This is a genomic window from Hyphomonas sp., assembly GCF_016125515.1.
In the GTDB taxonomy this organism is placed as follows: Bacteria; Pseudomonadota; Alphaproteobacteria; order Caulobacterales; family Hyphomonadaceae; genus Hyphomonas.
The window spans coordinates 165531-222309 of record NZ_WGLO01000002.1 but is presented as its reverse complement, the minus strand read 5'-3'; the positions used below and the strand labels follow the sequence as shown (position 1 = coordinate 222309).

Below are 56779 nucleotides of genomic sequence, written 5' to 3'. Positions count from 1 at the left end.
TAATCGTAGCCCAGCAGGAAGAAGCGATTGTCGGGCGAGAGAGCGTTCAGCCCTTTCTGTTCCAGCCGCAGGCGAACGCTTTCGAGCGGGATCACTGCATACCCGTCTGCCGGGATAGCTTCTTCGGAAATGCCCGCGGCTGCCAGCAAGGCGGCCATCTCTTCGGAACGGTAATCGACCGTCTCGAAGACACGCTCGCCCGCCGGATTGGTAACCGTTTGTTGCCCCTGAAGCGGAACGAACAGGATGTGCAAGGCATTCAGTCCGTTCGCGGCCGCGATGCCTTCGGTCAGTGAGCCGAGGTCGAATGTGTTCAGGGGGCCGGTTCCACGCGCGAGATGATTTGCGCCGAACTTGAACAGGACGCGCGGAGCGGGCTCGGGCGTGGCCTCAAGCGCTTCGAGCAAGTGGCGGCGCATAAGCGACACCCGGGTGGCATTGCTGGCATAGTTATCGCCGGAAGAATAAAGCGCATAGATTTCAGCACTCTCTGCCAGATCCTTGATAAGGCCCAGTGCGCCGGGCAGGTCGGCATAGGCGCGGCTGAGCGCCTCGAAGTCTTCCGGCGTCGCCGTCAGCATCATGATGGCGTCCAGTCGGCCCTCAGCGAATGCGTTGTGGTCGGCGTCGCGCCAGGCCTGCGTCAGGCTGGCGGCTTCGTGTGTCGGGGCTGCCGCGGACAAGGTCTGCAGATGCACCAGCGGCGCGCCGACAAATTCCTGATCCAGTCCCCGGACCGGATCGATTCCGTCTTCGGCTTCATCGACAAAGTAATCCGCAAGGCGGGCGTCTTCTGCCATGTTCACGAACGGAATCGCGAGCGGACGGTTTTCCAGAAACGCCGCAAGCTCCGTGTTCCCGCCGATCCGCAGCAGATCGGTCAGGACGGCGTCGCTCTGCGGGCCAATCTCCATCGCATGATGGACAACACCGAACGCGCGCGCCTCGCGGGCAAGGGCGAGCGCGATCTCCGGCGAGTCGGCAAATCCGTGGTCTTCTCCGAACAATATGAATTGTGCGCCGGGCAACTCGGCGCGCAGCAGTTGCGCACCCTCGCCTTCAAGCCGGCCTTCCACGAACGTCATCGTAGCCGGCGAGGTTGGGGTCTCGGCGACAGTATGGCCCCACCCGAGTGCAATCAGCGCGATCAGTATCGATAGACGGCGTGCGGACATGCGTGCGTCCCCCTATGTGATTGCCTGTCGTAAAGAGGATGCACGGTGAAGCGCGGATGGATGCAGCCGAGGTCGAATAAACTGCGAACCCTTACGCAAGCCGGATTCGAGTATGGGTCTATAGCCTTCTGTTCCTGAGGGAAAATCAGCTTCCGCTGGGTGGGCATTCGCCAGTATGCGCGACGCTGGTGCCAGCGGCGAGTGCTTCGCATTTGTTGCCATAGGTCTCGCCATCACAGCCGCAGACCGGATTGTATTCGCGGGTGCAGATGGTCGGTGTCTTCCGGCATTCGCCGGCCGCATCGGCGACCCGGCGGCAGATGCCGTCCTCATAAACGCACGTGAGGCCTTCGGCGCAGGAAAAGCCCGCAATTCCGCCGCACATCTTGCCCGCCTCGGCGATGTGGACGTTTGAAACGGGCGCTTCATCTTCGGGTGCGGGCGCGGATTTGTGCGCGAAGGCGCAGCCTGAAACGAGGGTCAGGGAGAGAACAAGAAGGGCAAGTCGCATGGGGGTCTCCAAGTTTCAGGAGAGCCTGCGACCCGCGCTGTTCCTTGGCAAGATGGGTTGATTACTTCACGCTTTCGGCAACCGCGGCGAAGATGTTCTGGCCGTGTTCGCCGCCGGACTTGAAGGCAGGGCGTGTGGTGCTCACGTCGGTGATCCGGTCCCATTTCGCGGCGACCGCTTCGGCGGTCAGTGCTTCGCCGGCGCCGACGAATACGCCGGCCGTCTCGACGATGCGGGCCATCGAGAAGGCGCCTGCGCCGGCTGACAGGATCATGCCGGTCGGGGCGTCTTCCTTGACGAGGTTAATGACGCCCGGGGTGACGTATTCCGGCTTCAGGGCAGCCAGCATCTGCTCTGACATGATGTCTTCGGTCATCCGCGTTGCCGCAATCGGGCACACCGCGTTGATCTTGATGTCGTTTTTCGCACCTTCGATCTTCAGCGTGTTCATCATGCCGACGACGCCTAGTTTCGCGGCGCCGTAGTTGGCCTGACCGAAGTTGCCATACAGACCGGTCGACGACGTCGTCACGACGATACGGCCGTAGTTCTGGGCTTTCATGATGTCCCAGGCGGCCTTCACCGGCAGAAAGGTGCCGCGCAGGTGGACGGCCAGCACCAGGTCGATGTCGTCGATGGACATTTTCGAGAAGGAACGGTCGCGCAGGATGCCGGCATTGGCGATGATGATGTCGATGCGGCCCCATTTGGCCATCGTGTCATCGATCATTTTCTGCACGCCGGCCTCGTCGGAGACCGACGAGCCATTGGCGATGGCTTCGCCGCCGAAGGCTTCGATTTCCTTCACCACGGCTTCGGCCGCTGCAGAGTTGCCGCCCGTGCCATCGCGCGATCCGCCCAGGTCGTTGATCACGACCTTGGCGCCGCGGCGGGCGAGTTCCAGCGCGTGTGCGCGGCCAAGGCCGCCGCCAGCACCGGTGACAATGGCAACGCGGCCGTCGAAGCGGATCTCGGACATGGGGGTCTCCTGAAAGCGGTTTTTAATTTGGGCGGTGTCACACCAGACGTTCACGTCAACGTCAAGCATATCCCCTGCGTCACCTCGACCCGCAGGCCTGCCCGATCTGCCCCGCGGTCAATCTTGCCAGTCGCCCGGCGCCGTGTTCTTCTCAGTTCCGAAACAATACCCAGGAGGAAAGACCATGCTGGCTTATGTGACACTCGGAACCAACAACAAGGAGAAGGCGCTCGCCTTCTACGATGCCGTGCTCGGCGAAATGGGCGCCAAGCGCTTCTTCGCGAACGAGCGTCTGCAGTTCTACGGCGTCGGCCCCGGCCAGCCGATGCTCGCCATCGGCGACGCCTACGACAAGAACCCCGCCAGCGTTGGCAACGGCGTGATGCCCGCGCTTGCAGCCAAGGACAAGGAAACGGTCGACAAGGTCTACAATAAGGCCATCGAACTCGGCGCCGCTGACGAAGGCGCACCCGGCAACCGGATGCCGACCTTCTACGGCGCCTACTTCCGCGACCCAGATGGCAACAAGATCTGCGTCTGCAAGCTGGGCTGAGACACTGTCATTTTGGACGATCAGAGAATCTCCCCGGCGCAAACCGGGGGGATTTTTGTTTGGAGCGGATTACTTCGGCCGCGCGTCTTCCAGCCTGCCGGCGTAGAAGGTGCGCAGGTCGGCAGCGAGGGCGGCGAGGGCGCCCTGGTTGAGATACATCATGTGGCCGGCCTGGTAGTAGGTCATCGCCACGCGGTCCTGCGGGATACCGTAGCGGCCGAAGGTGATCTCGGAGTCGAAGAAAGGCGTGATCAGGTCGAAATAGCCGCTCGCCACCCAAACTTTCATCGCCGTGTTCTGCCGCATCGCGGTCGACAGCTTGCGGCCGACATTGACGTAATGTGGCTCGGAATACTCGCCCTCTGGCGCGTCGCTGAAGTTCCAGTTGTTGCCCGCGTCGTCGCTCGAAACCATATAGGACCGGTCCATCGTGACGCCGAGATCGGCTGAAAGGTACTGGTTCATCAGCGCATTGTAGGCCGATCCCACCGCATAGTCGGAAGCATCGGAGTCGGGGCCTTCGGCGGCGTCGTCGGCTTCGTCGCCGAGATAGCGTCCATCGAGCCGGCCGAGCGCGACGCCCCGATCGCGCAGCAATTCCTTCTGGAACCGGTGCATCAGGATCCGCAGGTCGGAGGTTTCGATATAGGCCGGGTCGAGGCCGGTGAAGTAGGCAAGTCGGTCGCGGATATGCGCGCGCTCTTCCGGTTTCAGTTGGGCGCCCTTGAGCAGGGCGGGGCCGTATTCATCGCGCGCAAAGGCGCGGGCCTCGGCCAGGAAGGTGGCTTGCGGCACACCGATGCCCGCCTTGCCATGATACTGCGCGGTCGCCGCCATGCTGGGGAGGTAGGTGATGTAGGAATAGACGTTGTCGTGAGCCGACGTTGACCCCTCATAGTCCAGTGCCTGCGAGATCATCACGAGGCCATTGAACGCAATGTCCACTTCGCCGGTGATCATGCGGTGCGCGAGATAGGCCGCACGCGTCGTGCCGAAGCTTTCGCCGATCAGGTATTTCGGCGCGTTCCAGCGCTTGTGATCGGTCAGCCAGATCCGGATGAATTCGGCAATCGAGCTGCCATCGCCCTCCTCGCTCCAGTAATCCTTGTCCTCGCCCTTGCCGATGGCGCGGCTGTACCCGGTTCCGACCGGATCGATGAAGACGAGGTCAGTCACGTCGAGGATCGACAGTGGATTGTCGAGCAGGGTGTAGGGCGCGGCGCCATCATCTGCGTCGGCATCGCTCGCGACCTGCACACGTTTCGGGCCAAGCACGCCCAGGTGCAGCCACACCGAGGCCGATCCCGGGCCACCATTGAACACGAAAGAGACGGGGCGGGGACCGCTGGCATTCTCGCGGATATAGGCGATCGTGAACAGGCTCGCGGCTGGTTCGCCCTCGCTGTTCCGGATCTGCGTTTCGCCCGCTTCCACCCGGTAGGTGATCTTCTGGCCCCCGAACGTGCCTGTATGTGTCGTGGTGAACATCACAGGTTCGGGAAGCGGCTTGGCGTCGGTCTCGGCCTTTTCGGCGGCGGTCGCTTCAGGGGCGGCGAGCGCCGGGGCAGCCGATACAATCGTCAACGCCAGGAGAAATGCCCGGATCTTCATTCTGATGTCCTTCGTGCAGCACGGCGCGCCTGTCTCGGGAACACGTTCAGGCGCTTGATATATTTGCCAAAAACCTAGGCCCGCTTTGAACCGTCGTCAAACCGGGCTGACCTGGACCCGGACCGGCGCGTTCAAGGGGCCGTCCCGCGTCCAGGCCTCGATCCGGTACTCGCCGGGGGGCAGGATCAGCGGCAGCCGCTCGCCCGGCAGTAACAGCAGACGGTCCTCAGGTACGGCCAGATCGGGTTCATTCAGGCGCCGCGCTTCGATCAGGACGGGCCGGTCCTGGGTCAGGAAGGGGTCAGGCAGGTCCACAGAGGTGTCAGTTTCGGTGCGCCCGGAGACCATGCGGCCATCCTTGAGGGTCTCGCGCGGTAAGGCGAAGACCAGGTCCGCCCGCGCGGCCGAACCCGCCTCATCGCCGAGCGAGGGCAGGTAGGCCGGGCGTTCATCCATTTCGCTGCAGGTGATCAATCCGATCACCAGCGGGTCAAATCCGGTCAGGCGTTTCACCACATCCCGGAACGCGGTGGTTCCGGAGGGATCGTCTGTGGACTCGATATGCACGACCGCCCGGGCGTACGGATTGGTCCAGAACACCTTGCGGCTCAGCTGGTCGGCGAGCGCCAGTTGGCGGCGGGTGGCTTGTTCGCCCGGCGTCAGGGCGGCAAGGTCGGCCGCGCCGCGCCACCAGATGCCGGCATCGACGAGGGTCATTCCGCTCGACTTTACCGCGCGCAGCAACCGGCCGTGTCCGGGATCGCGTGTCACCAGGCCTTCTGTGACGAGCGGAATGCCGGGATGGCTGGCGCCGGCCGGTTCGAGCGTCAGTCCGTCATCCGCGTAGGCCGTGAAACCGTCCTCGGCAAGACGGCCGAAAATCTCGCCGAGGAAGTCGATCTGCGCGGGCGCGCTGCGCTCGGTCTCTATGATGACGATGTGCGCGTCCTGCACATTTTGCGACATCATCTCTACCGGATCGACCCAGAGCTGAGGGCAGGCGATGCCCGGATTGTCGCTGCCCGCCGCTTCGGCGAGATCGCCCCGGCCCATCGCGCGCAGCACATCGGCCAAAGGTTTGTTCTGGGCCGGGTCGGCGCCGGCCAGGTAAAGCTCGGTCTGGGCAAAGAAGAAGGCGCGCGCTGCGTCGCTCGGTCCCGAATGGGTCTGCTCGCTTTCCGCCAGAACCACGCTGGCGAGCGTCGGTTCATGGGCTTCCGGCGCCGGAATCCCGGGCGTCTCCGCCGCGCACGCGGTCAGCAATGTGAATGTCAGGCAGGCGGCCCGCCTCAGCATTCGCGCTTCATCCTTCAGAAACTGGTTACAGACTGCGTCTGGCAATCGCGCCTGCGCGTCAACGCAACTCGCCCTGCGGGCTAGGCAGCCCGCCATCAATGCAGCCCCGGCGGGAAACCCGGCTTTTGCCGTTGCCCGCTTTCCATTCGGCAGACACGCCGCTAAGCCTTGTACCGGGTTCCAATAAGCGGGAGGTGCGGGTGTCCATGCCGGCAGGTTTTGAATGGGGATGGGACAACGGCCGTGCGCTTCTGGGCATGGCATTGATCTACGCGATTTGCTGGCTGGTTTCCGAGAAAAAGAAGCTCTTCCCGTGGAAGATCGTGCTCGGCGCCACCGTGATGCAATTCGCCTTCGCGCTGATCCTGTTCGGCATTCCGGTCGTGCGGCAGATCCTGTTCAAGGCGAACGATGTCGTGAGCGGTCTGCAGGCCGCCACGCGCGCCGGCACCAGTTTCGTGTTCGGCTATGTCGGCGACAATGCGGCTGCTAGCGAGCTGATCGGCGGATCGGCGCCGCCGCTGTTCTTCTTCCAGATCCTGCCCATCATCATCGTTGTCGCCGCGCTTTCCGCCATGCTCTGGCACTGGCGTATCCTGCGCTGGATCACCAACGGCTTTGCCGCTGTCTTCCGCCGCACGATGGGTCTCGGCGGGGCCACTTCGCTCGCCGTGTCGGCCAACGTGTTCATGGGAATGACCGAAGCGCCGGTCCTGATCCGGCCTTACGTGAAAGGCATGACGCGCTCGGAACTGCTGATCATGATGACGGCAGGCTTCGCCACCATCGCCGGCTCGGTTCTGGTCGTATACGGAGCGTTCCTTGAGGGAAAGATGGCCAATCCGCTGGCCCAGCTGCTGACCGCGTCCATCATGGCGGCGCCCGCGGCCGTGGCCGTGGCGCTTACCATGATCCCGGAAACCACGCCGGCTGACCAGCGCGTTCAGAACCCTGATTTCAACTACGCCTCCACGATGGACGCCTTCTCGACCGGCGCCACGGATGGCCTGAAGATCGTGTTCAACATCGCGACGATGTTGATCGCCGCGCTTGCGCTGCTCTGGCTGGTCAATGCCGGTCTCGGTGTTTTCCCGGACGTGTTCGGCGCGCCGCTTTCGATTGAGCGCATCCTCGGCTGGATCTTCGCGCCGCTCATGTACATGGTCGGCGTGCCGTGGGACGAAGCCGCGCGATCGGGTTCGTTGATGGGCGTGAAGACCGTGCTCACCGAATTCGTCGCCTTCATCCAGCTGGCTGACATTCCGGTGGACGCCATGGATCCGCGCACCCGGATCATCACCGCCCACGCCATCTGCGGCTTTGCCAATTTCGGCTCGATGGGCATCCTGATCGGCGGTCTCTCGATCGTCGAGCCGGAACGCCGCGACGACTTCCTGTCGCTCGCCTGGCGCACGCTGCTGGCCGGCACGCTCGCCACCTGCCTGTCCGCCGCTGTCGTCGGCGCGCTGCCGTATCAGTTGTTTGCGGGAGTGCATGGGTGAGGACGGTCAACTGGCGATTCGGACTCGCTGCAATCCTCGCAGTGATTGCGCCGCCCGCCCTCGCGCAGGACGCTCCGTCAGCTGAGGACGAGCTTGCCGGGTGCGAGGCTGTCACAAATCCGCCCTGCGCGTGCTCGAATTCCTGCGAGGCGCCGGCCGAGGAAATTTCCGTCCTGCCGCGCCGCCTCAGTCCTGTCGAGGTCTGGGGCGACCGGCGCCCGACCGATCCCGGCTCGCAGTCCGCACTCAGTGGTGCGCTGGTCGCCGAGACGGCCGCCGACCACCCCGCCGAAATCCTGAACCAGGCGCCGGGCGTGAACGTGCAGATGAATTCAGGGCAGGAGCACCTGATCGCGATCCGCTCGCCGGTGCTCACCGGCGGCGCCGGGCAGGGCAGCTTTCTGGTACTCGAGAATGGTGTCCCCGCCCGCTCCCCTGCCTTCGGCAACGTCAACAGCCTGATCGAACCGCATTTCGAAGTCGCGAGCGAGATCGAGGTGGTGCGCGGGCCGGGCAGTGCCAAGTACGGCTCGAACGCCGTACACGGATTGATCAACGTCTTCCTGCCCTTGCCGTCCGACGAGCAATTCGTGCGCGGCAGCTACAGCACCCTCGACCGCTGGCGCGGCGATGCCTCGGTCAACCTGACGGACAATACGCGCCTCAACCTGTCGCTGCTCGACGACAAGGGCTGGCGCGACGAGACAGGCGCGCTGCAGCAGAAGCTCTCGCTGACCGACACGCGCGAACTCGCCGGATGGGATGTCACCGCCTGGCTTTCGGCCTCGAACCTGAATCAGGAGACCGCCAGCTTCATTCAGGGCCCCCGCGCCTACGAGGACCGCGATCTCGCCGAGACGAACCCGAACCCGGAGGCTTTCCGAGATGCCTGGTCGGCGCGCGGCGCCATCCGCTTGCAACGCATGCTCGGACCGGGCCGCCTGACGCTGGCGCCCAACCTGCACAGCCAGGGCATGGTCTTCTCGCAGCATTTCCTGCCGTATGGAGGAATCGAGAAGAACGCGCATACCGGCGGCGGCCTGATGGCGCGTTACGACTTCGATGCGTCCGGTCCCTTCATCTGGCGTTTCGGTGCGGACACCGACTTTGCGACGGGATACCTCAAAGAGGTCCAGCCGATCCCGCACCCCAGTCCGGCTTTCCCTCAAGGCGTCCACTACAACTATTCCGTAGACACACAGGTCGCTGCACTGTGGGGCGAGCTTGAGTACCAGCTGTCACCCACCTTCCTCCTGGTCGCCGGCCTGCGCGGCGAGATGCATGACTATACCTACGACACGCGCGCGCCGGCTGGCATCAATGGACGCTTCAACGTGCCGGCAGACCGCACGGATGATTTCGCCTTTACTGCGCCGAAACTCGGTCTCGTCTGGGACCGCGAGTGGTATAGTCTCTATGCCAATTATGCGCGCGGCGGCCGCGCCCCTCAGGTGTCAGACCTTTACCGTTTGCAGTTCCGTCAGGTTGCAGGCGAGATCGAAGCCGAAACGCTGGACAGCGTGGAAATCGGCGTGCGCGGCGATGGGCTTTTCGGTCATCTGGATTTCGATATCGCCGCCTACTGGATGGAAAAGGAGAACTTCTTCTTCCGCGATTCTGATGGCCTCAATGTCGTGGACGGATCAACCCGCCACAAGGGGATCGAAGCCGCCGCCACGCTGCGGATCGACGACCGCCTGAGCCTCGGCGGCAACGTCGCCTGGAGCGACCAGACCTACACCTTTGACCGGCTTGTGATCGCGTCTCAACAGAATGAGCGGATCGCCGCCGGAAATGCCATCGATACGGCACCCGAATGGCTCGCCGATGCCCGTCTTGACTGGCAGGCATTCGACGCGCTGAAGCTGTCGCTGACCGTCGAACATGTCGGCGAATACTTCATGGACCCGGCGAACACCGTCACCTATCCCGGCCACACCGTGCTGGGCGCGCGCGCCGCCTGGGACTGGCAGGACGATCTGCAGCTCTGGATCAACCTCCGTAACCTGACGGACGAAGCCTATGCGGACCGGGCCGATGTCGGGTTCGGAAACGAGCGCTATTTCCCCGGAGAGCCGCTGAACGCGACCTTCGGGCTGACACGGAAATTCTAGAAAATACCGGAGGATCTCATGAAGCTCTATCATAGCCCGCAAGCGCCGAACCCGGACCGCGTGGTCTATTTCCTGCGCGCAAAGGGCAAGCTGGACGCGGTCGAGCTCCAGGAAGTTTCGATCATGAAGCAGGAACACAAGGAGGCCGACTACCGCGCCGTGTCGCCCTATTCGCAAGTGCCCGCGCTGATCCTCGATGACGGGACGAACATCACGGAGAGCCGCGCGATTTGCACCTATTTCGAGGGCATCTTCCCGGAGCCGAACCTTATGGGAAAGGACCCGAAGGAGAAGGCGCTGATCGAAATGTGGGACCGGCGGATCGAGCTGATGCTGTTTGTCCAGTTCGCGACCTGGTTTCGCAATTCGCACACGGCCATGGCGCCGCTGGAAGTGCCGCAAAGCGCAGAAGCGGCTGCCAAGGGCGAGAAGGCCGCAAAGAAGATGGCCGAGCGTCTGGACGCCCACCTCGCCGATCACGCGTTCGTTGCCGCAGACCGGTTCTCCATCGCCGATATCACGCTCTACATCACGTGCGGCTTCGCGCGCGTCATGAAGTGGGCGCCGCACAAGGAGCTGCCGAATCTCGGCCGTTGGCATGCGGCGATGTCCGAGCGCGGATTTGCCGGTTAACGGGCAGGTTACCAAGGCGGGGGTTTCACGGCGCCGCCGATCCTGTATGCAGCTTCCAGTCACATAATCTGGGAGCGGCGCATGATCCGGTCTTGTCTCTTCGCGGTCCTGGCACTGGCCTTGTCGGCGTGTGCGCAGCGTTCAGCCTGGACGCTGCCGGTGCAGCCGCTGAACGCCCACGAGTTGGCCCGCACCGCACCAACCGGGCGCCTGTCCGGTGTGGCGATGCCAGTGGCCTACAGGGCCGCGCTCGATCTCGATCCGCGCCAGCCGCGTTTCAACGGTGTCGTCGAAATCGACATCCAGCTCGAGGCTGCGTCGACCGGACTCTGGATGCACGGCGACGATCTCGATGTGAGTTCGGTCACGGCCACGGCGGGCGGTGAAACCGTCGCGGCGACCTGGACGGAAGTGCTTGAAACCGGTGTCGTCTGGGTTGGCTTTCCGAAACGGCTCGAAGCGCGCAAGCTGACGCTGAAGATCGTCTATTCGGCGCCGTTCAATGCAAACCTCGCCGGCCTGTTCAAGGTCGAGTCGCAAGGCCAGTTCTACGCGCTGGCGAAATCGGAAAGCATTGAAGCGCGCCGCTTCCTGCCCGGTTTCGACGAGCCGGGCTTCAAGGCCGTGTTCGATATGTCGATCACGGTGCCGGAAGGCATGCGGGCGATCGCCAACACGCCGGAAGTGTCGCGTGCGCCGGCGCGTCCCGGCTTCGAAACGATCCGCTTTGCGCCTACCCGTCCGCTGTCGACCTATCTGCTCTCGGCTGCGGTTGGCGAGTTCGATCAGGTGGCGCACGCCCCGATAACCGCAAACGCCGTCCGCAAGACGGAAATCCCGCTGACGGGCTATACCCGCACCGGAAAAGGCGATGAGCTCGAATACGCCCTGTCGCTGACGCCGCCGATCGTCAGGATCTTCGAGGAGATGCTGCAACAGCCTTATCCTTACGAGAAACTTGACCTCGTTGCGGCGCCGCAGTGGCCGTCCGGTGCGACGGAGCTTGCCGGCGCGATCACTTACCGCGAAAGCCGCATCCTGCGCGGGCCGAATGCCGGACCGTCCTTCATCCGGGCCCTGAAGGAAATCCATGTCCACGAAATTGCGCACATGTGGTTCGGTGATCTGGTCACGCCGCCGTGGTGGGACGATCTGTGGCTGAAGGAGGGGTTCGCAAACTGGAGCGAGACCGCCGTCCTGTCCATTCTTGAGCCCGACGGCAATCATGAGGTTGCCGCCGTCTCGGACATGCTCTCCGCGATGTCGCTCGACAGCCTTGCCAGTGCCCGCGCCGTATCGAGCCCGATCACGCGCAACGAGGACATCCGCAGCGCCTACGATGCCATCACGTATTCCAAGGGCCAGTCGGTGATCCGGATGGTCGATCACTATGTCACGCCGGAGCGTTTCCGCCCGGCGCTCGGCCGCTACATTGCGCGCTACGCAGATGGCGATGCCAACAGCGAGGAATTCTTCAGCGCCATCAGCCGCGCAACAAACGAACCCGCCGTCGGCGATATTTTCCGCGGCTTTGTCACACAGCAAGGTGTCCCGTTGGTCGAGGCCAGCGTCAGCTGCGGCAAGGGCGCCCCGAAACTGACCCTGACGCAAAGTCGCTACAAGCCGCTCGGCTCCGAGATTGAGCCCGCGCGCATGTGGACGATCCCGGTCTGTGTCGCCTGGCGGGATGGCGCCAATTCGGGACGCACCTGCACGCTTCTGGACAAGCCGCAATCCGTTACCGACCTGAAGGGCGCCCTGTGCCCGGCGGTGATCGTGCCGAACGCGGATGGTGCCGGCTATTACCGGTTCGGACTGTCGGCAGAGGGCTGGCGCTCGCTCGGCGAAGCGCTGGGCGACCTGCCGGCCACCGAAGCCCTCGCCAGCCTCGACAGCGCCGAAGCGGCGTTTGCTGCCGGAAACCTGTCCGGCGAAGATTGGCGCGGTGTGCTGGTTTCAGCTGTGTCGCACCCGGACGCGGCCGTCCTTTCGGCGGGCCTGCGTGCAACAGAAACCCTGCTGCGCCAGCTCAGCGATCATCCGGTAGCGGACGATCTGCGAACCGAGATTACGGCCACGCTGGACGCGCGCACGGATTCTCCAGACGATGCTGAAGGCGCGGCGCGCATCCTCGGCTTCCGCGCCCTGACGCTGAACGATGCGGCGGCGCGCGACAGTCTTCGCCAGCAACTGGACGCGATGCTCGATGGCACGGGCGGACTTTCCAGCGATCTCTATGTTCCGGCCCTGCGGGTCGTGTTTGCCGATGGCGGCGCAGCGATGTTCGACAAGGTCCTTGAAGCCCGGGCCCGGCTGGACGATGCCGTCTTCACCCAGGCCGTGGCTGACGCCATCGGTTCCGTCCGCGATGCCGAGCTGGCCGCGCGGGCAGAGCAACTTGTCTTCGACGGCGCGTTTGGCGGCGCAGCCAGCGCGTCAATGGCGACCAGCCTGATGGCCAATCTCGCGCACCGCGAGGCCACATGGAACCGCCTCAAGTCTGACTTCCCGGCCTACCTCGCGGTTATCCCGTCCCAGTCGCGCCGCGCAACGCCCCGCCTTGCGCGGTCCTTCTGCGATGCGGGCCGGATTCCGGAACTCGACGCCCTGTTCAAGGTGCAGGGCCCGGAGGCCGCCGGCCATGAACAGGCACTTGCCGAAACGAAGGAATATCTCACGCTTTGCGCGGTCCAGGCCGACGCGGCGCGCGCCGCATTCGGCCCGCGCTGACGCCGGCGCTCAGGCTGGCGTCTCGTCCAGCGACAGGCCGCCCTTGCGCAGCGCCATGCGCAGCAGAAGGTAGGACAGCAATCCGACTGGGCCGAGCAGGAAGGTGAAGAACTGGCACGGCGCTGCTGCAAGGTGCGGTACGCCGCGGCGCTGGCTGTCGCGGCCGATCCAGGCGCCGACGAACAAGTCGAATACCAGATAGTGGGACCAGCCGACCAGCACACCGAGCGGCGATTGGAAGATGGCGGTGATCCCGGAGATCGAGGTGAAGTTCGCCTCGCCTCCGGTCACGCCGCTTGAGATCGACCAGACCAGGGCGATGAGGTAGAACACGCCGAGAAGCAGCGGATAGATCCCCGAATGCACGATCTGCTTCGTCAGTCCGAGCCGCGGCAGAAAAATCAGCAGGAACCAGGCCGGCAGAACCGACATGTTGATCACGCTGAACAGGGCCTCGTAGGTCATGGCACTATCCCGGTCGCGGTTCAGGCGTTCTTGATCGTCAGGCCGCCATCGACCGGGATGTGCACGCCGTTGAGGAAGCTCGCCGCCGGCAGTACCAACGACAGCGTCATGTTGGCGACCTCTTCGGGAATGCCATACCGGCGCAGCGGCACGCGGCGCTTGGCATAGATTTCCTTGTGCTCGTCGGGAATGCCCGCCGTAATGCCGGTGATGATCGGGCCGGGGCAGATACAGTTCACCGTGATGCCTTCGCGGCCAAGGTCGACCGCGAGCCCGCGCGTCAGGCCGATCACGCCGTGCTTGGCCGCCACATAGGGTGAGTTGCCCGGCGTTGCGCCGAGGCCTTCGGTGGAGGCGATGTTGACGATCCGTCCCCAGCCATTCTTCCGCATGTAAGGCAGGGCCGCGCGGATGGCGCGCTGGTGCGAGGTGAGCATCACATTGATGCTGGGCCCCCAGCTGTCCTCGTAGGACTCTTCACCGACCTGAGCCGGAATCGCAAAGCCGGCATTGTTCACGAGGATATCCAGGCCGCCGAAATGCGCCGCAGCCTCGTCCACAACGCGCTTGATCGCGGCCGCATCGCCGACATCCAGCGCCCAGCCCTTCACATGGTCGATTCCCGCCGCCTTGATCTCGTTCACTACGATATCGACGTTTTCCTGCTTCAGGTCGGTGACGGCGACGTTGGCGCCTTCGCGGGCAAACAGGTGCGCGGTCGCGCGGCCCATGCCGCTGGCGGCGCCGGTGATCAGGGCGGTCTTGCCTTTGATGGAACGGGAAAGCTCCACATAGGGGGGCTGGCTCATGGATTGGCCTTTCGTTTCATGATGGTGCCTGAGAAATTGAGAACGGGGCGGCCATCCGCCGTGACGATCCCGCGGATGAAGGTCAGCCGCCCGCCCTTGCGCAGCACCTCGCCGCGCGCCTCGATCCGTTCGCCTTCGCGGGCGCCGTCGAGGAATTCCGAAGTGAAAGCCACGGTGACGCCATACAGGCCTTCGACACCGTCATGGGCGATGGCGAACAGCGCGAAATCGGCAAAGGTCATCAGGCAGCCGCCATGCATCACGCCGCCGGCATTCATGTGCTTGCGCTGGGCGCGGAAGCCGGCCACGGGACCCTGTTCATCGACGCGGAAATAGAATGGCCCGGCAGTCTCATGCTCGAACGGCTCGTCCGGCCAAGTCTGCCAGCCGGCAAATTCACCGCTTTCGATCGTGACGACCGTCATGACGCCTCCCTGTCGTGTCTGTGCTGCGGCACCATACCCTTACGGCCCCCTTCGACAAGCGTGCCGTTGCGGCATAAAGTGCGCCGGAAAAACAACCCCGGGAGACGAAACCCATGGCCTTTGACGCCGAAACCCGCGCCGCCCTGATCGAACAGGTGCGCCGCTTCGTGACCGAAACCTGCGTGCCGGTCGAGGCCCAGGTGGGTGACGAAGACGCTGTGCCCCAGCATGTGGTCGACGAGATGAAGGCGCTCGGATTGTTCGGCATCGCGGTGCCCGAAGAGTTCGGCGGGCTGGATCTCGACATGGAAACCGAATGCCTCGTCGCTATGGAACTTGGCAAGACCTCGCCGGCTTTCCGGTCGGTCGCCGGCACCAATATCGGCATCGGCAGCCAGGCGCTGATCCTGTTCGGCACACCCGCCCAGAAGGCCAAATGGCTGCCGGGTGTTGCCTCGGGTGACCTGATCGCCAGCTTTGCGCTGACCGAGCCGGAAGCCGGCTCCGATGCCGCGGGACTCAAGACCCGCGCCACGCGCGACGGCGACCATTACATCCTCAACGGCACCAAGCGCTACATCACCAACGCCAACAAGGCCGACCTGTTCACCGTTATGGCCCGGACCAATCCGGACGAGCCGGGGGCCAGGGGCGTCTCGGCCTTCATCGTCGAGCGCGACACGCCGGGCCTTTCCGTCGGCAAACCCGAGAAGAAAATGGGCCAGCAGGGTGCTCATATCTGCGACGTGATCTTCGAGAACGCGCGCGTGCCCGCCGAGAACCTGATCGCGAAGGAAGGCGAAGGCTTCAAGGTCGCCATGAGCGTGCTCGACAAGGGGCGCCTACATATCTCGGCTGTGGCCACCGGCGTGTCGAAACGCCTGATCCGCGAAATGGTGACCTACGCGCTGGAACGCAAACAGTTCGGCAAGCCGATCTTCGAGCACCAGATGATCCAGGCCATGATCGCTGACAGCCAGGCCGAAACCTATGCGGCGGAATGCATGATCCTGGACGCGGCCCGCCGCCGCGACGCAGGCGAAGACGTCACGATGCTGGCATCTTCCACGAAACTGTTCGCCACTGAAGCCTGCGGCCGCGTTGCGGACCGCGCCGTGCAGGTGTTCGGCGGCGCCGGCTACGTCTCCGATTACGGGATCGAGCGGTTCTACCGCGACGTCCGCATCTTCCGCCTCTACGAAGGCACCAGCCAGATCCAGCAGATCATCATCGCCCGCGAGCTCGCTCGCGCCGCCAAAGCAGGAACCCTCTGATGTTCGACCACGACCCCACAGACCCGCACGAAGTTGGCCTGAATGCAGACCGGCTCGCGGCCATCCCCGAGTTTTTCAAGAAGAACTATGTCGACACCGGCAAGCTGCCCTGCATGTCGACGCTGATTTCGCGCGGCGGCGAGATCGCGCATGAGAGCTTCGTCGGTGCCACCGAAATGGGCGGCAAGCAGCCCATCGGTCCGGAAACGATTTTCCGCATCTATTCGATGACCAAGCCGATCACGACGCTCGCCATCATGATGTTGTTCGAGGAAGGCAAGCTGCGCCTGGAACATCCGGTCAGTCGCTACATTCCGGAATACAAGGATGTGAAGGTCTGGGCTGGCGGCACCGCCGACAAGCCGAAACTAAAAGATCCGGACCGCGAGATGCAGATCATCGATCTCATCACGCATACATCGGGGCTGACTTACGGCTTCCTGATGCAGGATGAGACCGACGAGATCTACCGCAACGAAAAGGTTGGTCACCACAAGCAGACCCTTCAGGAGATGGCCCGCCAGATGGCCGGCCTGCCGCTGGCCTTCTCTCCGGGTACGGAATGGCGCTACAGCCACTCCATCGATACGCTTGGCGCCATCGTCGAGATCATCACCGGAATGGAGCTCGACCAGTTCTTCCGGGAACGTATCTTCGGCCCGCTCGGCATGAACGATACGGATTTCTGGGTGCCCGAAGACAAGGTGCACCGCCTGATGGCGTGCTACCAGAAGGACGCGAAGACGGGTGAGACGACGCTTGCCGATCCCGGCGGCGCCGCTTCGAAGCTCTATGCCAAACGCCCCATCCAGCTGAATGGCGGCGGCGGTCTCGCCTCCACCGTGCGCGACTATCACCGCTTTGCGCTGATGCTGCTGCGCGGCGGCACGCTCGACGGCGCGCGGATCATCAGCCCGAAGACCTGGGAGTTCATGCGCCAGAACCACCTGCCGGGCGACCAGACCATGCGCGGCATGGGCCGGTCGGCCTTCACCGAAGTGATGGCCGATGGCGTCGGCTTCGGAATTGGCGGTTCGGTCGTCACCGATATCGTCCAGACCCGCCAGCCCGGCAGCAACGGCACCTATAGCTGGGGCGGCCTCGCCTCGACCTTCTTCTGGATCGATCCTGAAGAAGAGCTGATCGCTGTGCAGGCCACCCAGCTGATGCCGTCTTCGACCTACCCGATGCGCCTGCAGTTGCAGCAGCTCGTCTACGCGGCGATCGACTGGTGAGCGAAGCGAAGGTCAATCCGGTCCGCGATACAATCGTCGCACTGACGACCGCGCGCGGTCCTGGCAAAACCATCGCGCCGGAAGACGCCGCCAAGGCTATCAGCCCGGAGTATTTCGTGCGTGTGCTGAAGGATGTGCGCGCCGAGGCGGTCCGCCTGCACAAGGCCGGAACGGTGCTGATCTACAGGAAAGGCAAACCGGTCAAGGATCCGGACACGTTCAAGGGGGTGTACCGGCTGGGGCTGCCCGCATGACGGCGCCAGGAGCCGGTTGACCGTGCATGGCAAAGGCGCCTGATCCCTTCCACGAATTCGTCATTGAGCTTTTCGCGCCGATGGGACCGGTCAGCATCCGGCGCATGTTCGGCGGCGCCGGCGTGTTCTGCGAGGGCCTGATGATCGCGCTGCTGTTCAGCGACACGATCTTCCTGAAGACCGACGCGGCCTTGCGCGCGCGTCTTGAGGCGGAAGGCAGCGAGCCCTTCCTCTGGACCAAGCCGAGCACCGGCGAGATCATCGATATGGGTTATGTCAGCCTGCCATCATCGGCGATGGACGATCCGGATGAAGCCAGCGATTGGGGCCGGCAGGCGCTTGCGGTCGCGCGGGCCGCGAAGGCCAGGGCAAAGCCCAAGGCCAAAAAGAAGAAATGATCAGGCCACGGCCGGCCGCTTCACCGGCTGGTCCAGCGAGAAGGCATAGTTCGAAGAGCCATGTGTGCGCAGGTGCTGCAGGCGCTGCCAGCCGTGCTCGAGCGTGACGCGCTCGCCGCGCGGCGCCCACCACATGACGAAGCCGGGGCCCTGGCTGCGGTCAATCTCGTTCGCCAGCCGGCGCATGCCGGGCGGATGCGTGCGGCCGGAATGGCTGAATGTTCTCAGGTCTTCGATAGACCGCCAGACAGCCAGCGTGGAAATGTCCGGCGCGCCCCATTCGGCGGGGTACGGGAAGGCATTGGTGAAATCCCGCCAGCTGCCGTCCGGGCAACGCAGGCCGTGATCATGGTGGATCAGGCCCTCGAAGCCATCGGCATCCTTGAAGATCCGCGGCAGCAGCGACACGAACACCTGAACGAATTCGTTGCCGAAATCGAACTTGCCGACAGGGCGCGCACAATTGAAATGCACCAGCCTGAAATCCATTGCACGCGTCCCGTGATCTCCGTCCGGGCAGAACCTAGCTTGAAATGGGTTTCGTAATCTTTAAGAGAAGGGATATTCCACAACCCTACCTTGGGTTACTTGCCTTTGAACTCGGCAGGCCGCTTCTGGAGGAAGGCCGCGACGCCTTCACGGAAGTCTTCCGTCCGCCCAGCTGCGCGCTGTGCCATGCGTTCGCCATGCAGGGCCGCGCCGAAATCGGCGTCGCAGGCGGTCCAGATCTGCTGTCGTGCCAACGACAGGGCCACGGTCGGTCCCGTCGCCAGTTTCACGGCGAGTTCCTTGGCGGTCTTCATCAGATCGGAATCGTCCACGACCCGGTTCACGAGACCCCATTCAAGCGCCGTTTCGGCCGGCAGTTTTTCACCCAGAAGTGCCATTTCCATGGCGCGAACCCGGCCGATCGTTCGGGCCAGGAGGTAGGTCGAGCCGCCATCCGGCACCAGGCCGATGCGGCGGAACGCCTGCAGGAAGTAAGCGCTCTTCGCCGCCACCACCAGATCGCCCATCAGGCCGATGGCGCAGCCGACCCCGGCCGCCGCGCCGTTGACAGCGGTGATCACCGGGTGCGGGTGGTTGCGGATGGAGGTGACCAGCGGATTGTAGAATGCGTCCAGCGCCTTGCCGGCATCGGGCACCGAGTCCGGGTGAGCGATCTGCGGGCCGGCGCCCATGCCGCCGAGGTTCGCGCCGGAACAGAAACCCCGGCCCTTGCCGGTCAGGATTGTGCAGCGTGCTTCGCCGGCTGCCACTTCGAAGGCGTGCAGCATCTCGATGGCCGTATCGACCCCGCAGGCGTTCAGCGTCTTGTCATCATCGAAGGCAATGATCGCAATGTCGCCGTCGCGCTCGTAGGAAATCTTCTCGTACTTGGCCATCCGGCAGTCTCCCATGTCTCTGTTGGCGGTTGAAATAACCCGGTTGCCGGGCCCCGTGAACGCCTCACGCTGGGGCAAGCCTTTGCGGTATCCCTTGGCGAAAACGCTGAACGCGCGCTACACTGTTTACTGCACGACATATCCAACCGCTCAAATTCGGGAGACTCAGCGATGGCACTCGATGGCACCACGGACACCGGCCTGCGCGCCTTGCTTGAACGCCAGAAGGCCGCTCATCTGCGCGACGGCATTCCGTCGCTCGCCAAGCGGAACGAATGGCTGGACAAGTCGATCGACCTGCTCGCCACGCACGGTGACGCCTTCAACGACGCGATGTGCCAGGATTTCGGCCATCGCTCCAAGGACCAGTCGAACCTCACCGACATCGCCGGCTCCATCGGTGCGCTGAAATTCGCCAAGGCCAACCTCGCCAAATGGATGCGCCCCGAAAAGCGCAAGGTGGAATTCCCGCTCGGTCTGCTCGGCTCCAAGGCCGAACTGCAATACCAGCCCAAGGGCGTGATCGGTGTCCTGTCGCCGTGGAACTTCCCGGTCAACCTGACGTTCACACCGCTCGCGGGCATCTTCGCCGCCGGCAACCGCTGCATGATCAAGCCGTCCGAATTCACCGAGGCGACCTCGGCGCTGATGAAGGAGCTGATCGCGAAATACTACACGCCGGAAGAATGCGTCGTCGTCACCGGCGGTCCCGAAGTGGGCGCCGAGTTCACGCGCCTGCCGCTCGACCATATCCTCTTCACTGGCGCCACCTCGATTGCCTACCATGTGATGCGCGCCGCCGCTGAAAACCTGGTGCCGCTGACCCTGGAGCTCGGCGGTAAGTCGCCGGTCGTCCTCGGCCGCTCGGCTGACCTGCAGAAAGCCGCCAGCCGCATCATGGCTGGCAAGACGCTGAACGCCGGCCAGATCTGTCTCGCGCCAGACTATGCGTTCGTGCCGAAAGAGAAGACGCAGGAATTCGTGAATGCCGCCACGCGCGCGGTCGAAACGATGTTCCCCACCGGCCTGAAGGAAAACGACGACTACACGTCGATCATCAACCAGCGCCACTTCGACCGCATCAACGGCTATCTCGAAGATGCCCGCGCCAAGGGCGCCCAGGTGATCGAAATCAATCCGAAGGGCGAGAACTTTTCCCAGCAGCCGCACCACAAGATTGCCCCGCATATCGTCATCGACCCGACCGACGACATGAAGGTGATGCAGGACGAAATCTTCGGCCCCATCCTTCCGGTCAAATCCTATGGCGATGCCAAGGACGCCGTGGCCTACATCAACGCGCATCCGCGCCCGCTCGGCCTGTATTATTTCGGCAATGATGCGTCCGAGAAAGACTTCGTCCTGAACAACACCACGTCCGGCGGTGTGACCGTGAACGACGTGATCTTCCACGTCGCCCAGGAAGACCTGCCGTTCGGCGGGGTCGGCCCGTCGGGTATGGGCGCCTATCACGGCCGCGACGGTTTCCTGGAGTTCAGCCACAAGAAGGCGATCTATACCCAGACGAACAACGAGATCCTCGCGATGATGCGTCCGCCTTATGGCGACAAGTTCCGCGCGCAGGTCAAAGGCCGTTTGAAAGCGTAGTCGACCGTCCGGGGCCGGCCCATCTCCGCCGAGGCGGGGATCGCTTGCGCGTCCCGTACCCGTGAGGGGCCCCTCCCCCGGGGGAGTGGGCCCTCATTTTTTTGATCAGTCCCCCGAAGGGGGCTCCCAGAGTTCGATCGGATTGCCTTCGGGGTCATGGATGCGCGCGAAGCGTCCGGTCTCCGGCGCGTCCCATTCGGCCCGTGTCTCGATGTCGATGCCCGACGCGCGCAGGGACGAGAGCAGGGCGTCCAGACCGCTCACGCGCAGGTTCAGCATGAAGGATTTCCCGGCCGGCCAATAATCCGTGTCCGCCTTGAACGGCGCAAACACCACCGGTCCGGCCTGCACCTGCCACATCCACTCGCCCTCGGTCTTCGTGCCCGAACCATCATGTCCGGCTCCGACCCCGAGCCGGCGGTCATACCAGTCCGAAAGCGCTTTGGGATCTGCGGCGCGGAAGAACACGCCTCCAATTCCAAGTACGGGCATGGACAGCCTCCTCTCCATTGAAGCTCCAAAGCTTCAATGGATTGGTGCGTGCGTCAATCGGCACTGGAAATTCAGTTGGTCAGTGACAGGGGCGCAGGGCGGGGAAACGTCAGCGTTTCTTCAGGAAGGACGGGATTTCGTTGCCGAAGCCGCGCACCTTGTCCGGGGCGGGTTCGAGGATCAGGTCGTCATCCTTGCGCTTGTAGTCGCGGCTCGGGCGTTCGCGCTTGTCGCTGGTGCGATCCGTGCGTTCGGTCCGCTCCACGCGTTCGGCGCGGGGCTGTTCGCTGCGCTCGGCGCGCGGCTGGTCGCCGCGTTCACGGCGCTTGTCAGGGCGAGGGCCCCGCTCCCGCTTCGGCTTGTCCTCGCGAACCACCGGCGCTTCGGCCACATGCTCCGTTACCGGAGCCGTCTCAGCCGGCGCGGTTTCAGCAGCGGCCATCACCGGTTCCAGTTCGCTGCGCTCGCGGCGGCGCGGACCCCGGTCACGGCTTTCGCTGCGATCGCCGCGTCCACGCGGGCCACGGTCACGTCCGCCCTTGCGGTCGTTGCGGTCGCGCTTTTCTTCCGGCGGCAGGTTGGCCAGTTCCTCCAGCAGGCCTTCGGGCATGAATTCCTTCACGTCCTGCTTGATCATCTTCAGCACGAAGCCCCAGGACTTCTCGTCGCCGGGCGAGACCAGCGTGAAGCTTTCGCCCTTGCGGCCTGCACGGCCGGTGCGGCCGATGCGGTGGATATAGTCTTCATCCTTGGGCGGAGGACCGAAGTTGAACACGTGGCCGACATCTGGAATGTCGAGGCCACGCGCGGCAACGTCCGAGGCGACGAGCAGTTTCAGCGATCCGTCGCGGAAGCGTTGCAGCGTTTCCGTGCGCACCGATTGCGGCAGGTCGCCATGGATCGGCGCGGCATCATGGCCGTGCTTGCTCAGCGAGGCTGCCACGATGTCCACTTCGACCTTGCGGTTGCAAAATACGATGCCGTTCTTCACATCATTGGCTTCGATCACGCGGCGCAGCGCCGTGCGGCGAGCCTTGCCATCGTTCGTGGGCAGATGAACCACATGCTGGGTGATCGTCTGGGCCGCATCCGTCGGGCGCGTCACTTCGATCTTCTTGGGATCTTTCTGGAACGTCTTGGCCAGGCGCTGGATATCGGTCGGGAAGGTTGCCGAGAACAGCAGCGTCTGGCGGGTCGCCGGCAGCTTCGAGCAGATCTTCTCGATGTCGGGAATGAAGCCCATGTCCAGCATCCGGTCGGCTTCGTCGATGATCAGCGTCTCGACGCCCATCATCAGCAGCTTGCCGCGATCGAACTGGTCCATCAGGCGGCCCGGCGTCGCGATCAGAACATCGACGCCGCGTTGCAGCAGCACTTCCTGTTCCTTGAAGCTCACGCCGCCGATCAGCAGCGCCATTGTGAGCTTGAGGTATTTGCCGTACTTCTCGAAATTCTCGGCGACCTGCGCAGCCAGTTCGCGCGTCGGGCAGAGGATCAGGCAGCGTGGCATGCGGGCGCGGGCCCGGCCAGTCGACAGGCGCTGGATCATCGGCAGCACGAAGGCGGCGGTCTTGCCGGTGCCGGTCTGCGCAATTCCGGTCACGTCGCCACCCATCAGGATGTGCGGAATGGCTTCGCGCTGGATGGGGGTGGGGACGGTGTAGCCGGCTTCGAGCACGGCTTTGAGGATGTTCTCGGCAAGGCCGAAATCAGCGAAGGTTGTCTCAGTCAAGGGTAGTGTCTCCGGGATGTCTGGTTGATTGGCCCTGGCCGCCCGAATTGGCAGCGCGCGTCCTGCGTCTTCCGATCCCCATGACCAGAAGGCTGCAGCCGGGCGAATCCCATGCCCGGAACATTGAGCCGCCCCTTACTGCATTTTTACGGGCACGTACAGCCCGGGTCTCAGGCAGCCTCCTAGATTCGGCCGAACCTGCAGGCGCTGGGGGCTTGCGCGGGACCCGAAATTGGCGCTTCTAGTGCCACCGGTTGGGATCGGGATGACCGGGGGACGCATGTCAGACGTATTTGTATCGTACAACCGGGAAGACCTGAAAACGGCCCAGACCATCGTGGACGGGCTGATCGCTGAAGGGTTCAATGTCTGGATGGACATGAACCTGCAGGCTGGCGAAAACTATGACGAGATCACCGAAGACCACTTGCACAAGGCCCGCGCCGTGGTCGTGCTCTGGTCCAGCCGTTCGGTGAAGTCGCGCTGGGTGCGCGCCGAGGCCACCATCGGGGCACGCAAGAACACCCTCGTTCCCTTGATGATCGAGCCCTGCGACCGGCCGGTCATGTTCGAACTGATCCAGACGACCGATCTGTCGGGCTGGAACGGCGACCGCGAGGATCCCGCCTGGCTGGCCTTCATCGAAGTCATCAAGAAGCGCCTCGCCGCAACGCCCTTGCCCTCCACCGGCAGCGAAAGCCGTGGCGGCGGCCCGGCGGCGGCCAAGGCCCAGAAGCGCGCCAAGGCGCCCAAACCGGCCAAAAAGAAGAAGGAGAAGCGCTCCGGCGGCGGCCTGCTCACCGCAGTCGGCCTCACCTTCATCTTCGGCATGGTCAGCGCTGCGGGCATCTACATCCTGCGCCCGGATCTCGTCGCCCCGGTGCTCACCAAGCTCTCCGAGATCGCCGCCTCCAATTCTGCCGAGGCCTCGCCGGGCGCTGGTGCAACGCTGACCGCCGCAGCCGTCGAGCCTGCTGCCGCCGAGCCCGTGATCGCGCCCGAGCCTGAGCCCGAACCCGCCCTCGAACAGGCGCCCGCCGAGACCGCGCCCGTCACTTTCCGCGAATGCGACATGTGCCCGGACATGATCAACGTCACCGGCGGCACCTTCCTGATGGGCGCGCCGGATGAGGAACTCGCCCGCAACGCCTGGGAAGGCCCCCAGCGCAAGGTCGCGATGGCCCCGTTCGCCATCAGTGCCACCGAAGTCACGTTCGACCAGTGGGATGCCTGCGTCGCCGATGGCGGCTGCGGCGGCTACTCCCCGCCCGCCGGCACGCATGGCCGCGGCAACCAGCCGGTCACGAAAGTCTCGTGGAAAGACGCGCAGGCCTACACCGCCTGGCTGACCAGGAAGACCGGCCGCGCCTACCGCCTGCCGACCGAAGCCGAATGGGAATACACCGCCCGCGCCGGCACCACGACGCCCTTCTGGTGGGGGCCCCTGTTCGAGGCCGACAAGGCCGCCACCGGCTCCGACCCGGTGAACGTCGACACGCTGCCCGCCAACGCCATCGGCCTGCGCGGCGTCAGCGGCAACCTGCGCGAATGGGTGCAGGATTGCTACGTCAACACCTTCGCCAACGCGCCGCTCGATGGCCGCTCGGTCGAGGTCGCGGCCTGCAAGCTGCGCGTCCTGCGGGGTGGGTCGTACAAGTCCACACCGGCTGAGCTGCGCGTCGCCGCCCGTGCCCGCAACGACGCCGCCGTGCGCGACAATCTCACCGGCTTCCGCGTTGCCGCCCAGCCCTAGGGCTGCAGGCTGCGATAGTTCAGGATGTCCTGGTGCAATTCCTCCAGCACGCGCTTGGAGCGGCCCCAGTCCGACGACTGACCCTCGAACACGACCGCGCTCGTCACCAGCGTGCCTTCCGGCTTGCGCTCCACGGTCAGGGTCAGCTTGCCTTTCCAGGTTGTCAGGCTCGACGGGATCTCCGCCTGAACGACGCACCCGTCCGTGCCTTCCTGCACCGCGACCAGGGTCTGGCTCCGGCTCGCCAGCGAGCACAGGATGGCCGCCAGCACGCGCCCGTAGGGCGTCGCATAGCCATTCTTCGCGTCCTTGCCGGTCTTCACGCCCATCTTGGCGTAGATCGGCGTGGCGATCTCGGCGATCAGCTTCATGGAAACCCCGCCCGCGCCAGCGGCGTTCAAGACGGGTTGCGCGAGCTTGAGGAATTCTTCGGCCGACATGCCGGCCTTCGTCGCCTTCGACGCCTCGGCGATCAGTGCCTTTACTTCCGGGTGGCCCAGCACGACGCGGTAGTTCGTCGTCTCGCGCCAGTCTTCGAGCGGCCCGGCCGGCGCCGCTTCGATCGGGGCCGAACCTGTTGACGCCGCAACAGCGCCCTCAAGGCGTGCGCCGCATCCGGCGCAGAACTTGTGTTCAGGAGCGGCCTGGGCGCCGCATTGCGTACAGAACATCCGGGGTCTCCCCTCTCCGACTCGGAGAGGGGACCCTAGCGGAATCAGGCGCCCGCGTCAGCGAGGTTCTGGTTGGCGAAGTCCCAGTTCACCAGGCTCGACAGGAAGGTGTCGATATAGTCCGGCCGGCGGTTCTGGTAGTCGAGATAGTAGGCGTGTTCCCACACATCCATGGTCAGCAGCGGCGTCGTGCCGGCGTCGGTCAGCGGGGTTTCGGCGTTCGGCGTCTTGGTGATCGCCAGCTTGCCGCCCTTGTAGACCAGCCAAGCCCAGCCCGAGCCGAACTGCGTCGCGCCAGCGGCCTTGAACTCCTTTACGAAATTGTCATAGCCGCCGAGGTCGCGGTCGATCAGCTCGGCCACCTTGCCATGCGGCTTGCCGCCGCCGCCGGGCTTCATCGAGTGCCAGTAAAACGTGTGGTTCCACACCTGGGCGGAGTTGTTGAACACGCCGGCCTTGGCCTTGTCGGCCGCGGAATCCTTGATCACGTCTTCCAGCGACGCGTTCTCGAGCGGCGTATCCTTGAGAAGGCCGTTGAGGTTCGTCACATAGGCCTGATGGTGCTTGCCATAGTGGAAGTTCAGCGTCTCTTCGGAGATGTGCGGTGCCAGGGCCGAACGGGCGTAGGGCAGGTCGGGCAGGGTGAAGGCCATGCGGAAAGGTCCTTTCTTGCGGTTTTGATGTCTTTCGCTTCGCAGCGGTTTCGCACATATGGGGTCCATGTCAAACGAGACCAGACCCCTGACCAAGACTCCTTGGGCCGAGATCGACAAGCGTGTGCGCCGGGTCGATGAGGATCGCTGGATTTCCAGCCGCTTTGCCCCAGCCTCCCAGCGCCGCGCGCTGACTGCGCTCTATGCGCTGAACTACGAACTGGTGCGCGTGCAGGAAGTCGTCAGCGAGGAAACCCTCGGCCTGATCCGGTTCCAATGGTGGCGCGAGGCGATCAACGAGATCGAGACGACCGGCAACCCGCGCGGCCATGACGTCTGCCTGGCAATTGCCGAAGAGGTGGCCGCTGGCCGCCTGAAGACCGGCGCCCTGCAGAAACTGGTCGATGGCTACCAGACCGCCTTCGTGGAGCAGGACCGAAGCAAGGAGCCTGAAGCCTGGATCGCCCTGACGGCCGCCAACATCCTGATCCCGGTGCACAACTGGGCCGAGGAGATCCGCGGCGTCTCAGCCGCCTATGCCGCCGTCCGCCGCAAGGCCGGCCACGCCTTCGGCCCGCACGTTACGCCCGCCCCCAAACCCTTGCGCCCGGCCGTCGCCCATTTCCGCCTGCGCAAACTCTACTGCGAAGGCCGCTCGCCCAACCCGGTCGCCAAACGCTTCTCCATCATGAAAGCCATGAACACCGGCGAGGTGTAAGCCTTCCTGCACAACGCCCACCTCACCTCTGCCGCCAATCCCTGATTTCACCTCTGCCGCTCATCCCGGCGAACACCTGCGCCAGGATGAGTTGAAGCCGAAAACGCGTGAAACCCATCAACCGGAAAGCCAAAAGCTGCGTCCGGACGCCTGCGCAGCCTACTCCGCCGCAACGGCGACTTCGCCTGCCAGCCATAGGTCAAAATCCTTCAGGGCACGGATCGCCTGCGTCATCTTCTTGGCGCGGCCCTTGTCCTTGCCGCGCAGGCGTTTGCCGCCTTCGCCGGTGCGCGCAAAGTCCTCGATGTCCGGGAAGAGGCCGAAATTCACGTTCATCGGCTGGAAGGTCTGGCCGTCGGCGAGGTGCCCGCCGGTGATGTGGTTGACCAGAGCGCCCATCGCGGTTGTCGGCGGCGGCGGCTCCAGCGTCTTGCCGAGGCGTTCAGCGGCGGCAAGCCGTCCCGCCAGAAGGCCCATCGCGGCGCTCTCGACATAGCCCTCCACGCCCGTCACCTGGCCGGCAAAGCGCAGGCGCGGCATCGTCTTCATGCGCAGCTGCCGGTCCAGCAGCTTCGGCGAGTTGAGGAACGTGTTGCGGTGGATGCCGCCGAGGCGCGCGAACTCGGCCTTCTCGAGGCCGGGGATCATCCGGAAAATCTCCGTCTGCGCCCCATATTTGAGCTTGGTCTGGAAGCCGACCATGTTCCACAGCGTGCCTAGCGCATTGTCCTGGCGCAGCTGCACGATGGCGTGCGCCTTGACCGTCGGATTGTGCGGGTTGGTCAGGCCGACCGGTTTCATCGGGCCCCAGCGCAGGGTCTCGCGCCCCCGCTCCGCCATCACTTCGATCGGCAGGCAGCCCTCGAAATAGGGCGTGTTCTTTTCCCAGTCCTTGAACTCGGTTTTCGGTGCAGCCAGCAGGGCGTCGAGGAAGCGGCTATACTCTTCCTCCGTCATCGGACAATTGATGTAGGCGGCCGTGTCGCCGCCGGGGCCTGCCTTGTCATAGCGGCTCTGGCGCCAGGCCTTGGACATGTCGATCGTGTCGAAATAGACGATCGGCGCAATGGCATCGAAGAAGGCAAGGTCCGTCTCGCCCGTATGGGCGCGCACCGCCTCGGCGAGGTTGATCGAGGTCAGCGGGCCGGTCGCCACGATCACCGAGTCCCAGTCCTCGGGCGGCAGGCCGGCGATCTCCTCGCGCACGATGGTGACCAGCGGGTGGGCCTCGAGCTTGGCGGTGACGGCCTCGGCGAACCCTTCGCGGTCCACCGCCAGCGCGCTGCCGGCCGGCACCTGATGGTCCTTCGCGGTGGTGATGATGAGGCCGTTCGCGCGGCGCATCTCTTCATGCAGCACGCCGACCGCATTGGTCGTGTGATCGTCCGAGCGGAAGGAGTTCGAGCAGACGAGCTCAGCCAGCCGGTCGGTCTGGTGCGCCTCGGTGCCGCGTGTGCCGCGCATCTCGTGCAGGATGACGGGGACGCCAGCCTGCGCGATCTGCCAGGCAGCTTCGGAGCCGGCCATGCCGCCGCCGATGATATGAATGGGTTTCAAGGTCATGGCCGGGACATGGGGCCGAGGGGCCGGGCGCGTCAAGATGGCGATTGCCCCCGCGGCAGCGGCGCCTTACCTGTCGGGCGCATGACGGTACACATCTCAGCCCGCAACCTGGTCCTCGAAGGCTGGCAGCACGGCGCCCGGGCGCTGGGCCCCAACCTGCGCTGGCTGGGCCTGCTCGTGCTGGCCGGCGCCGCCTACAGCGCCAGCCTGCATATCGGCGGCAACATCGCCGCGCCCTTTGCCATGGCGGTGCTCACCTTCGCGGCGGGGCTGCAATTCTCCCGCGGGCTATACGTCAGTCTGATCGGGCGGCGCCCGGGCGGCCTGCTACAGCTCGCGCATGCCAATCTCGCGGTCTATCTCGCCTTCCTGTTCATCGGTTTCTTCGTGGCCTTCTTCCTGATGATCCTGCCGGGCATCCTGATCGAGGCGCGCGGCACGTACACGCTGGACCAGGACGCGCCGCCCGAGCTGGTGCAGCGCGCCTTGCTGGACATGATGCCCTCAGCTTATGGCGCGTTCTATCTTCTGGTGGCGGGCGTGGGCCTCTGGATCGTCAGCTTCTTCGCGCTGCGCCTCACGCTCTACGGCGCGGCGACGGTCGACCAGGGCAAGGCGCTCGTCTTCCAGACCTTCCCCTGGACGCGCAACCATCTGCAGAAGCTGACCCTTGCCGCGCTGGCCACGCATGTCGCACCCTTCGCGGCGGGGCTGGCGGCGAATGTGGCGCTGCGGCCGCTGCTGCCGGACTCGGTTGTCGGGTATGCCTTGCAGGGCGCGGCCGGCATCGTGTTGTTCACGCCCTTCCTGGTCGCGGGGCACGGCATGGCCGCCGCCGCCTATCGCCGCCTGAAGCCGCCGCCGGCTCCGCCCCCCGTTGATTAAGGCCGCGCAACCCGGTTAGACTCTGCGCTTCGGCTATGGAGGGCGCAGGATGATCCGGGGTTTCACCTTCGAGCGCGCCTTGAGCTGGCCGTTCACCGCCGCCCATGCGGCGACCTTTCCCTGGATCTTCGCGGCGGCCTATGCACTCGTCCTGATCCTTGTGTACGGCGTCATCGGTCTTCTGGCGGCGGATGATTTCGTCAACTGGTTCTCGGCGCTGGAAGCGGCCGATGCCAGCAATGATCCGGACGAACAGATGGCGCTTGCCTTCGGCGGGTTCGCGCGCCTCCTGCCTTGGAGCCTGCTCGGCGGCCTCGCCTCATGGATCATCTGGGCGATGTTCGAGACCGCCTCGCAGCGGCGCTACATCCGGGACGAGAAGTTCTCGCTCGGCTTCGGCGCCGATGAAGCGCGGATGATGGTGGTGGGCCTGTTGTGGTTCCTCATGGGGCTGGTGGTCATCGGCCTGCCGCTGGCGCTGGTCATGGGCGCCACCTTCTACCAGCTGCTCACTGATCCCATCGGCTTCGAAGCCAACGCCAACAGCCAGCAGGTTGCCCTGCAGGTTTTCGGAAGCTTCCTCGCGCTGCTCTTCGTGTTCCCGGTCTATGTCTTCCTCGCCACCCGGCTGGCGCCCAGTTTCGGACTGACCGTGCAGGCGAAACGGATCCGTTTCTTCGATGCGTGGAATGTGTCGCGCGGTCGGTTCTGGCCGATCCTCGGCGCCTTCGTCATCCTCGCCGTTGCGGGCAACATCATCGGACAGGTTCTGTCCGGCATCATGCAGGCGATCATGGTGCCGGTCCTGACGAACCTGGCGGACGCGCCGGACGGCGACGATCTGCGCACCATTGTCTTCTCGCCGCAATTCTTCGTTCCGATGAGCCTCTACGTCTTTGGAATCCTGTTCCTGCAGGGACTGATCCAGCACGTCATTGGCGGGCCTGCCGCCTTCGCCGTGCGGCATGATCCGCGCGGCGGCGTGGAGGAACAGGCGCGGATCGGCGCCTTCGACTGATCACTTCGCGCCGGCGCCGGCTTTCGTTTTGCGGGCGGCCTTCTTCGGCTTTTCGTTCGCCGGCGGAACGGCCTTGGCTGCAGACTTGTCGCGCTTGTTGCGCTGGGCCCGGCGCTCGTCCTGACGGCGGAAGGTTTCGGCGAGGAAGCGGCCGGTATGGCTCTGCCTGTTCGCCGCAATGTCTTCAGGCGTCCCGAAGGCCACCATCTGGCCGCCGCCGTCCCCGCCTTCGGGGCCGAGATCGAGCACCCAGTCCGCCGTTTTCACGACATCGAGGTTGTGTTCGATCACGACCACCGTGTTGCCCGCATCGACCAGTTCATGGAGCACTTCGAGCAACTTCTTCACATCGTCGAAGTGAAGGCCGGTGGTCGGCTCGTCAAGGATGTACAGTGTACGGCCGGTCGCGCGCTTGGAAAGTTCCTTGGCGAGCTTCACGCGTTGGGCTTCGCCGCCCGAGAGCGTCGTCGCCTGCTGGCCGACTTTCACATAGCCAAGGCCGACCTGATTCAGCGTGTCGAGCTTGGAGGCGATGGCGGGAACGGCCGCGAAGAATTTCGCGCCGTCTTCCACCGTCATGTCGAGCACGTCGGCAATCGACTTGCCCTTGAAGAGCACTTCCAGCGTCTCGCGGTTGTAGCGCTTGCCCTTGCAGGTCTCGCAGGTGACGTAGACGTCCGGCAGGAAGTGCATCTCGATCTTGATGACGCCGTCGCCCTGACAGGCCTCGCAGCGCCCGCCCTTGACGTTGAAGCTGAACCGGCCCGGCGCGTAGCCGCGGGCTTTGGCTTCCGGCAAGCCGGCATACCAGTCGCGGATCGGGCCGAAGGCGCCGGTATAGGTGGCGGGGTTCGAGCGCGGCGTGCGGCCAATCGGCGACTGGTCGATATCGATGACCTTGTCGAGATGCTGCAGGCCTTCGAGGCTTTCATACGGCGCGGGCGAGTCCGAGGCGCCGTTGAGCTTGCGCGCGAGTGCCTTGTACAGCGTTTCGATGATCAGGGTGGACTTGCCGCCGCCGGAGACGCCGGTGATGCAGGTAAAGGTGCCGAGCGGGATCGAGGCGGTGACGTTCTTCAGGTTGTTGCCGGTCGCGCCTTTCAGCACGAGGCTGCGTGAGCCCTTAGTGACCGGGCGGCGTTTCGGTATCGCGATCTCGCGCGTGCCGTTCAGATAATCCGCCGTCAGACTTTTCGGGTTCTTGAGGATCTCGGCCGGGGTGCCTTGCGCGATGATCTTGCCGCCATGGACACCTGCGGCGGGGCCCATGTCGATCACATGGTCTGCGGTGAGGATCGCGTCCTCGTCATGCTCGACGACGATGACCGAGTTGCCGAGATCGCGCAGGCGCTTCAGCGTTTCGAGCAGGCGTTCATTGTCGCGCTGGTGTAGGCCGATGGACGGCTCGTCGAGCACGTAGAGCACGCCGGTGAGGCCGGAGCCGATCTGCGAGGCGAGACGGATGCGCTGGCTCTCGCCGCCGGACAGCGTGCCGGAGGCGCGGCCGAGCGAGAGATAATCGAGGCCGACATCGTTGAGGAAGATCAGGCGGTCGTTGATCTCCTTCAGGATGCGCGCGGCGATTTCCTTCTGCTGCTTCGTCAGCGTCTTGGCGACGCCGCCGAACCAGTCGCCGGCTTTGCGGATGGAGAACTCGCCGGCCTGCGAGATGTCGAGACCGGCAATCTTCACGGCAAGGGCTTGCGGCTTCAGGCGCTTGCCGCCGCAGGCCGGGCATGGCGCGGCGGACTGGAAGCGCGCAATCTCCTCACGCACCCAGGCGGAGTCCGTTTCGCGGTAGCGCCTGTCGAGATTCGGTATGACGCCTTCGAACGTCTTCTTCGTCTTGTAGCTGCGCATGCCGTCATCATAGATGAACTGCACCTCCTCATCGCCGGTGCCGAAAAGGATGATGTCCTGAATGGTTTCCAGCAGCTTGTTCCAGGGCTTTGTCAGGTCGAACTTGTAGTGCGCGGCAAGCGCCTGCAGCGTCTGCGTCTGGTAGGGCGAGGTCGACTTCGCCCAGGGCGCAATGGCGCCGTCGAGCAGGCCAAGATCCTTGTCTGGAACAACCAGCGCGACGTCGATCTTGAGCTGTTCGCCAAGTCCGTCGCAGGACGGGCACGCGCCGAACGGGTTATTGAACGAGAACAGCCGCGGCTCGATCTCGGGGATCGAGAAGCCCGAGACCGGGCAAGCAAAGTTTGCGCTGAACGTGATCCGCTTCGGCTCGGTCTCGCCGGGCGCAAGGTCGGCATATTCGGCGATGGCAATGCCCTGGGCGAGCGAAAGCGCGGTCTCGAAGCTTTCGGCGAGGCGCTGTTCCATGCCAGCCTTGACCACGATCCGGTCGACCACGACGTCGATGTCGTGCTTGAACTTCTTGTCGAGCTTCGGCGCGTCTTCCAGTTCGTGGAACTCGCCATTGACCTTGACGCGCTGGTAGCCGTTCTTCAGCAGATCGGCGAACTCCTTGCGGAACTCCCCTTTCCGTCCACGGACGATGGGGGCCAGCAGGTAAAGCCGCGTGCCGTCTTCCAGTTCCATCGTGCGGTCGACCATCTGGCTGACGGTCTGGCTTTCGATGGGCAGGCCTGTGGCCGGCGAATAAGGCACGCCAACGCGGGCCCAGAGAAGGCGCATGTAGTCGTAGATTTCCGTGACCGTGCCGACCGTGGAGCGCGGGTTGCGGCTGGTCGTTTTCTGCTCGATCGAGATCGCGGGCGAGAGGCCTTCGATGGATTCCACGTCCGGCTTCTGCATCAGTTCGAGGAACTGGCGGGCATAGGCCGACAGCGATTCGACATAGCGGCGCTGGCCCTCCGCATAGATCGTGTCGAAGGCGAGCGAGGATTTGCCCGAACCCGACAGGCCGGTCATCACCACAAGCTCACCGCGCGGAATGTCCACATCGATATTCTTGAGATTGTGTTCCTTGGCGCCGCGCACGCGAATGAAGGGGGATTCGGCCATGGGAAGTTCGAGGCTCGCTGGGAGGAGTGGACTGGGAAGGAGTGCTAGGCGCTATGTGTGGCGCGAGTCCAGATTGACGACAAGAACAAAATATGAACATGTGCTTGCAGCTGCTTTTCAGGGCAACTGAAAGCGCCAGTGGAATTCATCGCCTCCGAGGCGACATGGCAACGGCAAAAGCGTACAAGCGTTCGAATCGATAGCGAAACAGAAAGACGGAGGTCCTCATGGCGGGCTCAGTGAACAAGGTGATCCTGGTGGGTAATCTGGGGGCGGACCCGGAAGTGCGCCAGTTCCAGAATGGCGGGCAGGTGTGCAACCTGCGGATCGCGACCTCCGAGACCTGGCGCGACAAGGCGACGGGCGAGCGCAAGGAAAGGACCGAGTGGCACGCTGTAGCGATCTTCTCGGAAGGCCTGATCAAGGTGGCGCAGAGCTACCTGAAGAAGGGCTCCAAGGTGTATCTCGAAGGCAAGCTGCAGACCCGCAAGTGGCAGGACAAGGACGGCAATGACCGCTACACGACCGAGGTCGTGCTGCAGGGCTTTGACGCCACTCTGGTGATGCTCGACGGGCGCGGCGAAGGCGGCGGCGCGGGCGCACGTGGCGGCGATGCGGGCTATTCCGGCGGCGGCGCGAGCCGTCAGATGAGCGGCCCGAAAGAAAGCTTCAGCCAGGATCTCGACGACGAGATCCCCTTCTGACGGAGGGCGAAGATGCCGGGATTCCGGCGTAGCCTGTTGCCGGGGCTGCTGTGCCTGGCCTTTGGACCGGCGGCTTGTGTGTCGCCCACCCCCGCGGCTTTGCCCCCGCTCAATCCGCTGGAAGAGGCGCTGGCGGCCGAAGGGGTGGACCTCGCGGCGGCCGCCTTCGTGGTTTACCGGATCGAGGACGAAAAGACCTGGATGAGCGGCGGCGACCGCGTGTTCGAGCGGTTCACACCCGCCTCGACCTCGAAGATCCCGCACACCTTGCTCGCGCTGGAGACTGGTGCGGTCAGCGGGCCGGACGAGGTGTTCGTCTGGGACGGCACGAAGCGCTGGATTGATGGCTGGAACGAGACACAGGACTTTGCCACGGCTTTCCAACGCTCGACGGTCTGGATCTACCAGATCGTGGTGCCGCGTATCGGCGCTGAGCGGCTGAAGGCGGGCCTCGACTTGTTCGACTATGGCAATGCCGAGATCGGCGGGCCCGAACAGATCACGCGCTACTGGCTGGAAGGCCCGCTGGCGATCTCGGCGGCAGAACAGGCGGCCTTCCTGTCGCGGCTGGCGCGGCGCACCCTGCCGCTGTCGGCGCGCACCTATGAGCTGGCCGTGCCCATGATGGAGGCGGGCCGGGGCGAAGGCTGGGTGATGTATGCCAAATCGGGCTGGAAATCGGTGCCGGGCGAGACGGACCTCGGCTGGTATGCCGGCTGGATCGAGCAGACGGGCGGCCCCGCGCCGGGGACCTATATATTCGTGCTGAACATGGACATGGACGGCACGATGCAAGACGCCAACCGCCGCAGGCCGGCGGTGCGGCGCGGCCTGGAGATGATCGGCGCGCTGCCACCCGGCTGAACGGCCCGAACGACCTGTGATCGCTGCGAAAAAGCCAGTTTTCGGGGTGGCTCCGGGGCGCGCCGGCTGCTAGTAAAAAGGTCACAAAACTGGCGATTCGAGCGCGACGTGCGCCGGCGCCGCTGACCCTCGCGAGAAGGCCTTCCATGAGCGACCCAACCCTGCCTCCGGACGAGCCGGAAACCCCGGAAAATGCCGGCGGTCCGCCCCGCCCCGTAGACGGTATCGAGCCGATCTTCATCGAGACAGAGATGAAGTCCTCCTACCTCGATTACGCGATGAGCGTGATCGTCAGCCGGGCGCTGCCGGATGTGCGCGACGGGCTGAAGCCGGTGCACCGGCGCATCCTCTACGCGATGAACGAAGGCGGCAACACGCCTGACAAGCCATACAAGAAATCCGCCAACATCGTCGGCGCCGTGATGGGTAACTACCACCCGCACGGTGACAGCGCGATCTATGACGCGCTGGTGCGCATGGCGCAGCCGTTTTCGATGGGCGTGATGCTGGTGGACGGCCAGGGCAACTTCGGCTCGATCGACAACGATCCGCCGGCCGCCATGCGTTACACCGAAAGCCGGATGTCGAAGCCGGCCACCTACCTGCTGGCCGACCTCGACAAGGACACGGTCGATTTCCAGCCTAACTATGACGGCCAGCAGAAAGAACCGATCGTCCTGCCGGCGCAGTTCCCGAACCTGCTGGTCAATGGCGGCAGCGGTATCGCCGTCGGCATGGCGACCAACATTCCGCCGCACAATCTGGGCGAGATCATCGACGCGACACTGGCGCTGATCGACAATCCCCTGATCGAGGAAGATGCGCTGTGCGACATCGTTCCGGGGCCGGACTTCCCGACCGGCGGCCTGATCATGGGCATGTCCGGCAGCCGCAAGGCACTGCTGACGGGGCGCGGCAGCGTGATCGTCCGTGCCAAGACGGAAATCGAGACGGCAAAAAACAACCGCGAAGCCATCATCGTGACGGAAATTCCGTACCAGGTGAACAAGGCCGCGATGATCACGAAGATCGCCGAACTCGTCCGTGAAAAGAAGATCGAAGGCATCTCCGACCTGCGCGACGAATCCGACCGTAACGGGATCCGGGTGGTCATCGAGCTGAAGAAGGATGCGAGCGCCGATGTGGTGCTGAACCAGCTCTACCGGTTCAGCCAGATGCAGAATTCCTTTGCGGTCAACATGCTGGCGCTGAATGGCGGTCGGCCCGAGCTGATGAACCTGCGCAAGGTGCTCGAATACTTCATCGCCTTCCGCGAGGAGGTCGTGGTCCGGCGCACCAAGCACGAGCTGGGCAAGGCTCGCGACCGGGCGCACGTCTTGGTCGGCCTGGCGCTGGCCGTGGCCAACATCGACGAGATCATCCGCATCATCCGCAATTCGCCCGATCCGGCGACGGCGCGCGAGCGCTTGCTGGAAAAAGCCTGGCCACAGCAGGACATGGGCCCGCTGATCGACCTGATCGCCGACCGGCGTACGCGGCGCGGCCCCGATGACGGCACGATCTACCTGTCCGACGAACAGGCCCGCGCGATCCTGAACCTTCCGCTGCATCGCTTGACCGGCCTCGGCCGAGACGAGATCGGCAACGAGGCCCGTGCGCTAGCCGAGAAGATTGCGGACTATCTGGACATCCTGCGCTCGCGTCCGCGCATTCTAGAGATCATCCGCGGTGAGCTGAACGAGGTGAAATCCAAGTTCGCTGTTCCGCGCCGGTCTGCCTTCACCGAAGGCGGTGTCGACATGGACGATGAGGACCTTATCGAGGTCGAGGACATGGTCGTCACGGTCACGCATGGCGGCTATGTGAAGCGCACGCCGCTCGCGGCCTATCGCACGCAGAACCGCGGTGGCAAGGGCCGGTCCGGCATGGCGATGAAGGACGAGGATTTCATCGTCCGCGTGTTCACGGCGACGACGCATACGGAGATTCTGTTCTTCTCGTCGGCTGGCCTCGTCTACAAGGAGAAGGTGTGGCGCCTGCCCGTCGGCGGGCCGACCTCGCGCGGCAAGGCGCTGGTCAACATCTTCCCGCTGGCGCCCGATGAACGCATCGAAAGCGTGCTGCCGCTGCCCGACAGCGAAGAGGCGACTGAACATCTCGACGTGATGTTCGCGACCCGCTCCGGCAACGTGCGCCGCAACAAGCTGGCGGACTTCATCCGCGTGAACCGCGCAGGCAAGATCGCCATGAAGCTCGATCCGGGCGACGGCATCGTCTCGGTGCAGGTCTGTTCCGACAAGGAAGACGTGATGCTGACCACCGCGCTCGGCCAGTGCATCCGCTTCGAGGTGACCGATGTGCGCGTGTTCGCCGGCCGCGACTCAACCGGTGTGCGGGGTATCCGACTCGGTGAGGGCGATGAGGTGATCTCGATGGCCATCCTGCGCCATCTGGACGTCACGTCTGAAGAGGCCCGCGCTTACATCAAGCATGCAGCCGCCATGCGCCGTGCGGCGACCGGGGAGGAAGAGGAAATCTCGGACGACGACGAGGAGCCCGTGGGCGAAGCCGCGCTGTCGCCGGAGCGGATTGCCGAGATGGGCGCCGCCGAGGAATTCATCTTCACGGTGGCCGATGACGGCATGGGCAAACGCTCGTCCGCGTATGACTACCGCGTCACCGGACGCGGTGGCAAAGGCCTGGTGGCCCAGAACATCTGGGGCCGCGACAAGAAGACCGGGCCGGTCAAGCGCGTGGCGCAATCCTTCCCCGTTGGCGAGGGCGATGAGGTGATGCTGGTGACCGATGGCGGCCAGCTGATCCGCACGCCGGTGGACCAGATCCGCATCGCCGGGCGCTCTACGGGCGGCGTCTGGGTGCTACGCACGAGTGACGGTGAACGGGTTGTTTCGGTCGCGCGACTTGTCGAAGACAACGAAGCCGGTATGGATAAGCCGGAGGACGGGCAGGGCTGATTTTGCCCCAGCCAGCCGCTTTCAGGGCTACAGGAGGGCAAGCCATTGCGCCGTATCGGACTTTACCCCGGGACTTTTGATCCGCCGACGATTGGCCACATCGATATTTTCGGCCGGGCCATGAAGCTGGTCGACGAGTTGATCATCGGGGTCGCTGTCAACGAATCGAAAAAGCCCCTGTTCACGCTGGATGAGCGTGTGGCCATGGTGAAGGCTGAGTGCGCGCGCCTGAACGGGCCTGGACTGGCCGAAATCAAGGTGCTGCCGATGCACGGCCTGCTCATGAAGTTCGCCGAAGCCTGCGGTGCCCAGATCATCGTGCGCGGCCTGCGCGCGGTCCAGGACTTCGAATACGAGTTCCAGATGACCGCGATGAACGAGCAACTGAATCCCGACATTGAAACTGTCTTCCTGATGGCGGATGTTCGCCACCAGGCCGTTGCCTCCCGGCTCGTGAAGGAAATCGCAAGCCTCGGCGGCAACATCACGCCCTTTGTCACGCCAGACGTGAAGCGGGCGTTGTTGGAGAAGTACGGAAAATGAAACGTGTAGCGTTTGGAGTTGTGGCCGGTCTGCTCGGACTGGCCTTGCCGGCCTGCGGGGATACCGCAAGTCAGGCGGCCTGGTCGGTCGGGGCGGACGCCGCGCCCGACGCGCCGGATGAAGCGCTGTGGCGGCCGGTCGACCCCAAGAACCTGTTCATTTTCGAGACGACCAAGGGCCGGATCCTGATCGAGGCCTTCCCGGACATTGCGCCCAAGCATTACGCGCAGTTCTCCGTGCTGATCCATTCGGGCGATCTCGACGGCACGACCTTCCACCGTGTCATCGACGACTTCATGGCCCAGGGCGGCGACGTCTGGGCCAAGAAAGGCGAGGATCCGGGCTGGCCGGGCATTCCGGGCGAATTCACCATCCGCCGCGACGTGACGAAGATGCCGCTCGAAGCCGCCGTCGGGCCGGAAGACACGGCGAAGAACGGCTATATCAATGGCTTCCCGATCCTGACCCAGCCTTCCTTCTTCGCGGAAATGTCCGCAGACGGATTTGTGTCGACCTCAATCCCGCACTGCCGGGGCGTGGTGTCGACGGCACGGACGGATGATCCCAATTCGGGCGACACGCAATTCTTCCTGATGCGCGAACACTCGCCCCATCTCGACAAGAATTACACCGCCTGGGGCCGGGTAATCGAAGGGCAGGATGTGGTGAAGGCCCTGAAGAAGGGTGCGCCGGGCAGTGGCACGGTGACCGATCCGGATGTGCTGACCTCCGCCAAGGTTGCGGCTGACCTGCCGGAAAAATTGCGTCCGAAAGCCTGGGTGCTGCGCACCGATACCGAAGCCTTTGCGACCGAACTGGCAACCAAGGGCGAGGTGGACGTGTGCGACCTGCCCGCCATTCCGGCGCTGGTGAAGTAGTCAGCGGATCAAATCTCCAGCAAGGCTTGCGTCCGGCGGTGTCCTCTTGCCGGACGCATCCGTTCTGACTGCGGAAGTCAGTCTGCCAAGTCGCAGGCCAGCGTGCCGCCTGCGGGCAGCGCGTTCCATTCCGCCCCAAGCCGGGCGAGACGGGCGCGGATGTCAGAGACGGCGGCCTCTGTCAGCGCAATGCGCGGCACGCGCGACGCCGAAAGGGCGGCATCGGCGACCGATTGCAGATCGTCCAGAGCAGCCGGGCCGCCCCAGATCTCGGCCTCGAAACATTCGACGAGCCGTTCGGCCTGGATCAGTTCGATGATCGAGGGATCGGGCACGTGCGCCTTAGCGGCGCTGGAATGGCCGAGCGACGAGGCGAGCGCGGCGATCTCTTCAGGATGGCGGCCGGAGGCGATCATTCCCCAGAAGGCGTGCTTCAGGCCGAGCGTCTCTTCCACCACCACATGCACGAGATCGTGCGGGAACGGACCTTTTTTCGGAAAGCGCGTGTCGGCGGTTTCGCCATTGCAGCGCGCGATCCGAATGAAGTCTTCTGATTTGCCCTTGGTGATTTCGATGCGCATGGGATCACCCGCCCGGACGCAGCTCCGCCATCGCGCGGATTGCCTTGGCGGCAGTAATGCGGGCGAGGTGGCGGCCCTTCTCGTCGCGCCAGTCGGCTTCGACGAGGCCGGTTGTCTTTCCCCGGCTGACAAGGCGGCCTTCGATGGTGATCAGGCCGTTGGGCACAGGGCGCAGGATGCGCGTCTGCAGTTCCATCGTGGTGAACCATTCGCCGTCATCAAGCGCGGAGGCCATGGTCATCGAGACGATATGGTCCGACAGGCCGGCCACCCAGCCTCCGAAGACACGGTCGGGCTGGATGTCCCGGTCGCCGGTGTTCGGCCATTGGTACAGCACGCGGCCATAGGAAACTTCTTTCAGCCAGTCCTGCGGCCGGATGCCGAGATTGCGGATGCCGGGCGGCAATTCCCATTCCCCGGAGCGGAGACGGGCGAAGAAAGCGCTCTGCTGCGCCGAAAGTTCGGTACGCATCAGGTCACGGTCGCTCCGCCGTCGACCACCAGCATCTGGCCGGTCATGTAGGCGCCTGCTTTCGAGGCCAGGTACACGGCGGCGCCCGCGATCTCTTCCGGCTCGCCGATACGCTTCAGCGGGGTGCCGGTCAGGGCACGCTTCAGCGTGTCCGGATTGTCCCAGAGCGCCTTGGCGAAGTCGGTCTTGATCAGGCCCGGCGCTATGCAGTTGACGCGGATGTTGTCCGCGCCGAACTCCGCAGCGAGGTTGCGGGCAAGCTGGAAGTCCGCCGCCTTGGAGATGTTGTAGGCGCCGATCACCGGCGAGGCGCGCAGGCCGCCGATGGACGACACGATGATGATGGCGCCGTCCTTTCGCTCGCGCATCTGCGGCGCGCACATCTGGATCAGCCAGTGGTTCGAGATGATGTTGTTCTGCAGGATCTTGGTGAATGCGTCGTCCGAAATGCCGGCCATCGGGCCGTAATAGGGGTTGGAGGCGGCGTTGCAGACCACGATGTCGATCTTGCCGAACGTCTTGTTCGTCTCGTCGACCATCGCCTGAAGGTCGTCCTTCGAGGAGATGTTGGCGGGGATTGCGATGGCGGTGCCGTCGCCATGTTTCTTGTTGATCTCGTCAGCGACCTCCTGGCACGGGCCCGGCTTGCGCGAGGAGATCACCACGCGGGCGCCCTGGTCGGCCATGGCTTCGGCGATCGCCCGGCCGATGCCGCGCGACGAGCCGGTGATGATGGCGGTTTTTCCCTTGAGATCGAACAGGCCCATGCGGCGCCCTCCCTTGTCTGGTTTCTGAAGCTGGCGAACCCTAAGGGACCCGGCGTGGATCGGCTAGGGGTCACGCGAGGTGAGTTTTCGCCTTGCGGGGTAGGCGGCAGGGCCCGGTTTCAACTGCGACGCGTTTGCAGCTTCGCTGGCGCGCGGAACTGGGCTATTCTGCCACGCATGTGGGGGATTTCAGCCAGTTTCCTCGCGCGCACCCTGGCGGTGCTTGCGCTGATCTCGCAGGCCTTGATGCCGGGCGCGATGGCGGCTGGCATATCCCAGCCGGGCGAAACGATGTCCGTGCTGTGCGCCATGCCCGGTGCGCAGCCGGCGGATGGCGCCCAAGCGGTCGGTGCGGAACTCTCGGGCCTCATCGCCAGCAAATCCGGCGGCAAATCGCCGGGCATGGACCATGATTGCCACGACTGCGTGCTGGGCCAGGTCGCAACCCTGCCGGCGGTTGCCAGCGTGGACGCGCCCTTGGTATTTGCACCGGTTGCGCAAGAGGCGCCCCGGTTCGAAGTGCGTTTCTGGACGCCCCCGCGCGGGCCTCCGCTCGGTTCCCGCGCCCCACCTGCCTCGATGAAAGCCTGATCAAGCCGCTCTCCCACGGGAGGGCAGACAGCCGGACTTCGCGTCCGGATCACTTTCATCTGAAGATCCAAATCCATGAAGTTCACATCCAAAGTCGGCTCCACCGTGAGCCTTGGCGCGTTGGCCTTGTCGCTGGGCGCCATCCTTCCTGCGCAGGCGCAAGAGTTCGCCGCCGGCGAAGACAGCGTCCGCGTCGAAGAGACGATCATCGTCACCTCGACGGCGCAGACCAATGAAGCCGAAGCCAATGTCGCCCGCACTGCCGGCGGCGCTGATGTCGTCAGTCATGAGGAATATGCCGACCGTTTCCTCGTCTCGATGCGCGACACGCTGGCCTTCTCGCCGGGCGTCTATACGCAGCCCCGCTATGGCCAGGAAATCCGCATCTCGATCCGCGGATCGGGCATCAGCCGCGGCTTCCACATGCGAGGCTTGACGCTGTTGCAGGACGGTGCGCCGATCAACCTTGCCGATGACAATGGCGACTTCCAGGAACTCGAGCCGATCTTCTTCGATCACCTCGAGGTCTACCGCGGCGCCAACGCGCTGCGCTTCGGCTCGGGTACACTCGGCGGCGCCATCAACGGGGTCACGCCAACGGGTGAAACCGCCGAAGGCCTCTATGTGCGCGGCGATGTGGGCAGCTTCCAGACCTATCGCGGCCTCGTCTCGGGCGGCATCGATGCCGGCCGGTGGGATGCCTGGGGCGCGGTCAGCGCCGATACATCGGATGGCGGGCGCGACCATGCCAGCCGCAATTCCTACCGCTTCCATGGAAATGTCGGCTATGATGTAACAGACATCGTCTCGACGCGCTTCTATCTCAGCCTCAACAACATCAACCAGGAACTGCCGGGTGCGCTGAACCTGAATGACACGCTGAACAATCCCTCGAAGGGCAACTTCGTGGGCGATCAGGCCCGCGACATCAATTCGATCCGTGTGCAGAACCAGACGCGGTTCGATCTCGGCGACGGCGATCTGGCCGTCGGCGTTTGGCTGAACTCCAAGGAACTCTATCACCCCATCTTCCAGGTCATCGACTATCAGTCGCTCGATCGTGGCGTCTGGGGGCGATATGAGTGGGAGAAGGGGCCGTTTGCGTTCACGCTTGGCGCCGAGGCCCGCGAAGGCGAAACCGATGCCAAGCGGTTCGTGAACATCAATGGCGCGCGCGGCGCGCTGACTTTCGAGGCCGACCAGTCGGCCTGGACCGCAAACGTCTACGGCGAAGGCCGCTACAGCGTGACCGACAAGCTGACCCTGATTGCCGGTGTGATTGCGGCGCAGGGCGAGCGGGAGCAGACCCAGTTTCGCCCCATCGCTGCTTTCGGCACGGCGGATTTCGAGGAAATCTCTCCGAAGTTCGGCGCGCTCTATCAGGTTACGCCGGATATCCAGCTGTACGGAAACTATAGCCGGTCGGCCGAATTCCCCGGCATGGGCGAAGTCGCACAGATCGCGTCCTTCGTGCCGATCGAAGCGCAGACGGCCTGGACGTTCGAAGTGGGCTCACGCGGCCGCGCCGGCATCGCCGAGTGGGACGTGTCGCTCTATTCAGCTGACCTTGAAGGAGAGTTCCTGCAGTTCACAGTGGGCCCGGATTTCCCGGCTTCGACCTTCAACGCCGACAAAACGACCCATGCGGGTATCGAAACGGGCCTCTCGCTCGCATTCACCGACTGGCTGACGCTGCGCCAAGTCTACCAGTATTCGGACTTCAAGTTCGAAGGTGACGTGCAGTATGGCGACAACTCGCTGCCGGTAGTTCCCGAGCATGTGTACCGCGCGGAGCTGCGCTTCTCCAGTGATGATTTCACGGTGGCGCCGAACCTCGAATGGGTCGCTGATGGTCCGTGGTCGGACTACAACAACACGACCCGTACGGATGGCTATACGCTTCTGGGCGTGACTGCGAGCTGGTCGGCCACTGACAAGATCGACTTCTTCATCGACGGCCGTAACCTGGCGGACGAGAACGCGGTCGGCGATGTCAGCGCGGTGGTCACGGTGAGCCCGGCGTCGGTCATCTACAACCCCGTGGAACGTCGTTCGGTGTTCGGTGGCATCCGCGCGAGGTTCTGATCCATGGCCAGCGCCAATCGCTCAACGCTCCAGCACCGGGTCTGGCGCTGGCATTTCTTCGCCGGACTGATGGTGATTCCGTTCGCCGTCATCCTGGCTATCACGGGCGCGATCTATCTTTTCAAGCCGCAATTCGAGGCGGCTGTAGAAGCGCGCATCAACGCCCGTGCGGCGCCGCTGGCAGGGAAAGTCCTGCCGGCGGACGACGTGATCGCCGCCGGGATTGCCGCCCATCCGGGCGCGAGTCTCGTCAAGCTGATCCTGCCGGCATCGCCGGATGATCCGACGGCGGAGGTCGAGCTGCGCGGCGCCGGAGGGCTGCGCACGCTGTGGGTCGACCGGACAACTGGCCAGGTGCTGCATGATACAGCGACACCTCAGCGATTGATGATCTTCATCAAAAGCATCCACGGCACCTTGTTGAACGGGAATGCCGGTTCTCTGGTTGTCGAAGTGATGGCAAGCTGGATGATCATTCTGATCATCACCGGTGTGTACCTTTGGTGGCCGCGCGGTACACCATGGTGGCGCGTGTTCGTTCCGGCCTTTGCAGATCGCGCGGCGCCGCGCGAAACCTGGCGAAAGGTGCACGGCATGGCGGGCGCCTGGATCGGCGCGCTGGTGTTGTCGTTGCTGCTCAGCGGATTGCCGTGGACCCAGGTTTGGGGCGACGGATTCAAGCGTGTCAAGGTAATCGCGGGTCTGCAGGATCCCGGGCAGGAATGGTTTGTTACTCTGAAATCGACAGATCCGCATGCAGATCATTCCGGACACCAGACCGGCGGCGAACTCTGGCAGACCGGGCAGGGCGCCCCGGAAACGGATGTCGAATCGACCGCCCCCATGGGCACATCTCGCCTTCCGCTGGCGGTCATCCTCCAAAGCGTGCAGCCGGAACAATACCAGCCGCCCGTGGAGGTGCAGCCGCCACGGGGCGAGAACGGGGTCTGGACGATCCGGTCAATGGGGCCGGCGCGCCCGGGCCGGGTCACCGTGCACTATGATCAATGGACCGGCGCAGAGATCATGCGGATTGCGTTTACAGATCACAATCACGTCGACCAATTTGTTGCGCAGAGCACCTCGTTCCACGAAGGCGCATTGTTCGGTTGGTTCAATCAGGTGCTGGGCGTGGTGGCGGCGCTGGGTGTCATCCTGCTCAGCGTGAGCGGCGCGATCATTTGGTGGCGCAGGCGCCCAGCGGGGCGGCTCGGCACACCGCCGATGCCGGCAAACCGGGCACTTTCGGCGGGTGTGGTAGTCTTGATCCTCTGCCTCGGTGTGTTTCTGCCAATGGCGGGCCTGACGCTGATGGCGGCACTAATCGTTGACTACGTGTTCGAGAGGGCCGGCCGCCGCCGCGCGCCGCATTAGAGGCCCCAGGCGTCCGCGAGGATACCGGCGAGCTTTTCGGTCCGCTTGCGGACGATCTCGGGCGTCCAGGCATCCTGCTCCATCAGGTCGCGGGTCAGGGCGAATTCCTGGCCGCCGCCGCCATTGAAGTAGATTTCCTTCTTGGCGCGGTAATCGAGGCGGTCGGCCTTCTGGTTCACCTTGGTGGTCAGCAGCACGAAATTACCGATCGTGTCGCATTGCTCGCGGCGCTTGGTCGCGTCTGGCCAGGTGATCAGCCAATGGCTGTCTTCCGGGATCGTCCGGGGAAGGACGTGTTCGACCGTTGCATCGGACTCCGGCGGAATGGTGCGCCCGCCGGCAAGCGCGGCGTTCAGACGGAGCGCGATTGCGCGGCGCTGGCCAAAGGTCGCAAACCGGCCGATCAGGCGTTCGCGCGTCTTGCGGGCTTCGTCACGCGAGATCGCGAAGGGGCCGGTCTTCGATAGCAACACGCGGTCATTGCGAACGGCTTCGGTCACGCGCGCGAAGCGCCGGCTGCGCTGGTCGCGGTCGTGAACCAGCAGCTGCATCACATAGGCGAGGCGCTCGAGGTTCTGGAAGAATTCAGGCGCCGCCGCGTCGTCGGCGCCGCGTTCGGCGAGGAAGTGCAGGGCAGGCGCCCGCCAGTTCTGCTGCTCCAGCGCGCGCATCTGGTGCAGGCAATTGGCGATGATCTCGGAATGCGGACTCTCGTCCATCTGCGCCGTCTCGATCTGGCGGTAGCTGCGCACATAGGCCGGCAACATCTCGTCGAGGAATTTGCGGGCATCGATCCGGGCAAGTGCGCCTTTCTGGAAGGCGGCGACAATGTCGCCCTTGGTGCCCCGGTCGAAGATCGTCCGGATCTGGCGCAGCAGGTCGTCATAGGCGTTGCCGCCGAGTACTGCCTCATGCTCGGACCAGCGCTCGGCATAGCGGGCTGCCTCGCTGGAGGTGAAGCGGGCGCGCTGGAACAGCTCGGTCTTGATGATGTCGTGGGCGCCGGGTTCCTTGCCGCGTGTGTTCAGCACACGGAAGACTTTGAAGCCCTGGTCCTTGTTGTCGACCACCACCCGGACGAGCGCGCATCCCTTCATCACGATCTCCACGAGCGCGCGGCGGCGCTCGGCGTCGAGCCCGCCCAGTTCCTTGTGGAATGCGGCGGCATTGGTGGCCATCCGCGCCTGGCTTTCGCTTTCGCCGGGATCGGCTTCCAGGTCGAGCGTGGCGCCCGGGCGCTGGATCGTGTCGCGGAAGAATGCGCCGTCCTGATAGTTGAGCGCGATGCGCCAGTTAGCGCCTTCGCCGAGGATCGGGCGCGCGTCGTCAGCGATCAGGGCATGCAGCGCGGCGGCGCGGGCCTTGTCGGGCTCGAGGTCGCGCAGCACGCAGAGCAGGATCGTGAGCGTGGTCAGGCGCTGCTGGCCATCGACGATCTCCAGGATGCCCGGTTCCTCGCCATGCACGAACACCACGGCGCCGATGAAGTGCGGGATCTGCGCTTCGGTGGCTTCCTGCAGGTCGCCCAGCAGGTCGAGTGCTTCTGTCTCGCCCCAGGAATAGCTGCGCTGATACGGCGGCATGCGAAGTTTCTCGCCTGGCGCGAAGACATCGCTCAATGAGCTTTCCTGCGCCCGAACGCCGAGATGCATGCCGTATTCCCTCTACAAGGCCCTCTCCCTAGCCCTTGCCAAAGGCGATCACAACGAGACATGAACGGTCCGCAATGGAATTGGCAGTCGAGTGTGACAGGAGAGTAACGCCATGCGGCTTGTACGATTTGAACACGGCGGGACGGTTTCCCATGGCCGGCTGGGTGGCGACAACGTGGTGCCTGTTGCTGGCACAACGCTGATTGAAGCGCTGGCCGGAAAGACGGCGGGCGCCGCTGTGCCGCTCGCCTCGGTTCGCCTACTGGCGCCGGTCGCCCGTCCGGGGAAAATCCTGGGCATAGGCGTCAACTATGCCGCCCATGCGGCCGAGAGCGTCAGCTTCGTCAACACGTCGAAGCCCGAGGTGCAGAAATGGTTCAACAAGCAGGTCACCGCGACCAACGGACCGTATGACGCCGTGCACCTGCCAAGAGTGTCGAAACAGCTCGACTATGAAGGCGAGCTTGTCGTGGTGATCGGCAAGGCGGGCCGGCATGTACCCCGGGCGCGGGCGATGGAGATCGTCGCGGGCTTCTGTGTCGGATGCGACTATTCGGTGCGCGACTGGCAGCGGGCCAGCCAGACCATGATCATGGGCAAGGGCTTCGACACGCATGCGGTCTTCGGTCCGGCCATCGTGACGCCGGACGAGGCGAGCGATATCTCCGGCAGCGAAATCCGCACCTACGTCAATGGTGAGCTGCGCCAGTCCGCGACCCCGTCGCTGATGATCCACGATATCGCGGCACAGGTCGAACACTTGACCGCCGCGTTCACGCTGGAGCCGGGCGATGTCATCTATACCGGAACACCCGCCGGGGTCGGGGCCGGATTCGATCCGCCGAAATGGCTGAAAGCAGGCGACAAGGTACGCGTCGAGATCGACGGGCTTGGTCACATCGAAAACGAAGTTGTGGAAGAACCGGACACGATGCGGATCGGTTAAGGGCTGTCCAGCGGAGAGGAACGACGGGGGCCCTCCTTTGCAGGTGGGCCCCTGTCTCCCCCGAGATCGCCCCCGCTCCGGCCAAGAATGGCCGCGGACCGGGGCCGATCGATGAGGCTTAAGACTTTGTTAAGCCTCCGGGCGCGTCATCGTCCATGCGGGATCTGCGGTGGGCGCAGAAGAATTCGGGGCCTGTGGCCGCAAAGCCACGGTTGGGGACCGGGTTGCCGGGAGGGGCAAATCAAGCCAATTCCGAGCAATTCGTTAACCAATTCTGCCTTAATTTTAAGATTGATGGGATATTTCTGGGTGCTGGTTCGATGACGTTCTTCTTGTTCCTCCTATACCTCGGCGCGGGCGCCGGCGTGGGCTATGGGTTGTTCAGCTTTACGACCGTCGGACTGCCGCTTGCGATCGCGGGCGGGGCAGTAACTTCGGCGATTCTCGGACAGATCCACATCCTGGCCCGCGCAGGCGCGTCCTCGAAGCGAATCGATGAGCGTCTGGACTCGATCGCCCGGGATGTGACCGAGGTGAAGCGGGCCCAGAAGGTCACCGATGCCCGTGTCGAAGTGGTCGAGCAGACCGTGAAGGTCGAGCTGACCGAGCGGCGCGACGCGCTGGTCAACGAGATGAAACAACTCGAGAGCCTGATCGGCCGCCTGACCGACACGTTCGAGTCGAAATTGGCGCAGACGACCGGCGCCCGGCAGGTCAGCCCCATCGAAGACGCCGTGCTGCGCGATGTGCGCGACGCGCTGAAGGATGGCAGGGTCGACTTGCACCTGCAGCCGATCGTGTCGCTGCCACAGCGCCGCGTATCCTTCTATGAAGGCTTCACCCGCCTGCGCCGCCCGGATGGTTCGCTGATCCTTCCCGCCGATTTCCTCGATGCCGGCCGCCGCGCCAACCTGATGGGTATCATCGATAACCTGACCCTGTTCCGCTGCGTGCAGATCGTGCGCCGCCTCGCCGAACGCGACCGCCGCGTCGGCGTGTTCTGCAACATCGCCTCGGCTTCGCTGGAAGATCCGGCGCTGTTCCCGATCTTCTTCCAGTTCATGACCGAGAACCGCGACCTGTCCGGCGCGGTGATCTTCGAGCTGCGCGCCGACAAGTTCGAACAGCGCTCGCCCACGATGCGCGCGAATATGGAGAAGCTGGCCGGGCTCGGCTTCCGCTTCTCGATCGATCACGCGACCACACTTGCCCTCGACCTCTCGCGCTTGCAGGGCGCCGGGGTACGCTTCGTCAAGATGAACGGCAGCCAGCTGATCGAACAGCTGCGCGACCCCCATGGCGAGCGCCCGATGTCGAACCTCAACAAGCAGCTTGAGGGCGCCGAAGTCAGCGCCGTGCTCTCGCGCTATGGCATCACGATGATCGCGGAGAAGATCGAGGATGAAGCCAGCGTCCTGGAAATCCTCGAATACGATATCGGGTATGGCCAGGGCCACGTTTTCGGCGCGCCTCGCCCGATCAAGGCCTCCCTGATGGAGGACACCGCGCCCCCAAAGGAACTGCTTGACCGGTTGTCCAACTTCGGATGACCCGTCCCGGCTTGATTTAGCCGGAATTTGCAGGTCTGCTGTGGTTTCGAAGCTCCGGAGCGCAGCACCATGTCTTTCGTCAAACTGATACCCGTTGGCCTTCTGGCGGCCCTTGGCGCCTGTGTGATTGCACCGTTCAGTACGGACATCGTGCCCGATCCGGTCGAAGCGCAGGTGACGGTCGTTCAGGAGGCGCGTTTGGCCTTCGTCGGCATCACCGGCACCCTGCCAGAAGCCGGCAATGACCTGCCGCCGGCCCTGTTTGACCCGCTTATGGACCTCGTTCCGGTCCGCCTGGACCTGACCCTCCGCCCGCCGCTTGCGCCGAGCGTCGTGGGCGAGGATGGACTTTACGGTCCGCTGCCGGAGTGCGGGTTCGGGCCGGTCGAGGTGGCGGAAGTCTCGGTTCCGACGGGATCGAACCACATGCTCATGTCGGTGCGGATGGGCACGCCGGCGGACCATCCGGCAAACCTGCTCAGCTGTGATTACGACCCGGCGGAGATGACGGATGAGTCGCTGGGCCACGTCATCCGGCTGCGCGGATGCTTCCTGCCGCAATCGGTGTCGATCCCGACCGCTGTGCAATGGGTCCTGAATCCGCTTCCGGCCTCGGCCTGCGGTCTCGGTGATTGACCGGACTGCCGGTACGGCCTACCTCGCGCCCGCATGACAGCGCCCCAGTTCCCCGCCGGCCTTTCCGGCCTCGCCAGTCAGTATGACACGATCCTCTGCGACGTCTGGGGCGTGATCCATAATGGCCGCGCCGCCTTCACCGAGGCGTGCGACGCGCTGGTGAAGTTCCGGGCGCAGGGCGGGCAGATCAGCCTGATCACCAACGCGCCGGTGCCCGAAGCCCAGGTGGTGCGCTATTTCGAACCTTTAGGCGTACCCAAGGCCGCCTTCGACCTGTGTGTGTCCTCGGGCGATGCGACCCGCGCCGAACTTGCCGCGCATCCGGACCGGTCGGTCTGGCGGATGGGCGGCGATGAGGGCTGGGAACATGACCGGTTCCTGTATGACGGCCTTGGCCTGACCTTCGTCGACAATGACTCAGCCGATCTCCTGCTCTGTATCGGCCTGCGCGACCAGGTGAACGACCAGCCGGAGGACTACCGGGCGGAACTCGGCCGGGCGGTGGCCAAGGGCCTGCCGATGCTGTGCGCCAATCCCGACAAGCAGGTGCGGGTGGGCGGAAAGCTCTACTGGTGCGCCGGCGCGCTGGCCTCGATCTACGAGGATCTGGGCGGGCAGGTGATCTATCCCGGCAAGCCCTATGCCCCGATCTATAAGCTGGCGATTGGCCGGCTGACCGAACTGAAGGCGAAGCCACAGCGCATCCTGTGCATCGGCGACAGCCCCGCGACGGATGTGCGCGGCGCCCGGCGGCAAGGTTTCGACAGTCTCTATGTCGGCACAGGCCTCAAGCAGCACGGAGCTGATTTCGAGGCGGAGGTGACCGATCTGCTCGCCGATTATGGTGAACAGGCGACTTACGCCATGACCGGTCTCAGATGGTGACGCCGTGCACCGCGGCGTGTAACGGAAAAACGCATAAAGTTTCAGGAGCCCCGACGGGATGACCCAATTTACCGGATACAAGTACGAAGACCTGCAGATCGGCCAGTCCCACGAGACGGTGCACACCATCACCGAGAACGACATCCAGCGCTTTGCGGAAGTGTCGGGTGACTTCAACCCGCTGCACATGTCCGATGAATTCGCGGCTACCACGATCTTCGGCAAGCGTATCGCCCATGGCGCGCTGACGGCCAGCTACATTTCCGGCATCCTTGGCAACAACCTGCCGGGTCCCGGCGCGATCTTCGTGGGCCTGTCCATGCGCTTCAAGCGCCCCGTCCATATCGGCGATGTGGTGACGGTGCGGGCTGAAGTGGCCGAGAAGCATGATCGCGGCAACCGGGTGACCCTGAAGATCGAGTGCCTGGTCGAAGGCAAGCGGGTGATCAGCGGCGAAGCCGAAGTGGTGGCACCGAGCCGAGGGAAGTGATGGCGGTCTACGCCGATTATCGCGGACTTCCGGCGAGCGCGAAGGGCGCCTCGATCGCGCTCGGCAATTTCGACGGCCTGCATGCCGGCCACCGGGCGGTGATGGACGCGGCGCGCTTGGCCGGGCACGGCGCGTTTTCGGTCGCGACCTTCGAGCCGCCGCCGCGCGCCTATTTCCGTCCCGGCGACCCGCCTTTTCGTATTTTCCGCCCCGAACGGCGCAATGCGGCGATCCTGGCGGCCGGGGCAACGACCGTGTTCGAGCTGCCCTTCAATGGCGAAATGGCGGCAATGACCGACGAGGGCTTCGTCCGCAACGTGCTCGTCGATGGGCTCGGCGTGACGCATGTGTCGGTCGGGTTCGATTTCCGCTTCGGGCGCGGCCGGATGGGCCATGCGCAGCGCCTGTCGAGCCTCGGCCGGGCGCTCGGTTTCGGCGTCACGATCGTCGAGGAAGTGGAAGGCCGGGGCGCAAAGGCCTCGTCCACAGCCATCCGGCAGGCCCTGATGGCGGGCGAGCCGGAACTGGCCGCCGAAATGCTCGGCACGCCCTGGGTGGCTGACGGCATCGTGGAATCGGGCGAACGAAATGGGCGCAAGCTCGGCTTTCCGACCGCGAATTTCCAGCTGGGCGAGCTGATCCACCCCAAACATGGGGTGTATGCGGTGCGCGTGAAGATCGAAGGCGAGGCCGACTGGCGCGCCGGCGTGGCCAATTTTGGCCGCACACCGACCACGGGCCTGCGCGATCCGCTGCTGGAAACGCATATTTTCGACTTTTCAGGCGACATCTACGGCAAAAAGCTGGACGTCCAGCTGATCGCCTATCTGCGGCCGGAGCGGCGGTTCGACAGCCTCGATCTCATGGTCGAGCAGATGCACAAGGACGCCGCCAAGGCCCGCGCAATCCTTGCAACGCCGGGCTGAAACATATGTTTTCCGCAATCTGACCGCTTCCTCGCCCTTCACAAGCCTTTCGAACGGTAGGATGTTCGGGGCGTATCCAGCGCGGGGAGGACATCATGCGCCGCATTCTGACATCACTTGCCTTCGTGAGCTTTCTTGCCGGCCCGGCGCTTGCCGACGACAGCCAGGTCGTGAAATCGGTCAAACTGGCCGACCTGCAGCGGATCCTGGTCGAAGAAGGTTACACCATTAACAGCACAGGCGACGATGGCGACGTGTCCATCCGCGCGACGGATGAAGAAAACACCGGCCTGATCTTCAACGTCATCGGCACCGCCTGCGAAGTCGAGGGCACAGATGGCTGCCTCGGCATCAACATGCAGGTGCGCTACGACGCAGACGGCCAAGAGACGCTCGAGCGGATCAACGACGTGAACCTGATGTGGGCGGCCACGTCCTGCTGGTATTCCGAGGGCGGCACGGATGGCTATTCCCCGACCGTCGGCTTTACCCGCTACGTGATCCTCGATGGCGGCATGACCGTCCGCAACATCAAGGACAACCTCCTCAATCTGCTGGCCATTGCCCCCCAGGGCGCGGATTATGTCTGGCAGACGGGGGCTTATGCGCCCGAAGGCGACGACGACTGGTAGGCCGCCACAAAGGGGTGACAGGGCCGGGGCGGGCGTGATAACCGCTGCGCCTATGGCGAAGACCCTGACGATTCTGGCAATTCGAATTAGCGGCCCGGCGGCCGGCTGAAGGCTTTCTTCAGCGGTTGCCGGGTAAGCCCGTATGGCCTGAGGCCGCTCGCCCATCCCCGTTTCGCTGACGAAGACATTCGAACCGCCATGACCGATACCACTGCCGAACGCGATTACCGCGACACGCTGTTCCTGCCCAAAACCGAATTCCCGATGCGCGCCGGCCTGCCGAAGGCCGAGCCCGAATGGATCAAGCGCTGGGACGCGATGGGCCTCTATGCCAAGCTGCGGGAAAGCGCCAAGGGGCGTACGCCGTTCATCCTGCATGATGGCCCGCCCTATGCGAACGGCCACATCCACCTCGGCACGGCGCTTAACAAGATCATCAAGGACATCATTGTCCGCTCGCACCAGATGCAGGGCTTCGATGCCTCCTACCTGCCGGGCTGGGACTGCCACGGCCTGCCCATCGAATGGAAGGTGGAGGAGGAGTTCCGCTCCAAGAACCGCCCGAAGGATTCCGTGCCGGCCGACGAGTTCCGGGCCGCCTGCCGCGCTTATGCCGAGCATTGGGTGAAGGTGCAGGGCAAGGAATTCCGCAGCCTCGGCATCGAGGGCGAATGGGACAATCCTTATCTCACCATGGCCTTCGAGAGTGAGGCGATGATCGTCTCCGAATTCCTCGACATGGCGATGAAAGGCGGCCTCGTGCGCGGGGCGAAACCGATCATGTGGTCGCCGGTTGAGCGCACCGCGCTCGCCGAAGCGGAAGTGGAGTACCACGACCGGAAGGTGCCGGTGGTGTGGGTGAAGTTTCCTGTCGCCGACACGGACGCCGCTGTGGTGATCTGGACGACCACGCCCTGGACGATCCCGGCGAACCAGGCGGTGAGTTTCAACCCTGAAGTCTCCTACGGCCTCTACGAAGTGACCGACGTCATGTCGGAAGAAGAGCTGGGCTTTGCACCCTATGTGAAGCGCGGCGACAAGCTCGTCTTTGCAGACAAACTGGCGGACGATGCCCTGACCGCAGCCAAGGCGAAAAGCTGGGCGCGGGTCGATGGCGTGAACCCGTCCGATCTGCCGCCGCTTCGCCATCCGTTCCATGCGTTGTCGCCATTCTTCCAGCACCGGATCCCGATGCTCGCCGGTGAGCACGTCACGGACGATGCCGGTACTGGCTTCGTACACACGGCACCGGCCCACGGCGAAGACGACTTCGAGGTCTGGGTGGCCACCGGCCACACGACGCAGGAAATCCGCCAGATCGTCGACCCAGATGGTCGCTATACGGATGAAGTGCCCGAACCCCTCAAAGGTCTCGACATCATCGTCACGTCCGGCAAGAAACGCGGCGAGGCAGGCAAGGCGAACAACGAAGTGATCCGCCTGCTCGCCGAGAGCGGAAACCTTCTGGCGCGCGGCGTCACCACGATCCGCGATGCGCACTCCTGGCGTTCGAAGGCGCCGGTCATCCGCCGCGCCACGCCGCAATGGTTCATCGCGATGGACAAGCCGGTCCATGACGGCAAGACGCTGCGCGAACTGGCCATGAAGGCCATCTCGGTGACGGAATTCTTCCCGCCCACGGGCCGCAACCGCCTCTCCGCCATGGTCGAGAGCCGGCCGGACTGGCTGATCTCGCGCCAGCGCAACTGGGGCGTGCCGATCACCCTGTTCGTCAACGCGAAGGGCGAGCCGCACACGGCCGCTCTGCCGCACGAACAGGCCGACAAGCTGAACGCCAACATCAAGGCCGCGATCGAGAAAACCGGCGTGGACGGATGGTTCGCAACGCCGGACGCAGACTTCTTCGCCGGCACCGGCGTCTCGCCGGACGGCTGGGAGAAGGTCACGGACGTTCTCGACGTCTGGTTCGATTCCGGCACGACGCATGCCTTCGCGCTGCGAAAGCGCGGCATCATCGACAACACGGCCGGGCAGGCGGATGTCTATATGGAAGGCTCCGACCAGCATCGCGGCTGGTTCCAGTCCTCGCTGCTGGAGAGCTGCGCGACGCGCGGCATGGCGCCTTACAAAAAGGTCGTCACGCATGGCATGGTGGTCGACGCCGAAGGCAAAAAGATGTCGAAATCTATCGGCAACACGATCGAACCTGACGAGTTCCAGAAACAGTACGGCATCGAGATCCTGCGCCTGTGGACGGCCTCGGCCGACTATTGGGACGATACCCGCATCTCCGACGAGATCATCAAGGGCACGGTGGAGACTTATCGGAAGCTGCGCAACACGCTGCGCTACCTGCTCGGTGCACTTGATGGGTATACGGAGGAAGAAGCCATTGCCGCGCCCGACATGCCGGGCCTGGAACGCTTCGTGCTGCATCGCCTTGCCGAACTCGACGCTGAAGTGCGCGCTGCCTTCAAGGTATTCGACTTCAAGCGCGTGATGACGCAGATCGTGAACTTCGTGAACGTCGAGCTGTCGGCGGTGTATTTCGATGTCCGCAAGGACTCGCTCTATTGCGATCCGTCCTTTGTCACCGCCAAGGCCTGGGATGCGGACACTGCGATGTTTGGCAACCGCCGCCGCGCCGTGCGCACGGTGATGGCCGCCGTGATGGAGCGTCTGCTTGCCTGGCTCGCGCCGGTAATGCCGTTCACCACCGATGAGGCGTTTGGCGAAAGCCACCTCAAGGCCGCCGCGTCGTCCGTCCACCTGCTGCTCTTCCCGGAGACCCCGGAGACATGGCGCGACGCGGCGCTCGCCGCACGTTGGGAGAAGATCTTCAAGGTGCGCCGGGTCGTGACCGGCGCGCTGGAAGTGGAGCGCCGAGAAAAGCGGATCGGCGCCTCGCTGGAAGCGAGCCCCGAAGTGGTCATAGCCGACAAGGCCCTGATCGACGCCTTCGCGGGCGAGGATGCCGGTGACCTGTTCATCACGTCCGGTGCGCGTCTGGTCGAGGGCAGCTCGGCGCCGGCCGGGGCCTTCGCGCTCGAGGATACGCCCGGCATCTGGGTCGTGCCGAAGAAGGCTGCGGGGGTGAAATGCCGCCGCAGCTGGAAGTATTTCGACCCGGCTGACGCCGATCCGTCGTTTGCGGGCATCACACCGCGCGATGCCTTGGCCGTGAAGGCCTGGGACAAGGTCGCCGGATAGGGGCCTCAGGTGCACAGAAGCGCTTGATCCCCCCGCCTCGGTCTGCAATCTCAGCCGCATGAAACTGGCGACCCAATCGGCCTGGCCCTTCTTTCTGGTACCCCTCGTGGTGCTGGCCGATCAGCTATCCAAGTGGAGCGTGCTGGCCGAGCCGCGCCTGAATGCCCTGAATTGCCTCAACGGCATGGAATATTGCGGCCGGATCGTCGTGCCCGGCCCGCTGGACCTGACGATGACCTGGAACCGGGGGATGAGCTACGGCCTGTTCCAATCGGATGGAATCGGCCGCTGGATCCTGGCGGGCGTGATGCTGGCCATTGCACTCGGATTCCTCGTCTGGCTGGTCCGGGCGGAAGGGCGCTGGCTGAAACTGGCGCTGGCGCTGGTCATCGGCGGGGCCTTCGGCAACCTGATCGACCGGGTGCGCTTTGGCGCTGTGGTCGATTTCATCGATGCCAACGGGCTGTTCTTCCCCTGGATCTTCAACGTTGCCGATGCGGCCATCAGCGTCGGCGCGGTGCTTCTCTTTGTCGACCAGTTCTTACTTTCGCGGCCAAAACAGGCTAACAACCTGTAACATTGGCATTCTGCCCTCCAGAAACGGACCCGCTCCAGCTCATGAAGAAATCCCACCTGATCCTCGCCGTCGGCGCCGCGCTTGTCGCCACATCGGCTTGCACG

Annotated in this window: 52 protein-coding genes (2 of these 52 only partly in view); 32 read left to right on the top strand and 20 right to left on the bottom strand. The window is 64.2% G+C overall.

Annotation, left to right across the window (positions count from 1 at the left end; translation table 11 throughout):
* The 3 genes from GC148_RS03140 to GC148_RS03130 all read right to left on the bottom strand — a co-directional run.
* Positions 1–1175, bottom strand: the 5' portion of a protein-coding gene (locus tag GC148_RS03140) for a hypothetical protein (protein ID WP_291068602.1). 49 nt of this gene lie to the left of the window's left edge; only the first 1175 of its 1224 coding nucleotides appear in the window; the start codon lies at positions 1173–1175; the stop codon falls past the left edge of the window.
* A 145-nt stretch (positions 1176–1320) separates the two neighbouring features.
* Positions 1321–1686, bottom strand: coding sequence for a Kazal-type serine protease inhibitor family protein (locus GC148_RS03135; RefSeq protein ID WP_291068600.1), 366 nt, complete (start codon positions 1684–1686; stop codon positions 1321–1323).
* Positions 1687–1747: 61 nt separating this feature from the next.
* Complete coding sequence (locus GC148_RS03130; protein WP_291068599.1) at positions 1748–2665, bottom strand: SDR family NAD(P)-dependent oxidoreductase; 918 nt, start codon at positions 2663–2665, stop codon at positions 1748–1750.
* 184 nt (positions 2666–2849) lie between these two features.
* On the opposite strand from GC148_RS03130, the gene GC148_RS03125 reads away from it, so the two are divergent.
* Positions 2850–3218, top strand: a complete 369-nt coding sequence (locus tag GC148_RS03125; RefSeq protein WP_291068598.1) for a VOC family protein — start codon at positions 2850–2852, stop codon at positions 3216–3218.
* Between the two features lie 69 nt (positions 3219–3287).
* On the opposite strand, the gene GC148_RS03120 is transcribed toward GC148_RS03125, so the two are convergent.
* Together GC148_RS03120 and GC148_RS03115 are read right to left on the bottom strand one after the other, a co-directional pair.
* Complete coding sequence (locus tag GC148_RS03120; protein WP_291068596.1) at positions 3288–4829, bottom strand: peptidase S10; 1542 nt, start codon at positions 4827–4829, stop codon at positions 3288–3290.
* 96 nt (positions 4830–4925) lie between these two features.
* The gene (locus GC148_RS03115; RefSeq protein WP_291068594.1) at positions 4926–6125 is read right to left on the bottom strand and encodes a hypothetical protein; all 1200 of its coding nucleotides are present in this window, start codon (positions 6123–6125) and stop codon (positions 4926–4928) included.
* A gap of 206 nt (positions 6126–6331) precedes the next feature.
* On the opposite strand from GC148_RS03115, the gene GC148_RS03110 reads away from it, so the two are divergent.
* The 4 genes from GC148_RS03110 (at position 6332) to GC148_RS03095 (ending at position 13104) form a co-directional block, all read left to right on the top strand.
* Positions 6332–7627 (top strand): nucleoside transporter C-terminal domain-containing protein, encoded by a 1296-nt coding sequence (locus GC148_RS03110; protein ID WP_291068592.1) that lies wholly within the window; start codon positions 6332–6334, stop codon positions 7625–7627.
* Positions 7624–9741, top strand: a complete 2118-nt coding sequence (locus tag GC148_RS03105) for a TonB-dependent receptor (RefSeq protein ID WP_291068591.1) — start codon at positions 7624–7626, stop codon at positions 9739–9741. Before GC148_RS03110 ends, GC148_RS03105 begins: the two co-directional genes overlap by 4 nt.
* An 18-nt stretch (positions 9742–9759) precedes the next feature.
* Positions 9760–10374, top strand: coding sequence for a glutathione S-transferase family protein (locus GC148_RS03100; RefSeq protein WP_291068589.1), 615 nt, complete (start codon positions 9760–9762; stop codon positions 10372–10374).
* Between the two features lie 81 nt (positions 10375–10455).
* A complete protein-coding gene (locus GC148_RS03095; RefSeq protein ID WP_291068588.1) occupies positions 10456–13104 on the top strand; it encodes a M1 family metallopeptidase in 2649 nt (882 codons plus the stop codon).
* Between the two features lie 9 nt (positions 13105–13113).
* Here the strand turns inward: GC148_RS03095 and GC148_RS03090 are convergent, their stop codons facing one another.
* From GC148_RS03090 to GC148_RS03080, 3 genes are read right to left on the bottom strand one after another with little or no spacing between them, the layout of a single operon-like run.
* Positions 13114–13569, bottom strand: a complete 456-nt coding sequence (locus GC148_RS03090; RefSeq protein ID WP_291068587.1) for an ABA4-like family protein — start codon at positions 13567–13569, stop codon at positions 13114–13116.
* 20 nt (positions 13570–13589) lie between these two features.
* Entirely contained in the window at positions 13590–14378 is a 789-nt protein-coding gene (locus GC148_RS03085; protein ID WP_291068586.1) for an SDR family NAD(P)-dependent oxidoreductase, read from the bottom strand.
* Positions 14375–14803, bottom strand: a complete 429-nt coding sequence (locus GC148_RS03080; RefSeq protein ID WP_291068585.1) for a PaaI family thioesterase — start codon at positions 14801–14803, stop codon at positions 14375–14377. Before GC148_RS03080 ends, GC148_RS03085 begins: the two co-directional genes overlap by 4 nt.
* A gap of 113 nt (positions 14804–14916) precedes the next feature.
* On the opposite strand from GC148_RS03080, the gene GC148_RS03075 reads away from it, so the two are divergent.
* Genes GC148_RS03075 through GC148_RS03060 form a run of 4 tightly spaced genes read left to right on the top strand, consistent with a single transcriptional unit; the run spans position 14917 to position 17964 of the window.
* Complete coding sequence (locus GC148_RS03075) at positions 14917–16077, top strand: acyl-CoA dehydrogenase family protein (protein WP_291068583.1); 1161 nt, start codon at positions 14917–14919, stop codon at positions 16075–16077.
* Positions 16077–17312: a serine hydrolase domain-containing protein gene (locus tag GC148_RS03070; RefSeq protein WP_291068581.1), complete on the top strand. Its 1236-nt coding sequence runs from the start codon at positions 16077–16079 to the stop codon at positions 17310–17312. The genes GC148_RS03075 and GC148_RS03070 overlap by 1 nt, the downstream gene beginning before the upstream one ends.
* Complete coding sequence (locus tag GC148_RS03065; protein ID WP_291068579.1) at positions 17309–17566, top strand: DUF3253 domain-containing protein; 258 nt, start codon at positions 17309–17311, stop codon at positions 17564–17566. Before GC148_RS03070 ends, GC148_RS03065 begins: the two co-directional genes overlap by 4 nt.
* Positions 17567–17592: 26 nt before the next feature.
* Positions 17593–17964: a TfoX/Sxy family protein gene (locus tag GC148_RS03060; protein WP_291068577.1), complete on the top strand. Its 372-nt coding sequence runs from the start codon at positions 17593–17595 to the stop codon at positions 17962–17964.
* On the opposite strand, the gene GC148_RS03055 is transcribed toward GC148_RS03060, so the two are convergent.
* Positions 17965–18453, bottom strand: a complete 489-nt coding sequence (locus GC148_RS03055; RefSeq protein ID WP_291068575.1) for a DUF3291 domain-containing protein — start codon at positions 18451–18453, stop codon at positions 17965–17967.
* A 95-nt stretch (positions 18454–18548) separates the two neighbouring features.
* Entirely contained in the window at positions 18549–19349 is an 801-nt protein-coding gene (locus GC148_RS03050) for an enoyl-CoA hydratase/isomerase (protein WP_291068574.1), read from the bottom strand.
* Positions 19350–19520: 171 nt separating this feature from the next.
* Between GC148_RS03050 and GC148_RS03045 the strand changes: the two genes are divergently transcribed.
* Positions 19521–20957, top strand: coding sequence for a coniferyl aldehyde dehydrogenase (locus GC148_RS03045; protein WP_291068573.1), 1437 nt, complete (start codon positions 19521–19523; stop codon positions 20955–20957).
* Between the two features lie 105 nt (positions 20958–21062).
* Here GC148_RS03045 and GC148_RS03040 read toward each other — a convergent pair whose 3' ends face one another.
* Positions 21063–21449: a VOC family protein gene (locus tag GC148_RS03040; protein ID WP_291068571.1), complete on the bottom strand. Its 387-nt coding sequence runs from the start codon at positions 21447–21449 to the stop codon at positions 21063–21065.
* A gap of 109 nt (positions 21450–21558) precedes the next feature.
* Positions 21559–23181, bottom strand: coding sequence for a DEAD/DEAH box helicase (locus GC148_RS03035; protein ID WP_291068569.1), 1623 nt, complete (start codon positions 23179–23181; stop codon positions 21559–21561).
* Between the two features lie 280 nt (positions 23182–23461).
* Between GC148_RS03035 and GC148_RS03030 the strand changes: the two genes are divergently transcribed.
* Positions 23462–24934, top strand: a complete 1473-nt coding sequence (locus GC148_RS03030) for an SUMF1/EgtB/PvdO family nonheme iron enzyme (protein WP_291068567.1) — start codon at positions 23462–23464, stop codon at positions 24932–24934.
* On the opposite strand, the gene GC148_RS03025 is transcribed toward GC148_RS03030, so the two are convergent.
* Both GC148_RS03025 and GC148_RS03020 read right to left on the bottom strand, forming a co-directional pair.
* On the bottom strand, positions 24931–25605 hold the full coding sequence (locus GC148_RS03025; protein ID WP_291068565.1) for a hypothetical protein: 675 nt from the start codon (positions 25603–25605) through the stop codon (positions 24931–24933). The genes GC148_RS03030 and GC148_RS03025 overlap by 4 nt on opposite strands.
* Before the next feature lie 44 nt (positions 25606–25649).
* Positions 25650–26258, bottom strand: coding sequence for a superoxide dismutase (locus tag GC148_RS03020; RefSeq protein ID WP_291068564.1), 609 nt, complete (start codon positions 26256–26258; stop codon positions 25650–25652).
* Positions 26259–26325: 67 nt separating this feature from the next.
* Here GC148_RS03020 and GC148_RS03015 point away from each other — a divergent pair, with 67 nt between their 5' ends.
* Complete coding sequence (locus GC148_RS03015) at positions 26326–26976, top strand: squalene/phytoene synthase family protein (RefSeq protein WP_291068562.1); 651 nt, start codon at positions 26326–26328, stop codon at positions 26974–26976.
* 159 nt (positions 26977–27135) lie between these two features.
* Here the strand turns inward: GC148_RS03015 and trmFO are convergent, their stop codons facing one another.
* Positions 27136–28539 carry a methylenetetrahydrofolate--tRNA-(uracil(54)-C(5))-methyltransferase (FADH(2)-oxidizing) TrmFO gene (gene trmFO / locus GC148_RS03010; protein ID WP_291068561.1) on the bottom strand — a complete coding sequence of 468 codons (1404 nt, stop codon included), beginning with the start codon at positions 28537–28539 and terminating at the stop codon, positions 27136–27138.
* A gap of 81 nt (positions 28540–28620) precedes the next feature.
* Here trmFO and GC148_RS03005 point away from each other — a divergent pair, with 81 nt between their 5' ends.
* Positions 28621–29424 carry a hypothetical protein gene (locus GC148_RS03005; RefSeq protein WP_291068559.1) on the top strand — a complete coding sequence of 268 codons (804 nt, stop codon included), beginning with the start codon at positions 28621–28623 and terminating at the stop codon, positions 29422–29424.
* 49 nt (positions 29425–29473) lie between these two features.
* Complete coding sequence (locus GC148_RS03000) at positions 29474–30442, top strand: hypothetical protein (protein ID WP_291068556.1); 969 nt, start codon at positions 29474–29476, stop codon at positions 30440–30442.
* Here the strand turns inward: GC148_RS03000 and uvrA are convergent, their stop codons facing one another.
* Positions 30443–33415: an excinuclease ABC subunit UvrA gene (gene uvrA, locus GC148_RS02995; protein ID WP_291068554.1), complete on the bottom strand. Its 2973-nt coding sequence runs from the start codon at positions 33413–33415 to the stop codon at positions 30443–30445.
* 227 nt (positions 33416–33642) lie between these two features.
* Between uvrA and ssb the strand changes: the two genes are divergently transcribed.
* The 5 genes from ssb (at position 33643) to GC148_RS02970 (ending at position 39340) form a co-directional block, all read left to right on the top strand.
* Positions 33643–34119 (top strand): single-stranded DNA-binding protein, encoded by a 477-nt coding sequence (gene ssb, locus GC148_RS02990; protein WP_291068552.1) that lies wholly within the window; start codon positions 33643–33645, stop codon positions 34117–34119.
* Positions 34120–34131: 12 nt separating this feature from the next.
* Positions 34132–34983: an OXA-1090 family carbapenem-hydrolyzing class D beta-lactamase gene (blaOXA, locus tag GC148_RS02985; RefSeq protein WP_291068550.1), complete on the top strand. Its 852-nt coding sequence runs from the start codon at positions 34132–34134 to the stop codon at positions 34981–34983.
* 146 nt (positions 34984–35129) lie between these two features.
* The gene (gyrA, locus tag GC148_RS02980; RefSeq protein ID WP_291068549.1) at positions 35130–37919 is read left to right on the top strand and encodes a DNA gyrase subunit A; all 2790 of its coding nucleotides are present in this window, start codon (positions 35130–35132) and stop codon (positions 37917–37919) included.
* 45 nt (positions 37920–37964) lie between these two features.
* Positions 37965–38462, top strand: a complete 498-nt coding sequence (gene coaD, locus GC148_RS02975; RefSeq protein ID WP_291068548.1) for a pantetheine-phosphate adenylyltransferase — start codon at positions 37965–37967, stop codon at positions 38460–38462.
* Complete coding sequence (locus tag GC148_RS02970) at positions 38459–39340, top strand: peptidylprolyl isomerase (protein ID WP_291068546.1); 882 nt, start codon at positions 38459–38461, stop codon at positions 39338–39340. The genes coaD and GC148_RS02970 overlap by 4 nt, the downstream gene beginning before the upstream one ends.
* A 77-nt stretch (positions 39341–39417) precedes the next feature.
* Here the strand turns inward: GC148_RS02970 and GC148_RS02965 are convergent, their stop codons facing one another.
* From GC148_RS02965 to GC148_RS02955, 3 genes are read right to left on the bottom strand one after another with little or no spacing between them, the layout of a single operon-like run.
* Complete coding sequence (locus GC148_RS02965) at positions 39418–39921, bottom strand: hypothetical protein (RefSeq protein WP_291068544.1); 504 nt, start codon at positions 39919–39921, stop codon at positions 39418–39420.
* A gap of 4 nt (positions 39922–39925) precedes the next feature.
* The gene (locus GC148_RS02960; protein WP_291068543.1) at positions 39926–40393 is read right to left on the bottom strand and encodes a PaaI family thioesterase; all 468 of its coding nucleotides are present in this window, start codon (positions 40391–40393) and stop codon (positions 39926–39928) included.
* A complete protein-coding gene (locus GC148_RS02955) occupies positions 40393–41160 on the bottom strand; it encodes an SDR family oxidoreductase (RefSeq protein WP_291068541.1) in 768 nt (255 codons plus the stop codon). Before GC148_RS02955 ends, GC148_RS02960 begins: the two co-directional genes overlap by 1 nt.
* Before the next feature lie 177 nt (positions 41161–41337).
* Between GC148_RS02955 and GC148_RS02950 the strand changes: the two genes are divergently transcribed.
* From GC148_RS02950 to GC148_RS02940, 3 genes are all read left to right on the top strand, one after another.
* Positions 41338–41751: a DUF2946 family protein gene (locus GC148_RS02950; RefSeq protein ID WP_291068540.1), complete on the top strand. Its 414-nt coding sequence runs from the start codon at positions 41338–41340 to the stop codon at positions 41749–41751.
* 75 nt (positions 41752–41826) lie between these two features.
* Entirely contained in the window at positions 41827–43836 is a 2010-nt protein-coding gene (locus GC148_RS02945) for a TonB-dependent receptor (RefSeq protein ID WP_291068539.1), read from the top strand.
* 3 nt (positions 43837–43839) lie between these two features.
* Positions 43840–45210, top strand: coding sequence for a PepSY domain-containing protein (locus GC148_RS02940; RefSeq protein WP_291068538.1), 1371 nt, complete (start codon positions 43840–43842; stop codon positions 45208–45210).
* Here GC148_RS02940 and GC148_RS02935 read toward each other — a convergent pair.
* Complete coding sequence (locus tag GC148_RS02935) at positions 45207–46862, bottom strand: DUF262 domain-containing HNH endonuclease family protein (protein WP_291068537.1); 1656 nt, start codon at positions 46860–46862, stop codon at positions 45207–45209. The two genes, GC148_RS02940 and GC148_RS02935, sit on opposite strands and share 4 nt — an antisense overlap.
* 112 nt (positions 46863–46974) lie before the next feature.
* On the opposite strand from GC148_RS02935, the gene GC148_RS02930 reads away from it, so the two are divergent.
* From GC148_RS02930 to GC148_RS02885, 10 genes are all read left to right on the top strand, one after another.
* A complete protein-coding gene (locus tag GC148_RS02930) occupies positions 46975–47808 on the top strand; it encodes a fumarylacetoacetate hydrolase family protein (protein ID WP_291068536.1) in 834 nt (277 codons plus the stop codon).
* A 320-nt stretch (positions 47809–48128) separates the two neighbouring features.
* On the top strand, positions 48129–49358 hold the full coding sequence (locus GC148_RS02925; RefSeq protein WP_291068535.1) for an EAL domain-containing protein: 1230 nt from the start codon (positions 48129–48131) through the stop codon (positions 49356–49358).
* Positions 49359–49427: 69 nt separating this feature from the next.
* Positions 49428–49994, top strand: a complete 567-nt coding sequence (locus tag GC148_RS02920; protein ID WP_291068534.1) for a hypothetical protein — start codon at positions 49428–49430, stop codon at positions 49992–49994.
* A gap of 33 nt (positions 49995–50027) precedes the next feature.
* A complete protein-coding gene (locus tag GC148_RS02915) occupies positions 50028–50879 on the top strand; it encodes a TIGR01459 family HAD-type hydrolase (protein ID WP_291068533.1) in 852 nt (283 codons plus the stop codon).
* A gap of 58 nt (positions 50880–50937) precedes the next feature.
* Positions 50938–51369, top strand: coding sequence for a MaoC family dehydratase (locus tag GC148_RS02910; RefSeq protein ID WP_291068532.1), 432 nt, complete (start codon positions 50938–50940; stop codon positions 51367–51369).
* Positions 51369–52295 carry a riboflavin biosynthesis protein RibF gene (ribF, locus tag GC148_RS02905; protein WP_291068531.1) on the top strand — a complete coding sequence of 309 codons (927 nt, stop codon included), beginning with the start codon at positions 51369–51371 and terminating at the stop codon, positions 52293–52295. The genes GC148_RS02910 and ribF overlap by 1 nt, the downstream gene beginning before the upstream one ends.
* A gap of 95 nt (positions 52296–52390) precedes the next feature.
* Positions 52391–52927, top strand: coding sequence for a YbjN domain-containing protein (locus GC148_RS02900; RefSeq protein ID WP_291068530.1), 537 nt, complete (start codon positions 52391–52393; stop codon positions 52925–52927).
* Between the two features lie 198 nt (positions 52928–53125).
* Complete coding sequence (gene ileS, locus GC148_RS02895; RefSeq protein ID WP_291068529.1) at positions 53126–56098, top strand: isoleucine--tRNA ligase; 2973 nt, start codon at positions 53126–53128, stop codon at positions 56096–56098.
* A gap of 58 nt (positions 56099–56156) precedes the next feature.
* Positions 56157–56675: a signal peptidase II gene (gene lspA / locus GC148_RS02890; RefSeq protein ID WP_291068528.1), complete on the top strand. Its 519-nt coding sequence runs from the start codon at positions 56157–56159 to the stop codon at positions 56673–56675.
* A 41-nt stretch (positions 56676–56716) separates the two neighbouring features.
* Positions 56717–56779, top strand: the 5' portion of a protein-coding gene (locus tag GC148_RS02885) for a DUF3035 domain-containing protein (RefSeq protein ID WP_291068527.1). The gene runs 435 nt beyond the window's last position; the window shows 63 of its 498 coding nt (coding positions 1–63); its start codon is at positions 56717–56719; the stop codon falls past the right edge of the window.

Coding starts and splice junctions, on each gene's coding strand:
- GC148_RS02915 (WP_291068533.1), top strand. CDS start 50,028: ATGACAGCGCCCCAGTTCCCCGCCGGCCTTTCCGGCCTCGCCAGTCAG.
- GC148_RS03020 (WP_291068564.1), bottom strand. CDS start 26,258: ATGGCCTTCACCCTGCCCGACCTGCCCTACGCCCGTTCGGCCCTGGCA.
- ssb (WP_291068552.1), top strand. CDS start 33,643: ATGGCGGGCTCAGTGAACAAGGTGATCCTGGTGGGTAATCTGGGGGCG.
- GC148_RS02970 (WP_291068546.1), top strand. CDS start 38,459: ATGAAACGTGTAGCGTTTGGAGTTGTGGCCGGTCTGCTCGGACTGGCC.
- GC148_RS02910 (WP_291068532.1), top strand. CDS start 50,938: ATGACCCAATTTACCGGATACAAGTACGAAGACCTGCAGATCGGCCAG.
- GC148_RS03040 (WP_291068571.1), bottom strand. CDS start 21,449: ATGCCCGTACTTGGAATTGGAGGCGTGTTCTTCCGCGCCGCAGATCCC.
- gyrA (WP_291068549.1), top strand. CDS start 35,130: ATGAGCGACCCAACCCTGCCTCCGGACGAGCCGGAAACCCCGGAAAAT.
- GC148_RS03015 (WP_291068562.1), top strand. CDS start 26,326: ATGTCAAACGAGACCAGACCCCTGACCAAGACTCCTTGGGCCGAGATC.
- GC148_RS02955 (WP_291068541.1), bottom strand. CDS start 41,160: ATGGGCCTGTTCGATCTCAAGGGAAAAACCGCCATCATCACCGGCTCG.
- GC148_RS02900 (WP_291068530.1), top strand. CDS start 52,391: ATGCGCCGCATTCTGACATCACTTGCCTTCGTGAGCTTTCTTGCCGGC.
- ribF (WP_291068531.1), top strand. CDS start 51,369: ATGGCGGTCTACGCCGATTATCGCGGACTTCCGGCGAGCGCGAAGGGC.
- GC148_RS03000 (WP_291068556.1), top strand. CDS start 29,474: ATGATCCGGGGTTTCACCTTCGAGCGCGCCTTGAGCTGGCCGTTCACC.
- GC148_RS02930 (WP_291068536.1), top strand. CDS start 46,975: ATGCGGCTTGTACGATTTGAACACGGCGGGACGGTTTCCCATGGCCGG.
- GC148_RS03135 (WP_291068600.1), bottom strand. CDS start 1,686: ATGCGACTTGCCCTTCTTGTTCTCTCCCTGACCCTCGTTTCAGGCTGC.
- GC148_RS03060 (WP_291068577.1), top strand. CDS start 17,593: ATGGCAAAGGCGCCTGATCCCTTCCACGAATTCGTCATTGAGCTTTTC.
- GC148_RS02940 (WP_291068538.1), top strand. CDS start 43,840: ATGGCCAGCGCCAATCGCTCAACGCTCCAGCACCGGGTCTGGCGCTGG.
- GC148_RS02935 (WP_291068537.1), bottom strand. CDS start 46,862: ATGCATCTCGGCGTTCGGGCGCAGGAAAGCTCATTGAGCGATGTCTTC.
- GC148_RS02960 (WP_291068543.1), bottom strand. CDS start 40,393: ATGCGTACCGAACTTTCGGCGCAGCAGAGCGCTTTCTTCGCCCGTCTC.
- GC148_RS03075 (WP_291068583.1), top strand. CDS start 14,917: ATGGCCTTTGACGCCGAAACCCGCGCCGCCCTGATCGAACAGGTGCGC.
- GC148_RS02950 (WP_291068540.1), top strand. CDS start 41,338: ATGTGGGGGATTTCAGCCAGTTTCCTCGCGCGCACCCTGGCGGTGCTT.
- GC148_RS03095 (WP_291068588.1), top strand. CDS start 10,456: ATGATCCGGTCTTGTCTCTTCGCGGTCCTGGCACTGGCCTTGTCGGCG.
- GC148_RS02965 (WP_291068544.1), bottom strand. CDS start 39,921: ATGCGCATCGAAATCACCAAGGGCAAATCAGAAGACTTCATTCGGATC.
- GC148_RS03100 (WP_291068589.1), top strand. CDS start 9,760: ATGAAGCTCTATCATAGCCCGCAAGCGCCGAACCCGGACCGCGTGGTC.
- lspA (WP_291068528.1), top strand. CDS start 56,157: ATGAAACTGGCGACCCAATCGGCCTGGCCCTTCTTTCTGGTACCCCTC.
- GC148_RS03085 (WP_291068586.1), bottom strand. CDS start 14,378: ATGAGCCAGCCCCCCTATGTGGAGCTTTCCCGTTCCATCAAAGGCAAG.
- GC148_RS02925 (WP_291068535.1), top strand. CDS start 48,129: ATGACGTTCTTCTTGTTCCTCCTATACCTCGGCGCGGGCGCCGGCGTG.
- GC148_RS03030 (WP_291068567.1), top strand. CDS start 23,462: ATGTCAGACGTATTTGTATCGTACAACCGGGAAGACCTGAAAACGGCC.
- GC148_RS03120 (WP_291068596.1), bottom strand. CDS start 4,829: ATGAAGATCCGGGCATTTCTCCTGGCGTTGACGATTGTATCGGCTGCC.
- uvrA (WP_291068554.1), bottom strand. CDS start 33,415: ATGGCCGAATCCCCCTTCATTCGCGTGCGCGGCGCCAAGGAACACAAT.
- GC148_RS03005 (WP_291068559.1), top strand. CDS start 28,621: ATGACGGTACACATCTCAGCCCGCAACCTGGTCCTCGAAGGCTGGCAG.
- GC148_RS03090 (WP_291068587.1), bottom strand. CDS start 13,569: ATGACCTACGAGGCCCTGTTCAGCGTGATCAACATGTCGGTTCTGCCG.
- GC148_RS03025 (WP_291068565.1), bottom strand. CDS start 25,605: ATGTTCTGTACGCAATGCGGCGCCCAGGCCGCTCCTGAACACAAGTTC.
- GC148_RS03070 (WP_291068581.1), top strand. CDS start 16,077: ATGTTCGACCACGACCCCACAGACCCGCACGAAGTTGGCCTGAATGCA.
- ileS (WP_291068529.1), top strand. CDS start 53,126: ATGACCGATACCACTGCCGAACGCGATTACCGCGACACGCTGTTCCTG.
- GC148_RS03110 (WP_291068592.1), top strand. CDS start 6,332: ATGCCGGCAGGTTTTGAATGGGGATGGGACAACGGCCGTGCGCTTCTG.
- GC148_RS03050 (WP_291068574.1), bottom strand. CDS start 19,349: ATGGCCAAGTACGAGAAGATTTCCTACGAGCGCGACGGCGACATTGCG.
- GC148_RS03125 (WP_291068598.1), top strand. CDS start 2,850: ATGCTGGCTTATGTGACACTCGGAACCAACAACAAGGAGAAGGCGCTC.
- GC148_RS03130 (WP_291068599.1), bottom strand. CDS start 2,665: ATGTCCGAGATCCGCTTCGACGGCCGCGTTGCCATTGTCACCGGTGCT.
- GC148_RS03055 (WP_291068575.1), bottom strand. CDS start 18,453: ATGGATTTCAGGCTGGTGCATTTCAATTGTGCGCGCCCTGTCGGCAAG.
- trmFO (WP_291068561.1), bottom strand. CDS start 28,539: ATGACCTTGAAACCCATTCATATCATCGGCGGCGGCATGGCCGGCTCC.
- GC148_RS03115 (WP_291068594.1), bottom strand. CDS start 6,125: ATGCTGAGGCGGGCCGCCTGCCTGACATTCACATTGCTGACCGCGTGC.
- GC148_RS02920 (WP_291068534.1), top strand. CDS start 49,428: ATGTCTTTCGTCAAACTGATACCCGTTGGCCTTCTGGCGGCCCTTGGC.
- GC148_RS03045 (WP_291068573.1), top strand. CDS start 19,521: ATGGCACTCGATGGCACCACGGACACCGGCCTGCGCGCCTTGCTTGAA.
- blaOXA (WP_291068550.1), top strand. CDS start 34,132: ATGCCGGGATTCCGGCGTAGCCTGTTGCCGGGGCTGCTGTGCCTGGCC.
- GC148_RS02945 (WP_291068539.1), top strand. CDS start 41,827: ATGAAGTTCACATCCAAAGTCGGCTCCACCGTGAGCCTTGGCGCGTTG.
- GC148_RS03080 (WP_291068585.1), bottom strand. CDS start 14,803: ATGACGGTCGTCACGATCGAAAGCGGTGAATTTGCCGGCTGGCAGACT.